At 58.7% G+C, this 44639-nt stretch carries 44 protein-coding genes and 3 tRNA genes; 22 read left to right on the top strand and 25 right to left on the bottom strand.

Going from position 1 to position 44639, the window contains the following annotated elements:
- From pepN to AAFM15_RS01590, 4 genes are all read right to left on the bottom strand, one after another.
- Positions 1 to 1962 (bottom strand): aminopeptidase N (gene pepN / locus AAFM15_RS01575; RefSeq protein WP_341684945.1); only part of this gene is annotated, 1962 nt, incomplete at its 3' end.
- 2 nt (positions 1963 to 1964) lie between these two features.
- Positions 1965 to 3069, bottom strand: a protein-coding gene (gene prfB / locus AAFM15_RS01580; RefSeq protein ID WP_341684946.1) for a peptide chain release factor 2 whose coding sequence is annotated in 2 segments (ribosomal slippage) — positions 1965 to 2987 and positions 2989 to 3069 — 1104 coding nt in all. Because the reading frame shifts where the segments join, the coding sequence is not laid out codon by codon here.
- Positions 3070 to 3143: 74 nt separating this feature from the next.
- Positions 3144 to 3671: a hypothetical protein gene (locus AAFM15_RS01585; protein WP_341684947.1), complete on the bottom strand. Its 528-nt coding sequence runs from the start codon at positions 3669 to 3671 to the stop codon at positions 3144 to 3146.
- 39 nt (positions 3672 to 3710) lie between these two features.
- A complete protein-coding gene (locus AAFM15_RS01590; protein ID WP_341684948.1) occupies positions 3711 to 4628 on the bottom strand; it encodes an alpha/beta hydrolase in 918 nt (305 codons plus the stop codon).
- A gap of 26 nt (positions 4629 to 4654) precedes the next feature.
- Here AAFM15_RS01590 and AAFM15_RS01595 point away from each other — a divergent pair, with 26 nt between their 5' ends.
- Genes AAFM15_RS01595 through AAFM15_RS01610 form a run of 4 tightly spaced genes read left to right on the top strand, consistent with a single transcriptional unit; the run spans position 4655 to position 8486 of the window.
- Positions 4655 to 6385 (top strand): AMP-binding protein, encoded by a 1731-nt coding sequence (locus AAFM15_RS01595; protein ID WP_341684949.1) that lies wholly within the window; start codon positions 4655 to 4657, stop codon positions 6383 to 6385.
- 40 nt (positions 6386 to 6425) lie between these two features.
- On the top strand, positions 6426 to 7484 hold the full coding sequence (locus tag AAFM15_RS01600; protein WP_341684950.1) for an aldo/keto reductase: 1059 nt from the start codon (positions 6426 to 6428) through the stop codon (positions 7482 to 7484).
- 19 nt (positions 7485 to 7503) lie between these two features.
- Positions 7504 to 8121 carry a glycerol-3-phosphate 1-O-acyltransferase PlsY gene (gene plsY, locus AAFM15_RS01605; RefSeq protein ID WP_341684951.1) on the top strand — a complete coding sequence of 206 codons (618 nt, stop codon included), beginning with the start codon at positions 7504 to 7506 and terminating at the stop codon, positions 8119 to 8121.
- On the top strand, positions 8118 to 8486 hold the full coding sequence (locus tag AAFM15_RS01610) for a RidA family protein (protein WP_341684952.1): 369 nt from the start codon (positions 8118 to 8120) through the stop codon (positions 8484 to 8486). Before plsY ends, AAFM15_RS01610 begins: the two co-directional genes overlap by 4 nt.
- A 13-nt stretch (positions 8487 to 8499) precedes the next feature.
- On the opposite strand, the gene AAFM15_RS01615 is transcribed toward AAFM15_RS01610, so the two are convergent.
- Positions 8500 to 8985 carry a YajQ family cyclic di-GMP-binding protein gene (locus AAFM15_RS01615; protein ID WP_341684953.1) on the bottom strand — a complete coding sequence of 162 codons (486 nt, stop codon included), beginning with the start codon at positions 8983 to 8985 and terminating at the stop codon, positions 8500 to 8502.
- A gap of 43 nt (positions 8986 to 9028) precedes the next feature.
- Between AAFM15_RS01615 and murB the strand changes: the two genes are divergently transcribed.
- Positions 9029 to 10081: a UDP-N-acetylmuramate dehydrogenase gene (murB, locus tag AAFM15_RS01620; protein WP_341684954.1), complete on the top strand. Its 1053-nt coding sequence runs from the start codon at positions 9029 to 9031 to the stop codon at positions 10079 to 10081.
- 62 nt (positions 10082 to 10143) lie between these two features.
- Here the strand turns inward: murB and argG are convergent, their stop codons facing one another.
- The 4 genes from argG to AAFM15_RS01640 all read right to left on the bottom strand — a co-directional run bounded on the left by argG (position 10144) and on the right by AAFM15_RS01640 (position 13083).
- A complete protein-coding gene (gene argG / locus AAFM15_RS01625) occupies positions 10144 to 11484 on the bottom strand; it encodes an argininosuccinate synthase (protein ID WP_341684955.1) in 1341 nt (446 codons plus the stop codon).
- 4 nt (positions 11485 to 11488) lie between these two features.
- Entirely contained in the window at positions 11489 to 11815 is a 327-nt protein-coding gene (locus AAFM15_RS01630; RefSeq protein ID WP_341684956.1) for a pyrimidine/purine nucleoside phosphorylase, read from the bottom strand.
- Between the two features lie 124 nt (positions 11816 to 11939).
- Positions 11940 to 12623, bottom strand: a complete 684-nt coding sequence (locus tag AAFM15_RS01635) for a glycine zipper 2TM domain-containing protein (RefSeq protein ID WP_341684957.1) — start codon at positions 12621 to 12623, stop codon at positions 11940 to 11942.
- 106 nt (positions 12624 to 12729) lie between these two features.
- A complete protein-coding gene (locus AAFM15_RS01640) occupies positions 12730 to 13083 on the bottom strand; it encodes an ArsC family reductase (RefSeq protein WP_341684958.1) in 354 nt (117 codons plus the stop codon).
- A gap of 42 nt (positions 13084 to 13125) precedes the next feature.
- On the opposite strand from AAFM15_RS01640, the gene folC reads away from it, so the two are divergent.
- From folC to AAFM15_RS01685, 9 genes are all read left to right on the top strand, one after another.
- Positions 13126 to 14418, top strand: a complete 1293-nt coding sequence (folC, locus tag AAFM15_RS01645; RefSeq protein ID WP_341684959.1) for a bifunctional tetrahydrofolate synthase/dihydrofolate synthase — start codon at positions 13126 to 13128, stop codon at positions 14416 to 14418.
- A 10-nt stretch (positions 14419 to 14428) separates the two neighbouring features.
- The gene (locus AAFM15_RS01650; RefSeq protein WP_341684960.1) at positions 14429 to 15202 is read left to right on the top strand and encodes an SPOR domain-containing protein; all 774 of its coding nucleotides are present in this window, start codon (positions 14429 to 14431) and stop codon (positions 15200 to 15202) included.
- Positions 15202 to 15696, top strand: a complete 495-nt coding sequence (locus AAFM15_RS01655; protein WP_341684961.1) for a CvpA family protein — start codon at positions 15202 to 15204, stop codon at positions 15694 to 15696. Before AAFM15_RS01650 ends, AAFM15_RS01655 begins: the two co-directional genes overlap by 1 nt.
- 35 nt (positions 15697 to 15731) lie before the next feature.
- Complete coding sequence (gene purF / locus AAFM15_RS01660; protein WP_341684962.1) at positions 15732 to 17246, top strand: amidophosphoribosyltransferase; 1515 nt, start codon at positions 15732 to 15734, stop codon at positions 17244 to 17246.
- 6 nt (positions 17247 to 17252) lie between these two features.
- Positions 17253 to 18464, top strand: a complete 1212-nt coding sequence (locus tag AAFM15_RS01665; protein WP_341684963.1) for an O-succinylhomoserine sulfhydrylase — start codon at positions 17253 to 17255, stop codon at positions 18462 to 18464.
- Positions 18465 to 18466: 2 nt separating this feature from the next.
- On the top strand, positions 18467 to 19846 hold the full coding sequence (gene gltX, locus AAFM15_RS01670) for a glutamate--tRNA ligase (RefSeq protein ID WP_341684964.1): 1380 nt from the start codon (positions 18467 to 18469) through the stop codon (positions 19844 to 19846).
- A gap of 76 nt (positions 19847 to 19922) precedes the next feature.
- Positions 19923 to 19998, top strand: a tRNA-Ala gene (locus AAFM15_RS01675).
- Between the two features lie 38 nt (positions 19999 to 20036).
- Positions 20037 to 20112: transfer RNA gene (locus AAFM15_RS01680), tRNA-Glu, on the top strand.
- A gap of 49 nt (positions 20113 to 20161) precedes the next feature.
- A tRNA-Asp gene (locus AAFM15_RS01685) sits at positions 20162 to 20238 on the top strand.
- 172 nt (positions 20239 to 20410) lie between these two features.
- Here the strand turns inward: AAFM15_RS01685 and AAFM15_RS01690 are convergent.
- The 6 genes from AAFM15_RS01690 to AAFM15_RS01715 all read right to left on the bottom strand — a co-directional run bounded on the left by AAFM15_RS01690 (position 20411) and on the right by AAFM15_RS01715 (position 26330).
- The gene (locus tag AAFM15_RS01690) at positions 20411 to 22195 is read right to left on the bottom strand and encodes a hypothetical protein (RefSeq protein ID WP_341684965.1); all 1785 of its coding nucleotides are present in this window, start codon (positions 22193 to 22195) and stop codon (positions 20411 to 20413) included.
- Between the two features lie 124 nt (positions 22196 to 22319).
- Positions 22320 to 22607, bottom strand: a complete 288-nt coding sequence (locus tag AAFM15_RS01695) for a hypothetical protein (RefSeq protein WP_341684966.1) — start codon at positions 22605 to 22607, stop codon at positions 22320 to 22322.
- Positions 22608 to 22732: 125 nt separating this feature from the next.
- Positions 22733 to 22984: a VF530 family protein gene (locus AAFM15_RS01700; RefSeq protein ID WP_341684967.1), complete on the bottom strand. Its 252-nt coding sequence runs from the start codon at positions 22982 to 22984 to the stop codon at positions 22733 to 22735.
- Positions 22985 to 23002: 18 nt separating this feature from the next.
- Positions 23003 to 23620 (bottom strand): YitT family protein, encoded by a 618-nt coding sequence (locus AAFM15_RS01705; RefSeq protein ID WP_341684968.1) that lies wholly within the window; start codon positions 23618 to 23620, stop codon positions 23003 to 23005.
- A 24-nt stretch (positions 23621 to 23644) separates the two neighbouring features.
- On the bottom strand, positions 23645 to 25555 hold the full coding sequence (locus tag AAFM15_RS01710; protein ID WP_341684969.1) for an FAD-dependent monooxygenase: 1911 nt from the start codon (positions 25553 to 25555) through the stop codon (positions 23645 to 23647).
- A 139-nt stretch (positions 25556 to 25694) separates the two neighbouring features.
- Positions 25695 to 26330: a hypothetical protein gene (locus tag AAFM15_RS01715; RefSeq protein ID WP_341684992.1), complete on the bottom strand. Its 636-nt coding sequence runs from the start codon at positions 26328 to 26330 to the stop codon at positions 25695 to 25697.
- 150 nt (positions 26331 to 26480) lie between these two features.
- On the opposite strand from AAFM15_RS01715, the gene AAFM15_RS01720 reads away from it, so the two are divergent.
- The gene (locus AAFM15_RS01720) at positions 26481 to 27230 is read left to right on the top strand and encodes a 2OG-Fe dioxygenase family protein (RefSeq protein ID WP_371833064.1); all 750 of its coding nucleotides are present in this window, start codon (positions 26481 to 26483) and stop codon (positions 27228 to 27230) included.
- Positions 27231 to 27290: 60 nt separating this feature from the next.
- Here AAFM15_RS01720 and bktB read toward each other — a convergent pair whose 3' ends face one another.
- From bktB to AAFM15_RS01745, 5 genes are all read right to left on the bottom strand, one after another.
- Complete coding sequence (bktB, locus tag AAFM15_RS01725) at positions 27291 to 28475, bottom strand: beta-ketothiolase BktB (protein ID WP_341684971.1); 1185 nt, start codon at positions 28473 to 28475, stop codon at positions 27291 to 27293.
- A gap of 81 nt (positions 28476 to 28556) precedes the next feature.
- The gene (locus tag AAFM15_RS01730) at positions 28557 to 29321 is read right to left on the bottom strand and encodes an SDR family NAD(P)-dependent oxidoreductase (protein WP_341684972.1); all 765 of its coding nucleotides are present in this window, start codon (positions 29319 to 29321) and stop codon (positions 28557 to 28559) included.
- Positions 29322 to 29384: 63 nt separating this feature from the next.
- On the bottom strand, positions 29385 to 30026 hold the full coding sequence (locus AAFM15_RS01735; RefSeq protein ID WP_341684973.1) for an RluA family pseudouridine synthase: 642 nt from the start codon (positions 30024 to 30026) through the stop codon (positions 29385 to 29387).
- A gap of 3 nt (positions 30027 to 30029) precedes the next feature.
- Positions 30030 to 31340 (bottom strand): c-type cytochrome, encoded by a 1311-nt coding sequence (locus tag AAFM15_RS01740; protein ID WP_341684974.1) that lies wholly within the window; start codon positions 31338 to 31340, stop codon positions 30030 to 30032.
- Positions 31337 to 32092 carry a cytochrome C gene (locus AAFM15_RS01745; RefSeq protein ID WP_341684975.1) on the bottom strand — a complete coding sequence of 252 codons (756 nt, stop codon included), beginning with the start codon at positions 32090 to 32092 and terminating at the stop codon, positions 31337 to 31339. The genes AAFM15_RS01740 and AAFM15_RS01745 overlap by 4 nt, the downstream gene beginning before the upstream one ends.
- 152 nt (positions 32093 to 32244) lie before the next feature.
- Here AAFM15_RS01745 and AAFM15_RS01750 point away from each other — a divergent pair, with 152 nt between their 5' ends.
- The gene (locus tag AAFM15_RS01750) at positions 32245 to 33228 is read left to right on the top strand and encodes a tRNA dihydrouridine synthase (RefSeq protein WP_371833065.1); all 984 of its coding nucleotides are present in this window, start codon (positions 32245 to 32247) and stop codon (positions 33226 to 33228) included.
- 4 nt (positions 33229 to 33232) lie between these two features.
- Here AAFM15_RS01750 and AAFM15_RS01755 read toward each other — a convergent pair whose 3' ends face one another.
- A complete protein-coding gene (locus tag AAFM15_RS01755; RefSeq protein WP_341684977.1) occupies positions 33233 to 34081 on the bottom strand; it encodes an NUDIX domain-containing protein in 849 nt (282 codons plus the stop codon).
- 94 nt (positions 34082 to 34175) lie between these two features.
- Here AAFM15_RS01755 and AAFM15_RS01760 point away from each other — a divergent pair, with 94 nt between their 5' ends.
- Entirely contained in the window at positions 34176 to 35087 is a 912-nt protein-coding gene (locus AAFM15_RS01760) for an SDR family NAD(P)-dependent oxidoreductase (protein ID WP_341684978.1), read from the top strand.
- 12 nt (positions 35088 to 35099) lie between these two features.
- On the opposite strand, the gene mltB is transcribed toward AAFM15_RS01760, so the two are convergent.
- Complete coding sequence (gene mltB / locus AAFM15_RS01765) at positions 35100 to 36257, bottom strand: lytic murein transglycosylase B (RefSeq protein ID WP_341684979.1); 1158 nt, start codon at positions 36255 to 36257, stop codon at positions 35100 to 35102.
- A gap of 87 nt (positions 36258 to 36344) precedes the next feature.
- Here mltB and AAFM15_RS01770 point away from each other — a divergent pair, with 87 nt between their 5' ends.
- Both AAFM15_RS01770 and AAFM15_RS01775 read left to right on the top strand, forming a co-directional pair.
- On the top strand, positions 36345 to 37298 hold the full coding sequence (locus AAFM15_RS01770) for a histone deacetylase family protein (RefSeq protein ID WP_341684980.1): 954 nt from the start codon (positions 36345 to 36347) through the stop codon (positions 37296 to 37298).
- A gap of 39 nt (positions 37299 to 37337) precedes the next feature.
- On the top strand, positions 37338 to 38606 hold the full coding sequence (locus tag AAFM15_RS01775; protein WP_341684981.1) for a mechanosensitive ion channel domain-containing protein: 1269 nt from the start codon (positions 37338 to 37340) through the stop codon (positions 38604 to 38606).
- Positions 38607 to 38629: 23 nt separating this feature from the next.
- Here AAFM15_RS01775 and AAFM15_RS01780 read toward each other — a convergent pair whose 3' ends face one another.
- From AAFM15_RS01780 to AAFM15_RS01790, 3 genes are all read right to left on the bottom strand, one after another.
- On the bottom strand, positions 38630 to 39922 hold the full coding sequence (locus AAFM15_RS01780) for a TRAP transporter large permease (RefSeq protein WP_341684982.1): 1293 nt from the start codon (positions 39920 to 39922) through the stop codon (positions 38630 to 38632).
- On the bottom strand, positions 39919 to 40395 hold the full coding sequence (locus tag AAFM15_RS01785; RefSeq protein ID WP_341684983.1) for a TRAP transporter small permease: 477 nt from the start codon (positions 40393 to 40395) through the stop codon (positions 39919 to 39921). Before AAFM15_RS01785 ends, AAFM15_RS01780 begins: the two co-directional genes overlap by 4 nt.
- A gap of 87 nt (positions 40396 to 40482) precedes the next feature.
- Positions 40483 to 41502, bottom strand: coding sequence for a TRAP transporter substrate-binding protein (locus tag AAFM15_RS01790; protein ID WP_341684984.1), 1020 nt, complete (start codon positions 41500 to 41502; stop codon positions 40483 to 40485).
- Between the two features lie 285 nt (positions 41503 to 41787).
- Here AAFM15_RS01790 and AAFM15_RS01795 point away from each other — a divergent pair, with 285 nt between their 5' ends.
- The 3 genes from AAFM15_RS01795 to AAFM15_RS01805 all read left to right on the top strand — a co-directional run.
- The gene (locus tag AAFM15_RS01795) at positions 41788 to 42537 is read left to right on the top strand and encodes an electron transfer flavoprotein subunit beta/FixA family protein (RefSeq protein ID WP_341684985.1); all 750 of its coding nucleotides are present in this window, start codon (positions 41788 to 41790) and stop codon (positions 42535 to 42537) included.
- 2 nt (positions 42538 to 42539) lie between these two features.
- Positions 42540 to 43472, top strand: a complete 933-nt coding sequence (locus tag AAFM15_RS01800) for an FAD-binding protein (protein ID WP_341684986.1) — start codon at positions 42540 to 42542, stop codon at positions 43470 to 43472.
- An 89-nt stretch (positions 43473 to 43561) separates the two neighbouring features.
- Positions 43562 to 44639, top strand: a 1078-nt coding sequence (locus AAFM15_RS01805) for an acyl-CoA dehydrogenase family protein (protein WP_341684987.1), incomplete at its 3' end; no start/stop codon positions are given.

Here is a 44639-nt window from a genome sequence, read left to right on the forward strand (position 1 = left end):
CACGCGCTGAGGGTCGACGCTCTCCAATTGGTCTGCCATGTAGGCTTCGGACGGCAGCGTCAGGGCCAGCTCCTTGAACGCGGCATCCAGCTGTGGGTGGCGCAAGACGGTACGCAATGCTTCGACGAGTGCAGTAGGTAGCGGCTGGTTAGAGGACGTATCTGCGGGCGTGCGCAGCGCTTGAAGTGCGGCCTGCAGCATCAGGCGTTGACCGGCCTCCCAGCGGTTGAAGGCGTCACTGTCATGTGCCAGCAGGCTCATGAGGGCGTCCGTGCTCAAACCATCGTCGAGCAGCACTGGCGCACTGAAGCCACGCAGCAGGGAGGGCACAGGCTCGCTGTCCAGATTCACAAAAGTCCAGCTGGCGCTGGCCTCGGTCAACACCAGTGTGGTTTGCTCGGCACTGTCGTTACTGCCGGCCAGCTGCAGGGGCAGGGGGCGGCCGTCGGCGGTCAACAAACCTAGCGTGACGGGGATGACAAATGGTTCTTTGACAGCTTGCTCTGGTGTGGCAGGGCAGCTTTGGCTGAGTGTGAGTGTGTAGCTGCACTCGGCCGCGTTGTACTGGCCACGGGCCTGCAAGCGCGGTGTTCCGGCCTGGCTGTACCAGCGCTTGAACTGCGGCAGGTGCTGTGCCAGCGCTGTGCCGGGGTTGGCGTCGGCAATCGCCTCTGCAAAGTCGTCACAGGTCACGGCTTTGCCGTCGTGGCGCTCGAAATACAGCTTCATGCCTTTGGCAAACCCGTCGCGGCTGGTCAGGGTCTGCATCATGCGGACCACCTCGGCACCTTTTTCGTAGATGGTGACGGTGTAGAAGTTGTTGATCTCGACGTACTGGTCCGGGCGCACCGGGTGGGCCATGGGGCCCGCGTCTTCGGCAAACTGGACGGTGCGCAGTACGCGCACATCTTCGATGCGCTTGACGGCGCGGGCGCTGGCCTCGTGGGCCATGTCCTGGCTGAACTCCTGGTCGCGGAAGACGGTGAGGCCTTCCTTGAGCGAGAGCTGGAACCAGTCGCGGCAGGTGATGCGGTTGCCGGTCCAGTTGTGGAAATACTCGTGGCCCACGACGGATTCGATGTTGCCGTAGTCCACATCGGTGGCGGTAGCAGGGTTGGCCAGCACAAACTTGGTGTTGAAAATGTTCAGGCCCTTGTTTTCCATGGCGCCCATGTTGAAGTCGCTGGTGGCGACGATCATGAAGCGTTCCAGGTCCAGCGGCAGGCCAAAGCGGGCCTCATCCCAGGCCACGCTGGCCATCAGCGAGTTCATCGCGTGTTCGGTCTTGTCCAGATCGCCGGGGCGCACAAACACCTGCAACAGGTGGTCTTGGCCCGAGCGCGAGCGGATACGTTGCTCGCGCGCCACCAGCTTGCCCGCCACCAGGGCGAACAGGTAGCAGGGCTTTTTGTGGGGGTCGACCCATTTGGCAAAGTGGCGGCCATCTTCCAGGTCGCCCTGTTCGACCAGGTTGCCGTTGGACAGCAGCACCGGGTATTGGGCCTTGTTGGCCCGCAGCGTGACGGTGTAGCTGGCCATCACATCCGGGCGGTCCAGGAAGTACGTAATGCGGCGAAAGCCCTCGGCCTCGCACTGCGTGAAGAAGGTGCCCTGGCTCACGTACAGACCCATGAGCTGGGTGTTCTTCTCGGGGTTGCAGGTGGTGAAGATTTCCAGATCGAAAGCATCGTTGCCTTCGGGCAGGTTTTCCAGCACCAGCACGTTGCCGTCCATTTTGAACGAGGTGCCGCCGCCGTTGACCAGCACGCGTGCCAAGTTCAGCTCTTCACCATCCAGACGGAGCGGCTGGGCCGCCACATCGGGGTTGCGGCGCAGGCGCATCTTGCTCAGGACGCGGGTTTTGGTGGGTTCCAGATCAAAGGTCAGGTCGACCGTGTCGATCCAGAACGCCGGGGCGGTGTAGTCTTCGCGGCGCACGGCCGCGGCTTGTCCTTCACGCATGGTCAGACGCCTTGTTTGAGTGAAGCTTCGATGAATGCATCCAGATCGCCGTCGAGCACCTTTTGGGTGGCCGAGATTTCGACGTTGGTGCGCAAGTCCTTGATGCGGCTGTTGTCCAGCACATAGCTGCGAATTTGGTGACCCCAGCCTACATCGGTCTTGGTGTCTTCGAGCTTTTGCTGCTCTTCCATGCGCTTGCGCATTTCATGGTCGTACAGGCGTGAGCGCAGGCGCTGCCAAGCGACGTCACGGTTGCTGTGCTGGCTGCGGCCGTCCTGGCACTGCACCACGATGCCGGTGGGAATGTGCGTCAGGCGCACGGCCGAGTCGGTCTTGTTGATGTGCTGACCACCCGCACCGCTGGCGCGGTAGGTGTCGGTGCGCACATCGGCCGGGTTGATGTTGATCTCAATCGAGTCATCAATTTCGGGGTAGACGAACAGTGAGGCAAACGAGGTGTGACGACCACCCGACGAGTCGAACGGACTCTTGCGCACCAGACGGTGCACACCGGTTTCGGTGCGCAGCAGGCCATAGGCGTACTCGCCCTCGACCTTGATGGTGGCGCTCTTGATGCCGGCGGTATCGCCCGGAGTTTCTTCTTCCACGGTGGCTTTGAAGCCTTTGCGTTCGGCATATTTGAGGTACTGGCGCAGCAGCATGCTGGCCCAATCGCAAGCCTCGGTGCCACCGGCGCCGGCCTGGATGTCGACAAAGCAGTTGAGTGGGTCGGCGGGGTTGCTGAACATGCGGCGGAACTCGAGGTCTTCCACCATTTTGGTCAGCTTGGCGGTTTCGGCTTCGATGGTGAGCAGGCCGGCTTCGTCGCCTTCTTCCTTGCTCATTTCGAACAATTCGGAGTTGTCTGCCAGTTCGCTGGTTAGCGTGGTGATGGTCACCACCACGCTGTCGAGCGATTTTTTTTCCTTGCCCAGTTCCTGGGCTTTCTTGGGGTCGTTCCAGACCGTTGGATCTTCGAGCGATGCGTTGACGGTTCTCAGGCGGTCAGCTTTGGCATCGTAGTCAAAGATACCTCCGTAAATCTTCGGTACGGGCCGTCAGGTCTGTCAGGGCCGTACCGATTTGATTGATGTGTTCTGCGTCCATGGAAATCTCTTGTGTGTTGACTGTCAAACCGTCGATTTTCTCATGCCTGCAAGTGCCTGTGCTTCAACTGTGCTTCAAAAGCGGTAGCCGTAGGAGTACATCAGTGCTGCGGCGCCCAGAATATTGACTTGTAGAGAGCTGTCCTCACTGAGTTTGTAGCCCAGCACGGGCACGATGGCTGGAGAAAAACCGTTCCAATTGAGGGGGACTTTGTCTTCATATGGGTCGACGTAACCATACAAAACGCCAGCTGTGACTTTGCCAAACAGGCGTGGGTGGCCGAGCAACTTGTCAAAACGTTTGCCGATGTAGACATAGCCCGAAGGCTGGCCAAAAGAGTTGCGAAACAAGCTCAATCCGCAAAAACGGCTGTCGCTGGCGTAGTGATCAAACGAGGCCGCAAACACCGGCCGGTGTTCAGGGTTGTGGCTGTAATGGTAGGTGTAAGGCGAGAGTGTGACTTCTCGGCGATGCCCGGGTTCGGCTTGACTGTGGTCGTGCCGGGTGAGCGCTGCTGGGCACCAGCTGTTGTTGTTTTGCGCTTGAGCAGCGCCGCTCATGGCGCTGAAAAGCGCCAAGGCGATGATTGAAATTGTTCGCATTTCTTCCCCCTGGAAGCAAGCGAATGTACCAAATTATCATTAAGACAAGAATTCGACCAGAGCTTGGGCTAGTCGTTGCGGCTGGTCGTGTTGCAACATGTGGCCGGCATCGGGAAGGGTCAAGGTTTGGAGCAGGGGGACATGTTGCAGGCGTTCGTCGTGCTGCTGGCGTGTGTAGGTGCCTTTCCACCACTGCGTGAGCGAGTCGGCTTGGGCCTGCACAAACAGCGTGGGACACTGGATTCGGCGGTAGGCCTCCAGGGTTTCATCCAGTCGGTAGAGGTAGGGATTGACATTTTTGTGCGCACGGTCGCCGCAAACCTGCCACTGGCCCTGGGCATCGGGTTGCGCCCAGTGTGAAGCCAGCCATTGGGCGCGGTCTGGAGCCAGACGAGGGTTGTTTTTGCGCAGGCGTGCTGCCACCGCATCCAGGTCAGGATAGGTCTGCATGGCATTGCTGCCTTGCTGGTGGGCGCTCAGTTCATCGAGCCACTGGCCCAGGCGCGTGGGTGCTTGTGCGGCACGCGTGGCGGCCATGCCAAATCCTTCCACATTGACCAGGCGCCGCACACGCTGGGGTCGGACGGCCGCATACATCATGACCACATTGCCCCCCATGCTATGTCCCACCAGGTCCACCCGCTGTCCCGGGTAGAGGGTCTCCAGCAATGCGTCCAGATCCCCAAGGTAGTCGGGGAACCAGAAGGCGTCTGTGGCGGGGCCTGTGGTTTGGCCATAGCCACGCCAGTCCGGGGCGACGATGCTGCGATGGTCCATGAACGATTGCGGCAGGGCATCGACCATGAATTGCCACGATGCGGACACATCCATCCAGCCGTGCAAGAGCACCATTGGGGTCGATGTGGGTTGTGTGGATTCGGACCACTGTCGCATGTGGTACTCATGATGGCGAATCGGCAGGAAGCGGGAGGTGGATGGGCGCAGAACTTGGTACATACTTTGCGATCATAAGGAGACAGGGCATGAAGCGTGTGCACATACAGGACAGCTACGAACAGTTGCATCGGCAGTTTGGCTGGAAGGTGCCTGCGCGGCTGAACATGGCGCACGAGTGCTGTGGTCGATGGGCCACGCAGCCGACCAAGGCCGGGCAAGTGGCTTTGATCGAGCACGACAGTGCGGGTCGTCACCGCCGCTACACCTATGCCCAGTTGCAAAACCAGGCCAACCGGCTCAGCCATGTGCTGCGCGCCCAAGGTGTGCAGGCGGGCGACCGGGTGGCGATCGTGATGCCCCAGCGTTTTGAAACAGCCGTGGCCTATGTGGCGGTGTTGCAGATGGGCGCAGTGGCCATGCCGCTGTCGATGCTGTTCGGGCCGGAGGCGCTGTCGTTTCGCATCAATGACAGCCAGGCCGCGGTCGCAATTTGTGACGAGGCTGCCATTGGCGCCGTGCTGCAGGCACGCAAGGATTGTCCAGGGCTGAAAGCCTTGATTGGCGTAGGTGCAGCTGCGGCTCGTGCGGATCTGGATTACGCCAAGGCCATCGCGAAAGCCAAAGCCGGTTTTGACGCCGTAACCACCCAGGCCGATGCGCCAGCCGTGTTGATCTACACCAGCGGCACCACCGGCAACCCCAAAGGCGCCTTGATCCCACAGCGGGCCCTGATCGGCAACCTGACCGGCTTTGTGTGCAGCCAGAACTGGTTTGGTTTTGACCCCGCAGATGCACGCAAACCGTCCAAGGCCGTGTTCTGGTCGCCGGCAGACTGGGCCTGGACGGGCGGGCTGATGGATGCCTTGCTGCCCAGCCTGTACTTTGGGCGGCCGATTGTGGCGTTCAACGGACGTTTCTCGCCCGAGAACGCGTTCGAAATATTGCATACCCATGCGGTGACGCACACTTTTTTGTTTCCCACCGCCCTCAAGGCCATGATGAAAGCCGTGCCCGAGCCGCGCAAACACTACCGCCTGAAGCTGCAAGCCATCATGAGTGCAGGCGAAGCGGTGGGCGATGCCGTGTTTGCGTATTGCGAGCAGCAGTTGGGTGTGATCGTGAACGAAATGTTCGGTCAGACCGAAATCAATTACGTGGTCGGCAATTGCGCCCGCATGTGGCCACCGAAAGCCGGCAGCATGGGTAAAGGCTATCCAGGTCACCAGGTGGCGGTGATAGACGATGCAGGGCAAGTGTGCGCGACAGGTGTGCCTGGCGAGGTGGCAGTCAACCGATTCGATGTGCACGGTGAGCCCGACCCGGTGTTCTTTTTGGGCTACTGGAACAACGACGAGGCCACGCGTAAAAAATACACTGGCAACTGGTGCCGCACCGGCGACATGGCTGTGCGCGACGAGGACGGGTACCTCTGGTACCAGGGCCGAACTGATGACATGTTCAAGGCAGCGGGTTACCGTATTGGTCCTGGTGAAATTGAAAATTGCCTGGTCAAGCATTCGGCTGTGGCCAATGCGGCGGTGGTGCCCAAACCTGATGCCGAGCGGGGTGCACTGGTCAAAGCCTATGTGGTGCTTTCGCCAGACTATGCCGCCAAGCGCAGCCAGCACGCCGATGCAACAGCGTTCGAAGAAGGGGTGCGCAAGGCTTTGCAAACCCATGTGCGTGGTTTGCTGGCTCCCTACGAATACCCCAAGGAAATTGAATTCATCGACCAGCTGCCCATGACCACCACCGGCAAGGTGCAGCGCCGTGTGCTGCGCCTGCAGGAAGAGGAGCGGGCGCGAGCCAGGTCATGACAAAATCACTTCTTTCAGAAGCATTACAGACAGACACTCCATGAAAAAAGTTCAACTTGGTACCAGTGACCTGCACGTCACGCCCATTTGTCTGGGCACCATGACCTTTGGCGAACAGGTGGGCGAGGCCGATGCACACGCCATCCTGAGCTGCAGCGTTGAGGCAGGCATCAACTTTGTGGATACCGCTGAAATGTATGCGGTGCCTGCCAAGGCTGAGACGTGTGGCGCGACCGAAACCATCATTGGCAACTGGCTGCAAAAGAACCCTGGCATGCGTGAACGCATCGTGCTGGCGACCAAAGTGGCCGGCCCCTCGCGCGGCATGCCCTGGATTCGCGAGGGCAGCGGCATGACCGCGCAAGACATCCTCAATTCCTGCGAAGGCAGCCTCAGGCGCCTGCAAACCGATGTGATTGACCTCTACCAAATTCACTGGCCCGAGCGCCATGTGCCGGTGTTTGGCATGAGCTACTTTGACCCGGCCAAGGACAAGTCGGTGACCTCGATCCACGAACAGCTCGAGGCCCTGGCCAAGCTGGTTCAGGCGGGCAAGGTGCGTTACATCGGCCTGTCCAACGAAACGCCTTATGGCGTGCACGAGTTCATCCGCCTGGCCGAGCAGCATGGGCTGCCACGCGCCATGACGGTGCAAAACCCCTATGCCTTGACCAGCCGTTTTTACGACAATGGTCTGGACGAAACCTGCCACCGCCTGAAGGTGTCCATGCTGGCGTATTCGCCGCTGGCTTTTGGTGCCTTGACCGGCAAGTACGACCAAAGTGGTTTTGAAGGTGCCGGTGTGCCCGATGCCCGCATTGCCAACTACGAATCCATGCGCAAGCAGCGCTGGGGCCGACCGGAAGCGCTGGAAGCCGCACGTCGCTACAACCGGCTCGCTCGTGACAATGGCCTGACGCCCACGCAAATGGCGCTGGCGTTTTGCTACCACCGCTGGAGTGTGGCCAGCACCATCATTGGTGTCACCTCGCAAACGCAGCTGGATGAAAACCTGGCGGCCTGGAGCGTGCAGCTCAGCACCGAGCTGTTGCAGCAGATTGACGCCATCCGCTGGGACATTCGCGACCCGGCGCTGTAAGCACGCATAGAAAGATTGCATGGACTCCTTGATGCCTCTTCTCGCCCTCTTGGGCGGCTATTTGGTGGGCTCGCTGAGCTTTGCCGTGATCATCAGCCGTTTCATGGGCCTGAGCGATCCGCGCACCTATGGCAGCAAAAACCCGGGCGCCACCAATGTGCTGCGCTCGGGCAACAAAAAGGCTGCCGTTTTGACCCTGCTGTTTGATGCTTTCAAAGGCTGGTTGCCTGTGTGGGCCGTGCTCATGTTGGGGGGCGATGCTTCTGTCGCCGCCCTTGCGGGTCTGGCCGCATTTGTCGGGCATCTGTACCCGGTGTTTTTCCGCTTTCAGGGCGGCAAGGGCGTAGCCACGGCTTTGGGTGTCCTGGTGGGCGTGAATGCCCTGCTGGCGCTGGCGACCTTGGGGACTTTTGCCATCGTGGTGTATTTCAGCCGTTTCGTGTCGCTGGCGTCCATGGTGGCGGCGGTGTTTGCACCGGTCTATCTGGTGTTTGGCGATGGCGTGGCCTGGCAGGCACAAGGTGCGCAGGTGCTGAGCCTGAGCGTCATGGGCTTGCTGCTGGTGTGGCGCCATCGGGAAAACATCAATCGCCTGTTTGCGGGTACTGAGTCCAAGGTGGGCAGCAAAAAGTCATGATCGATACCCAAACCGACATTCAGCGATTGCATGTGGCGGCTCGCTACAGCGAAGCCGCTGTGTTCAACGGCGTGGTCTATCTGGCCGGTATGGTGCCCGAGTGCGAGGCGACAGATATTCGCAGCCAGACGGCAGATGTGCTGCAGCAAATCGATGTGCGCCTGGCTGAATGCAACAGCGACAAAAGCCGTATTTTGCGAACGCAAATCTACCTGAGCGACATCGCTGACATTGCAGCCATGAACGAAGTCTGGGACGCCTGGGTGGCTGTGGGTCATGCTCCGCCACGTGCCACGGTGCAGGCAGCGCTTGCCGATCCCGGCTGGCGCATTGAGGTCGTCGTTACAGCCGCGGTGCGCGGCTGACACCCATCAGGATTTAGTCGCGGAAGTTGTTGAAGGACAGGGGCAGCTCGGCCATGTCCTTGCGCAGCAGGGCCATGGCGACTTGCAGGTCATCGCGCTTGGCGCCCGTGATACGCACTGCATCGCCCTGAATGGAGGCCTGCACCTTCATCTTGGACTCCTTGATGATCTTGGTGATCTTCTTGGCGTCTTCGGTGGCAATGCCTTCGCGCACCTTGACCACCTGTTTGACCTTGTCGCCGCCAATTTTTTCGACCTTGCCGATGTCCAGATAGCGCACGTCCACATTGCGCTTGGTGAGCTTGTTGCGCAGGATGTCTTCGACTTGCTGGAGCTGGAAGTCGGCGTCGCCATACATCGTGATCTCTTTGTCTTTGAGTTCGATGGCCGCAGACGTGCCCTTGAAGTCAAAGCGGGTGCCGATTTCCTTGGCCGAAGTGTCCACAGCGTTGCGGACTTCAACCATATTGGGTTCACAGACGGTGTCAAAAGAAGGCATGGCAGACTCGTAAAGCAAAGTTCGGGAATGCGACAATTGTCCCATGATCCTGGAGCACAACGTCCCCCTTCAACCCTACAACACGTTCGGCATTGCTGCCCGCGCCGAAGCCTTGGTGCGCGTGCGCAGCGAAAGCGATATTCATGCGGTGCTCAAGGATGTGCAGTTGCTCAAGTTGCCGCGCCAGGTGCTGGGCGGCGGCAGCAATATTGTGCTGACGGGCGACGTCAAAGGGCTGGTGCTCAAAATGGAAGTGGCCGGTCTGCACCTGGCGGGCGAGACGGACAAGGCCTGGATTGTTGAAGCTGGCGCTGGCGAGCGTTGGCATGATCTGGTGGCGTGGAGTCTGGCGCACGGCTACCCCGGCCTGGAGAACATGGCGCTGATCCCGGGCACCGTGGGCGCATCCCCCGTGCAAAACATTGGCGCCTATGGCGTGGAGCTTCAGGACCGTTTTCACGAGCTGGATGCGATGGACCTGTTCACCGGTGAGGTCTTCACGCTCAATGCTGCCCAATGCGGCTTTGGCTACCGCGACTCGGTGTTCAAGCACGCCAGCCACGGCCCTGAAGACCTGGGCCTGGCCGGGCGCGCCGTCATTTTGCGTGTGCGTCTGGCTCTGCCCAAAAAGTGGAAGCCCGAGCTGGGCTACCTGGACCTGGAACGCAAGATGACCGAGACGGGCATTGCCAACCCGGACGCCCGCACCATCTTTGATTGGGTCTGCCAGATCCGCAGTGCCAAATTGCCAGATCCGGCCGTGATCGGCAACGCCGGCAGCTTCTTCAAGAACCCGACCGTCACGCCCGAGCAGTGCGCCGACATCATCGCCCGCGAGCCCAAGGTGGTGCATTACCCCATGCCTGACGGCAGCGTGAAGCTGGCCGCCGGTTGGCTGATCGACGCCTGCGGCTGGAAGGGCAAGACCGTGGGCCACGCGGGGGTCTATGACAAACAGGCGCTGGTGCTGGTCAACCGCGGCACCGCCGAGCACCCTTGCACTGGCGGCGAGGTGATGACGCTGGCCCGCGCGATTCAGACCAGCGTGTACGAGCGTTTTGGGATCCGGCTGGAGCCGGAGCCAGTGGTCATTTAAGGCACTTGCTGGACCACAAAAAAACGGCCCGAAGGCCGTTTTTTATTGAGGTATCCCAAGCGTTACTTCTTGTTGGTGCCTTCGAGCTTGAAGATGTGCGGGCCTTCGCCCGAGGACAGCAGCCCGGTATGTGCATACACGCCCAGTTTGGCGCGGGTGTCGGTGATGTCCAGGTTGCGCATGGTCAGCTGACCGATGCGGTCCAGGGGGCTGAACGGCGCGTCTTCCACCTTTTCCATCGACAGGCGCTCGGGCGCGTAGGTCAGGTTGGGGCTCTCGGTGTTGAGCAGGCTGTAGTCGTTGCCACGGCGCAGTTCCAGCGTGACGGTGCCGGTCACGGCACGCGCGACCCAGCGCTGGGCGGTTTCGCGCAGCATGATGGCTTGCGGGTCGAACCAGCGGCCCTGGTACAGCAGGCGGCCCAGCCGCAGGCCGTTGATGCGGTACTGCTCGATGGTGTCTTCGTTGTGGATGCCGGTGACCAGGCGCTCGTAGGCGATGTGCAGCAGCGCCATGCCGGGGGCTTCGTAGATGCCGCGGCTCTTGGCTTCGATGATGCGGTTTTCGATCTGGTCGCTCATGCCCAGGCCGTGGCGGCCGCCGATTTCGTTGGCCTTGAGGAACAGCGCGACCGGGTCTGCATATTCCACGCCGTTCAGGGCGACCGGAATGCCTTCTTCAAAGCGCACCGACACTTCTTCGGCCTTGACTTCGACTTCGGGCTTCCAGAACTGCACGCCCATGATCGGGTTGACGATGCGGATGCCGCTGTTCAGGTGCTCCAGGTCCTTGGCTTCGTGCGTGGCGCCGAGCATGTTGGAGTCAGTGCTGTAGGCCTTTTCCACGCTCATCTTGTAGTCAAAGCCGTTGGCAATGAGGAACTCGCTCATTTCCTTGCGGCCGCCGAGCTCGTCAATGAAGGTCTGGTCCAGCCAGGGCTTGTAGATCTTCAGGCTCGGGTTGGTGAGCAAGCCATAGCGGTAAAAACGCTCGATGTCGTTGCCCTTGAAGGTTGAACCGTCGCCCCAAATGTGAACATCGTCTTCCTTCATGGCGGCCACCAGCATGGTGCCGGTCACGGCGCGGCCCAGCGGCGTGGTGTTGAAGTAGGTGATGCCACCGGTGCTGATGTGGAAGGCGCCGCACTGGATGGCGGCAATGCCTTCGTGCGCCAGCTGCGTGCGGCAGTCGACCAGACGGGCTTTTTCAGCGCCATAGGCCATGGCCTTGCGCGGAATCTCTTCGTAGTCCGACTCGTCGGGCTGGCCCAGGTTGGCGGTGTAGGCGTAGGGCATGGCGCCCTTTTTCTTCATCCACAGCAGGGCGGCAGACGTGTCCAGGCCGCCGGAGAAGGCGATGCCGACTTTTTGCCCTTTGGGCAGGTTTTGCAGAATGGTGGACATGGGATTAACCGAAATGGCAGATGTAGTGGTAGGCCTCGACACCTTCAGGAATGCGGATCTCGAAGCTTGAGTTGCCGGGCACATTGAACTTTTCGCCCGCGCTGGACTTGACCCAGGCGTCGGTGCCGGCGAGTTTGTATTCGCAGGAGCCGGCCACGCATTCCATGATTTCCGGGGCGCCGGTGTTGAAGGTGAGCTGAGCCGGCAGGATCACGCCTACCGACAGTTTGGTGCCGTCAGCCTTCGTCAGGCTGTGGCTGACGCACTTGCCGTCAAAGTAAACATTGGCTTGGGTGGTGACGGACACGCCGTCGATGCTTTTGGTGCTCATCTGAGAATTCCTGTAGACAGTGCTTTCGGCCCATGAAAAGACCCAGTGCCTTGCAAAGGCCTGGGCCGTTTTGCCGATCAACCCCGGATTTTAGGTCAGTTGAGCGTGTTTGCTGTCAAAGCGCTCAATGGGGGCGAGGGTGGTGTCGATGGGGGTGTCGGTGTCCCCCGCCCGAGCTCCAGGCCAGGTTGACGCCAAAGGCAGGGTGCCAAGGGCGATAAGCCGGGGCGTACACCACTGAAGGCGCAGAGACCACCACCCGTGTGGGCGTGGACATCAGGGTGTTTTCGGACACAGGGGCGGCAGGCAGGACAACAGGTGCTGGCGCTGCGGGGGCTGCCATGGGGGTCACCTGCAGGGGCAGGGTGGGGCCCGGGTCCTGGGGCAACTGAACGGTGTATTGCTTGCCGGCGTACTCGTAGGTGACGTTGTAGCCGACCAGACGGGTTTCATACACGGTTTGCGTGACACATGTTTGCTGGCTCTGAATCTGGGCAGGCGGTGCGCCCTCGATTTTTTCCCCCAGCATGGTGCCGCCAATCACACCGACCATGGTGGCCAGGGCACGCCCTGTGCCGTCACCGATGGCGTTACCGACCGCGCCGCCTGCAACTGCACCCATCAGGGCACCGGCTCCCGATTTTTGGGCAGGCACGGCCACCTGGTTCTGGCTGCATACCTGACGCGGGGCGGCCACTTGCTGGTAAACAGCAGTTCGGGAAAGCACTCGACCCATTTCTTGAGCCTGGACAAAGCCAGTGCCCCCCAGTGTGGCCAGCAAAGCCGTGGTCGCAAAGAGCTTGTTCATGGTTGACGCCTTTCTCGTGTTCATGTCTGAATTGTGGAAGGCATCGATGAAATCTGATGTCTGGCTTCGTAAAGTTTCGTAACCAACTGTCACTGTCCCAGGGGTTTCAGGCGGGCCATTGATCTGGCGCAAACCCCACGGTGGTTTTGCCGGAGGGCCATGCAATCACAGGGCGTTTGATGACGCTGGACTGGGTCAGCATGAGGGCTTTGGCTGTGGCGGCATTGGTCACGCCAGCCTGGGTGGCTTCATCGAGTTTGCGCCAGGTGGTGCCTTTGCGGTTGAGCACCACTTCCCAACCGCAGGCTTTGAGCCATTGGTCCAGCTCCGGTTCGGGAACGCCTTGTTTTTTGAAGTCATGAAAGGTGTAGTTCAGGCCCTGTTCAGTCAGCCAGACACGGGCTTTTTTGACGCTGTCGCAGTTGGGGATGCCGTAGACGGTCAGGGTGGTTTTTTGCATGGGTGATTTGTCAGGAAGCAAGCTGGGCGACAATCACGCCCCATGAGAACTCTACAGGAATGGCTGGACTGGTGTGAACGCCTGCACCCCGTGGCCATCGACATGGGCCTGGACCGTGTGCAGGCTGTGGCCCAGCGCATGGGTTTGCAGTTTGGACAGACGGTGGTCATCACCGTGGCGGGGACCAACGGCAAGGGCTCCACCTGCGCCATGCTTGAAGCGATTTTGCTGCAGGCAGGTTACCGCACGGGCGTATATACCTCCCCGCATCTGGTGCACTTTGAAGAGCGGTGCCGGGTGCAAGGGCAGTCGGTCCAGGCGCAAGAGCTGGCGCAGGCCTTTGAGGTGGTCGAGCAGCACCGTGGCGAGACCAGCCTGACGTATTTTGAGTTCAGCACCCTGGCCATCCTGCATCTGCTGTCACTGGCCGGTCTGGATGTGGTCATTCTGGAGGTCGGTCTGGGTGGGCGGCTGGATGCGGTCAATATCGTGGATGCAGACTGCGCCCTCATCACCAGCATTGACATCGACCACGCCGCCATTTTGGGCCATGACCGCGAGACTATTGGCCGGGAGAAGGCGGGCATCATGCGTGCGGGCAAGCCTGTGGTGGTGAGCGACCCCGTGCCCCCGCAAAGTGTGCTGGACCATGCGCAGCAATTGGGCGCAGACCTGTGGCGATTCGGGCAGGACTTTAATTTCTCGGGCGACAAGCAGCAGTGGAACTGGGCGGGCCGTGGCCGCCGGTACAGTGGCCTGGCGTATCCGGCTTTGAGGGGTGCCAACCAGTTGGTCAATGCATCGGGTGTGCTGGCTGCGCTCGATGCATTGCGCGCCCGCGTACCTGTGACGGCGCAGGCTGTGCGCAATGGCTTGGCCATGGTCGAATTGACCGGACGTTTTCAGATCGTCCCGGGTGAGCCAGTGTTGGTGCTCGATGTGGCGCACAACCCGCACTCGGTCGCAGCCTTGGCCGAAAACCTGGATGCCATGGGGTTCTACCCCAACACCCGTGCGGTGTTTGGGGCCATGGCCGACAAGGATCTGGCTCCGATGCTGGCCCGAGTAGCACCGATGATTGATCATTGGTACTTCACCGATTTGCCATTGCCCAGAGCGGCCACAGCGCAAGCGCTGGAACAAGCCTGGCGAGCGCAAAACAAGCGCCAGGATACCACTGCACAGTGTTTTGCAGACCCTGCTGCGGCACTGGCGCAGGCAGTGGCTGAGGCAGGGGCGGCTGATAGAATCGTCGTATTCGGCTCTTTCTATACCGTGGGTGGGGTTTTGCACAACGGCTTGCCCCGTTTGCAGGCCAAGCACCTGGGCTCCTGATCTGCACGCCATGGCCTTTTTCAAGTTCCGTTTATCCCGGTCTGACCGATCTTCAACAGTCGCTGACAGCGATAACTCCGCCGAGAATGTCGAGGCTGTACGTCGCCGTGCGCGTTACCGCTTGATAGGTTCCGTGGTCCTGGTCACCACCGCTGTGGTGGGCTTCCCGTTGCTATTCGATACCCAGCCTCGACCGGTGTCGATGGATACCCCGATTGTGATTCCTCCTCGCCAAGTGGCCCAAGGTGAATCCGTTGTGGCGCCTGCACAACTGCCTGTTGTGCCCGCTTTGCCCGCCCAGGCCGGACTGGATGCCAAGGAAGAAGTCGTCAAGGACGAGGGCGCCCAAGCGGTAGCACAACCCAAGCCAGCCGAGGCCGTTAAGCAGGAAACGCCTGCTGTGGCGCCTGTGCCGGAATCCAAGCCGGTCGTGCCAAAGGCCGAAAAGCCTTCGCAGGCAAAAGCCGAACCCGTGGCAGCCAAGAGCACCACAACAAGCTCAGCCGAGCGTGCCCAGGCCTTGCTCGACGGTAAAACGCCTGAGTCGGATGCTCCAAAGTATTTGATTCAGGTTGGTGCCTTTACTGAAATGGACAAGGTCAAGGAGGTGCGCTCCAAGCTTGAGCGTGCTGGACTCAAGACCTACACCCAGGTCACGGATACCAAAGACGGGAAAAAGCTGGTTCGCGTACGCCTGGGTCCCTACAAGGGCAAGGATGAGGCTGACAAGATCGCCGAGCGCATTCGCAAGCTGGGCCTGAAAGCGGCCCTCCTGAAGCTCTGATGAACAGCTTTGCAACAACAGATTGGGTGTTGCTGGGCATTCTGGCCCTGTCTTTGTTGTTGGGTATCTGGCGTGGCCTGGTGCATGAGTTTTTGGCATTGGCGGCTTGGGCAGTAGCTTTCTTTGTGGCCCAGTGGTTTGCTCCGCTGGTCAGTACCTGGCTGCCTTTGAGTGGCATGGCACCAGCGCTGCAGTACGCTGTGGCTTATGTGGTGGTGTTCATTGCCACTGTGTTTGCGGTGGGTTTTGTCAGTTGGCTCATGCGTAAGCTGTTGCACTCCGTGGGCCTGGCACCTGCGGATCGGGCGTTGGGTGGTTTGTTTGGTCTGGTGCGGGGTGTGGTGGTGCTGTTGGCGCTTACGGTCGTGGTCCAGATGGTTGGCATGCACCAACAAGCTTGGTGGCAAGAGTCGTATGGGGCTGCAGCACTGGAATTCATGATCGCTGCCCTCAAGCCTGTGCTGCCAGAACAGTTTTCAAGTTATTTGCCGTGAGTATTGCGGCGTTTTAATTCAGAACGGATAGGGCTATGTGTGGAATTGTCGGGGTGGTCAGTGCGGCACCCGTGAACCAGTTGATCTATGACGCCTTGCTGCTGCTGCAGCACCGCGGGCAAGATGCCGCGGGCATTGCAACTCTCCAGGATCGCAAGTTCTTCATGCACAAAGCCAAAGGCATGGTGCGTGATGTGTTCCGCACCCGCAACATGCGTGCCCTGCCGGGCAACAGTGGTCTGGGTCAGGTGCGCTACCCTACGGCAGGCAATGCTTTCAGCGAAGAAGAGGCACAGCCTTTTTATGTGAATGCGCCGTTTGGCATCGTGATGGTGCACAACGGCAACCTGACGAATGCGCAGTCACTCAAGGCAGACTTGTTTTCGGTCGATCACCGCCACATCAACACCGACAGTGACTCCGAGGTGTTGCTCAATGTGCTGGCGCACGAGCTTGAAAAGACCACGCGTGGCCTGCCGCTCAAGCCGGCCGATGTGTTTGCCGCCGTGTGCGGAGTGAATCAGCGCATCAAAGGGTCGTATGCCGTGATTGCCCTGATCGCTGGCCATGGCCTTTTGGCTTTCCGCGATCCGCATGGGATTCGTCCGTTGTGCATGGGGCGCAGCAGCGACGGTACCGTCGTGGTCGCCAGCGAATCCGTGGCGCTGGAAGGCACGATGCACTACTTCGAGCGCGATGTGGCCCCGGGCGAGGCCGTGTTTGTGGATCTGCAAGGCCAGGTACACAGTGAAATGTGCGCCGAAGGTGCGCAGCTCAACCCCTGTATTTTTGAATTCGTCTATCTCGCTCGCCCCGACTCGACCATGGATGGCATGTCGGTGTACCAGGCCCGCCTGAACCTGGGGGAAACGCTGGCCAAGCGTGTGATCTCTACTGTGCCACCCAACGAGATTGATGCGGTCATTCCGATCCCTGAATCCAGCCGGCCCAGCGCCACGCAGCTGGCTCATTTGCTGGGTATTCCCTACCGAGAGGGCTTCGTGAAGAACCGCTACGTGGGGCGCACCTTCATCATGCCCGGCCAGGGCGTGCGCAAGAAATCGGTGCGTCAAAAGCTCAATGTGATCACCAGCGAATTCAAGGGCCGCAATGTGCTGCTGGTGGACGATTCGATCGTGCGTGGCACCACAAGTAAAGAGATTGTGCAAATGGCTCGTGATGCCGGCGCCAACAAGGTGTACATGGCCAGCGCCGCGCCGCCGGTGCGCTACCCGAACGTTTATGGCATCGACATGCCGACCAAGGACGAACTTGTCGCCCATGGTCGCACGGTCGAAGAAATCCGCCAAATCATTGGCTGCGATGCCCTGATTTATCAGGATGTGGAGGCCATGAAGCAAGCCGTGGCCGCTGCGCGCGTTGCCGGACGGACGACTCTCCATGGGTTTGATGCTTCGTGCTTTGATGGCGTTTATTGCACAGGTGATGTGTCGGCTGACGATATTGTGCGGATCAATGAAAACCGTCTTAAGACAGAAGAGGGCGACGCCGACAACTCGCGCCTGTCCTTGCCTAATGCTTCGGAGTGAACACGTATGAGTTCTGATGCCACCAAACCGGGTCTGCATCGCGACACACTAGCGGTGCGTGCCGCTGTGCCACGCAGTGAGTACGGTGAAAATTCCGAGGCCCTGTACCTGACCAGCGGATATGTGCAGCCCAGCGCCGAGGTGTCGGCTGCGCGCTTCGCGGGTGAAGAAGACGGCTACACCTATGGCCGCTCGGGCAACCCCACTGTCAGCAGCATGGAGCTGCGGTTGGCAGCGCTCGAGGGTGCCGAGGCTGCGCTGGCCACCAGCAGTGGCATGTCTGCCATTTTGCTGATGCTGCTGAGCCTGCTCAAGGCGGGCGATCATGTGGTGTATTCACAATCCATGTTTGGCTCCACCATCAAGCTGATTGGTTCGGAGTTCGCGCGCTTTGGTGTGACTTCCACAGCGGTGCCTCAAGCCGACCTGGACGCCTGGCGCGCCGCCATCACGCCCAACACCAAACTGCTGTTTGCCGAAACGCCCACCAACCCGTTGACCGAGGTGTGCGACATCGCCGCCCTGGCAGAGATGGCGCATGCGGCTGGCGCCCTGCTGGCCGTGGATAACTGCTTTGCCACGCCTGCCTTGCAGCGCCCCATCGAATGGGGTGCCGACATCATCATGCACTCAGGCACCAAGTACCTGGACGGGCAGGGCCGCGTCATGGCGGGGGCCTTGTGTACAACCGAACAGCTGGTCAAGGAAAAGCTTTTGCCCGTCATCAAGAATGCCGGCATGGTGCTCTCGCCTTTCAACGCCTGGGTGGTGCTCAAAGGCATGGAAACGCTGGACATTCGCATGCGCGCGCAAAGTGAGCGTGCCCATGCGCTGGCGCAGGCGCTCGAAGAGCACCCTGCTGTGGCGCGGGTGTTCTACCCCGGTTTGCCCAGCCACCCGCAACACGAGCTGGCCATGCGCCAGATGGGTGGTTGCGGCGGTGCATTGCTGTCGTTTGAGTTGAAAGCCGACGCGCCAGAGCAAGCGCGTGCCCGCGCCTTCCACGTGCTCAACCAGTTGCAAACGCTGTCGCTGTGCACCAATCTGGGTGACACCAAAACCTTGCTCACGCACCCGGCCAGTACCTCGCACGGCAAGCTCTCCGAAGCCCAGCGCCAGGCAGCAGGCATTGGCCAGGGCCTGATCCGCGTGGCTGTGGGCCTGGAACACCTTGACGACATTCGCGCCGATTTGTGGCGCGGCCTCGATACCCTTTGAACATGACGAAAATTCGTACCCGCATTGCCCCATCACCGACGGGCTTTCTCCATCTGGGCACCGCCCGCACCGCGCTGTATTCGTGGGCCTATGCCCGCCACTTTGGTGGCGAGTTTGTGCTGCGCATCGAAGACACCGATGTCGCCCGCTCCACTCAGGATTCGGTAGACCAGATTCTGCACTCCATGCACTGGCTGGGTCTGGGCTATGACGAAGGCCCCGTTTACCAGATGCAGCGCCTGGAACGCTACCAGGCCGTGATCGACCAGATGCTGGCCGCCGGCACCGCCTACCGCTGCTACTGCACGCCCGAAGACCTTGAAGCGATGAAGGCTGCGCAGGAAGCGCGTGGCGAAAAGCGCCTGTACAACCGCACTTGGCGCCCTGCACCAGGTAAAGTGCTGCCGCCTGCTCCTGAAGGCGTGAAGCCGGTGATCCGCTTTGCCAATCCGGTCGATGGTGTTGTCTGCTGGGATGATCTGGTCAAGGGCCCGATCAGCATCAGCAACACCGAGATCGACGACCTGATCATCCAGCGCGCTGATGGGGTGCCCACCTACAACTTCGCGGTGGTGGTGGACGACTGGGATATGGCCATCAGCCATGTGTTTCGCGGTGACGAGCACATCAACAACACGCCCTGGCAGATCAACATCTACCGTGCGCTCGGCGCTGCGTTGCCGCAGTTCGGACACCTGCCCGTGATCCTGGGTGACGATGGTCAAAAGCTCTCCAAGCGCCGTGGTGCGGTTGCTGTGTCCAATTACGATGAAGCCGGTTACCTGCCCGAAGCCATGAACAACTACCTTGCCCGTCTGGGCTGGAGTCATGGCGACGACGAAGTCTTCAGTCTGGAGCAGATGGTGCAGTGGTTCGATGGCACGCACTTGTCCAAGAGCCCGGCGCAATGGGATGCAGCCAAGCTGCTGTGGGTCAATGCCCAGCACCTCAAGGCCATGCCCGACGCCGAGCTGGCCCAACGCGTGCAGCCGTACCTTAAGGGCCTGGTCACTGACGATCGTCTGGTGGGTATTTGTGGTCTGTTCAAGGACCGCTGCGATACTTTGGTGGCTTTGGCCGCCTGGGTGCGTGCCTTCTACGAGGATGTGAAACCCAAGGCCGAAGACCTGGCCCAACACGTCACATTGGCGGTGCAACCTGCGCTCGATTTGCTTTCAGCCAAGCTCAAGGATGTGGAGTGGACGGCGCCAGCCATCAGTACTGCATTCAAGCAGGTGCTGGCCGAAGCCGGACTGAAAATGCCTCAATTGGCCATGCCGGTGCGCGTGCTGGTCATGGGCACGCCTCAGACGCCTTCGGTCGATCAGGTGCTTTTGCTTTGTGGTCGCGAAAAAGTTTTGGAGCGACTTGCAAAACGCTGAAAAACCTGTCTATAATTCGAGTCTCGACACCAACGCGGTGTAACGCAAAGCAGCAATGCCAAGTGTGAAACCAAATGGGGGTATAGCTCAGCTGGGAGAGCGCTTGCATGGCATGCAAGAGGTCATCGGTTCGATCCCGTTTACCTCCACCAAATGTGTCGAACGTTTCGCAAGAAACAGTCCAGGTTTTGACCCTATCGTCTAGAGGCCTAGGACATCACCCTTTCACGGTGAGTACCGGGGTTCGAATCCCCGTAGGGTCGCCAAGTTTGTAGCACTTGGCTGCAACGCAAGTTGTAGCAAAGCTATCTACCAGGAGTGGTAGTTCAGTTGGTTAGAATACCGGCCTGTCACGCCGGGGGTCGCGGGTTCGAGTCCCGTCCACTCCGCCAAAAGATAAAAAGCCTTCTAAGTCACTGATTTAGAAGGCTTTTTTCTTTCTGGGGTCCGTAGAGTGATTTTCGAGTTGGTAGCAGATTTGGTAGCAATTTGACCATCGCCATGATCTTCCCCATCACAAGAACGTGCATGCCATTTCTTGTTAGAGATGTTGGGATGAAACCGTCAATGGCTGCGTAAAAATTCAACCATCTTGGTGAACACTTTTTGTCGACCTTCCTCGGTGGCGCCCTGACTCCAACCAAAGTCTAGTGTTGAGGTGTTTTGCAGGAGTCCTCCTCGAGCGCTGTACTGACTAAAAGTCTCTTTGCGTAGTTCACCGAGAAATGCACCATGTGCGACGCCATCGAAGAACTCAACATCTATGGTGGCGCCATCTTCCCTTCTGACTTTTTCGAGCCACTCCATGGTGGACAGCATCCTGCCGGATGGGTTCTCTACGCTGCATTCTTCTGTGGTGCCTTTCGGGGCATCTGGCGATACGCTTGCAAATCGGCATGGACTGGAAATCATCCAACGACGTTGACCAATAGGGGCGCCGAGATCATCTTCGTTCCCGAAAACAATCAGCGTTGGAACACGAATGCTCCATGGATATCCGATACCAACGGGAGTGGGTGCTTCCGAGATGACTCCTTTAACTCGTTGCGGATCGACCACTGTGGCGAGGTTTAAGACAACTGATGCGCCATTGGAGATGCCATACAGATAGATCGTATTGGGCGAAATGTACTTTTGCTCCAGTACCCATTCATAGGCTTGCTTTGCGATCCTGTAGATCATCTTTTGACGCGCCGCATTACTTAACCTTGGCGGAACACCGTTGTGTCGGTAGGCGTCGAAGATGAGCGTTGAATAACCTTCTTTGGCAAATGCATTGGTGATCGACTGAGCATCATGCCTACCCCCACCTCCGTGCACTGCGATGATCAGCGGGGCGTCTTTCCTCCCAGCGGGCATGTTTAACTCAACACTGGGATGGCATGGGTCAAAGCCGGATAAGTCACCATCAACCTCCATGCCTGAGACGCTGGGCTTTCTTAAGGTCGAACCACGACAGTCCGCAGCTTCAATTGCAACAACTGTTTTACTCTCGAGCAAAGCGGGCTGCTTGGTTGAGGTAGGCTTCTTGTTCTCTTCGAAGAATGCGATGCTTTGAGCAATCGCTTGGTCAAGTCGCTCACGACTTTGACCTGATCCCCCCTCTTTGGTGAAACACTTTTGAAGATCATCCCGTGTCAAAACAGTACCGTCATAGTGTGCAATTTGGAAGGAAACCGTATCGATGAAGATTGGGTTTTTTGCACAACCATTGAAGGCAATGCCATTCGTGACAATTTTCCCGTTCAAGCTGAAGTAATGGTTTGCGCCTTCAATCATGGATAGTCTGACGGGATTGCCAATTTCTTGATGTCGTTTCGTCACCAATTCGCAAGCGATGGGGTAATAGTGACTTTGCGTGCCCTTCAAAATCAGGACGGGGTAGCGAAGTGGTTGAGGTTTGGCTACCACATTGCACGCAGGTTCTGCAGCAACCAAAGCGGTCCACGCTGGGCTCTTTGGGGAGTAGAGTTGGTTCATGACGGCATCTCCGCCATAACTGAATCCACTGTAGAAAGTGTTTGCTGCATCGAGTTGGGGGTACTTGCGTAGTAACAGCCCCCTTAATTGCGCAGCGTATTGCTCTGCTTTGGGGAATTGGGTTTTATCGCTTGGCGAAAGCCCTTTGTCATAGAACGCATCCAGCGCAGCAAATGCAAATCCTTTGGCCAGAGCGGCTTTCTTGAGACGTGTCCCATGCTCATCCGTGGTCCCGACACCACCATCAAAGGTATAGCCATCACGGCTACTACCGTGCTGATAGATGATTAATGGATAGGGTGCAGAACCAGCTTCTGGAAAGGTCAGCTCTACCGGGATTGATTTGGTGCCGAATTTTCTATCGTTCAACGGATACGACTCCGTTGTGCTCGCAGCATGCGTTGTAGCACTCAGGCAACAAGAAATCAGTAATGCAAACTTGATGACATGATTGAGTACCCGCATGTTTTGTCGGTGAGTAAAGATTGAATTTTTACCGCAACAAGTTCGTTACGTTGTTGGCGCCAAAAACAGACGGCGGAGCCATTAAGTTGCTCATCAACCCGCCCCAGACAGACCGGATGCTCTCAGCTGATGCATCTGCGGCAGCTTGGCTTTCATACACCGCGAAAACTGTTCCTTTCCCGGAGTCATCCCAACACGTGATGCACTCCAAGATGCCGGGAATTTGTTTGAGTTTCGCGCCAGCTGAAGGCATGGCCGCCTTCATCTCGGCTAATTTGGCAGGGTCGATTTGAATCGTACTGACTCGTGCATACATGGCTGGCTCTGGGAGTGGTTGGATCGTTTATCTTGATCCTCGGATAGCTTCCAAGAATCAGTACTTTCCCGATTTTTGTGGTGCTTGGTCGGTTTTGCATGTTGCGGTGCAGCAAAAAGGTGCCGTCACCGCATACGACGTTTTTCTCGCTCCATGTACAGGTAAAGGCCTTCGACTTTCTCGCGTGCCCACGGCGTTTTTCGCAAGAACTTCAGACTGGAATTGACGCTTGGATCATGGGTAAAGCATCGTATGGGAATTCGCTGTCCCAGATCTTCCCAGCCGTAGTAGCTCTCAAGTGCCTTCACCATTGCTTCAAGTGTCAGGCCGTGCAGCGGATTTTTGGGCTGCGCAGGTGGGGACAATTTTTCACTCATGGAGTCTTTGTGGGTTGATCAGCATCCGAAATATCGGCCTTGTCGATGGTTCATCGCGATCACCAGGTTCAGGGCCAGCGCGCTGAGTAAAGACAGCGCCATTGCCTTGAGCGGGATGACCGTGATACCCGACAGCAAAATGACGGCATCGCAGGCCATCTGGATATGACCCGCCCGCCAGCCCTTGCGCTTTTGCAGGTAAAGGGCCATCACGCCAATGCCGCCCAAGCTGGCACCATGTCGGATGAAGATCAGAATGCCAGTGCCAGCCAGAAAACCTGCTGCGATGGCAGCGTAAGTGGCATGCATGTATTCCAGTCGCAATAGCGAAGGCATGTACTCGGTCATGACTGAAAAGCCCAGTACGGCTGCAAATGTCTTGAGGGTAAATGTCTTGCCCATCGCCAGCCAGGAGAACACGTAAAACGGCAGGTTGACGACAAAAAGAATAGCTCCTAACGGCCAGTTGCTGACGTAGTGGGCAATAAAGGCCAGTCCTGTGGTTCCTCCGGTGAGCAAACCCGCATGGCGGTAAAACGTGACCGACAGCGCCATCAAGATGCACCCGGCCACCAGAGCCAGGAGGTCTTCGATTTGGGAGTGGCGTTGTTGGTTGATTTCAGTGCCGGCGTGCATATTCTGGCCATGAGGTAGCCCGAATTATCGCAGTACCCCAGTGAAGAACGTCGACAACTCGGCAGTAGCGTTCAAGGGTAGAACATGCGCAACATACTGGTCGGGGCGCACCACGATCATGCAGCCTTGCTGACGATCGATGCCGCGCATGTCGTAAATGTCGCCCAAGCCTTTGTGGTCCACGCAAAAGATTTTTTCGTGGTCCTGCAATCCCAGTTTCCCGGTATGAGGCTTGAGCAGTGAAGGCATTTTTTCGTAGGCCAGCTGGTCAAAGGTGGGTTGGAACACTGCGCGTACGTCGATGATGGCGTCAATGTCCTCGCCCGTGCGTGTGTGTTTGACCACGGGAGAGTCGGGGTGCTTTTCCAGCCAGTCGGCCAGCTGGGCCATGGGCGCGTCTGGTTGTCCCAGATCGCCCGCACCAGCGAAGGCGTAAATGCGCCAGCGTGCATCGGCCTCTGCGGCGTGGCCGAGCTGCATTTGCTTGGCGTCGGACACACGCACCACTGGAGCGGAGTGAAAGCGTCGGCCAATTTCTTCGCCTTTGGCCAAGGCCTGATAGGCAGAGGCGGCAAACAAGTAAGAATGGTCGTATTTGACGGCGGTGCCGCCTGTGAATTCGAGGTTGGCTTTGAATTGACGAATGATGCGCGGCTCTTCGGTACCATCACGCTCGGCTTGGGTGGTGGGGGCGGACATGATGCGTGCCCATTCGTGGTCGGTTTCGACCAGGCGCTTGGCTTCGGTTAAGCGTTCTTTGGAGTAGCTGCGCAGCAGGCTCGGATCGGCACGGCCTTGCAGCACGTGTACCAGCTTCCAACCGAGGTTAAAGGTGTCTTGCATGGACACATTCATACCCTGGCCGGCCTTGGGCGAGTGGGTGTGGCAGGCATCGCCTGCGGTGAACACGCGGGGGTTACCGCTGCCGTTTTCGCCAATGTCGTCAAACTTGTCGGTGATGCTGTGGCCAATGTCGTAGATGGACCACCAGACCACTTCTTTTACATCGATGGTGTAGGGTTTGATGATGCGGTTAGCCGCTGCAATCATGTCGTGTTGAGTCAGCTTGCGCTGCGCCGCTTTTTCGCCCACATTGAGTTTGTCCAGCTCCACATACATGCGGAACACGTATCCACCTTCGCGGGGCAAAATCAGCACATTGCCTTCGTTGGCCGAAGAAATCAAACACTTCTGGCGCACATCCGGAAAATCGGTGTTGGCCAGAATGTCCATCACGCCCCAGGCCTGGTGGGCTGCGTCTCCATGCAGTTCACCACCAATGGATTTGCGTACCTTGGAGTGGGCGCCATCGCAACCCACCACATAGTTGGCGCGCACAGTACGTGTGGCCCACCAGTTGATGCCAGTTGCGTCCTTGAGCGTCACGATGACGGGGTATTCGGTGGCATCCGGATCAATGGTCAGGCTCTCGACTTCCCAGCCGTAGTCAGGCTCCAGGCGCGAAGGGGAGTTCTTCATCACCTCCAGGAATAGCTCGTGCAAACGTGCCTGATTGATCAGGATGTGTGGCATTTCCGAACTGTCATCGGCCACGTCTTGCACGCGACCTGCACGTCGAATGTGCTGTGGGTTCTTGGGGTCAGGCATCCAGAACGCGGTCTGGTTGACCCAATAGGTTTCGCGCTTGACCTTATCGGCAAAACCGAAGGCCTGGAACATTTCCATTGTCCGCGTGTTGATGCCGTCCGCCTTGCCCTTGATGATGTTGGCTGGCATCCGTTCCACGATCAGGGTTTCGATCTCGGGGAACTGCGACAACTGTGCAGCCAAGCACAAACCGGCTGGACCTGTGCCCGAGATGAGAACGTCGACTTTTTCCGGCAGCGGCTCGTTGACGCCACGGTTACGTCGATTGGGTGCCGCAGGTTTGATGTCGGGGTTTCCGCCGCGAAAACCGTCTTTGTAGAACTGCATGTTGTCTCTCCGTTGTGTGAGGCGGGTATCTGGATTGCGAGATGTGTTGAATAATAACTGTACTTATCAATCCCTGTCAACATGGTAAGTATGCTTATTAAATCAGGGCCGGCAAAGCAGAAATGAGTGCCGAGAAAGCTCAGTCCCTGGTGGATTTGTGCAAGTACAGCTGGTCAGACCAAGTCGCTAACCATTCAGGCTTGAAGGCGACAAAAACGGCGGTTAACAGTCCGGTGAGAAAAGCATCACCCCAGGCCATGAGCCACTGCGCCACCAAGGACAGACCTGGGTCGACTGTGCTGGGGGTGTCATCGAGCAAAACAGTCAGGCCTCGCGCGGCGAAGATGCACAGTGCCGCTCCCAGAAAACCTCGTCCCAGAATAAAAATGAAGGGATGGGGTGGAGCGTAACGACGCAAGGCAGCTCCCAGCAGCAAGGCCAGGCTGCTGGGTAGCCAGGCCAGTTCAAACCATTGTTCAAGCCAAACGCCTTCGGCAGTAGGGGCGATCCAGCTGGAAATCCAGGCGATGCAAAGCAGAACCCATACAGCCATCGGCCACCCGAGCATCAGAGTCACCAGCACCGAGCCTGTCAGTTGAAGTTGCAAAGGCATGGCGTGCAGACGCGGAAGGGCCCAGAACCAGGGAAGAAAGACCAGGCTGGCCAGCACAGGCGTCCAAATATGCGGGTTGCGCAGCTGGCGCCAGGGTCGTACCCAAAGTGCTGTCAACAAACTCAGTGCCAACGCCAAAAGCGACCATAGGGGAGTGGACATCATGACAGCCGGGGTGAACAATTGAGCAATGTGGGTCAGCATACGCCCGATGCTCGATGGCTGCTTGATCTCGATCATGCCCCTATTTCTGTTCTCGCCTTGTCAGCGGGTATGCTTGCAAGTCTGTCTCCCCACGCGTCCTCAACCGCCATGCCAGAACAAATGCTCGCCCCTCCTTTGACGCCTGCGACTCAGTTGCAGGAGCAGTTGCGTACACACGGTTTTGCGGTCCTCTCGGCCCATGATGTCTGTTCGTTGTCGGGAGTGGCGTTGTCTGATTTGCAAGCGTTTGCGCACGATTGGGCCGATTTGCCACCCGATCAATACCTCAAGGACGGTGGTCGCTATCGACGCCGTCGTCATGCCAGCTTGCGCATCGATGGACAGCAGTGCCAGTTGATGCCGCATCGTGCGCATTGGCAGCCCTTGTCCTACAACGCGCTGCACGGAGGAATGCAGCGCTGGTTTGATCCGATGAAGACTCAATGGCTTCAACAGGCATTCTGGTCCCATTTGCTGGTCTGGCTGGGGCAGGTGACTTCGGGCCTGCGCAGCCCTCAGCCCTGGTTTGCCGAAGCGCACCAGTTTCGCATTGACACGACCGATGGCATTGGTCGCCCCACGCCTGAGGGCGCTCATCGTGACGGTGTGGACCTGGTGGCCGTGTTCATGGTGGGGCGCCAAGGCATCAAAGGCGGTGAAACCCGTGTGTTTGATGTGAAAGGTCCTCAAGGCCAGCGCTTTACTTTGACCGAGCCCTGGTCAGTGCTGTTGCTGGACGATACGCGCGTGATTCATGAGTCCACTCCCATTCAACCCTCAGGTGGGGAGGCGGGGACGCGGGATACTTTGGTCATCACCTTGCGCGCGCAGCGGTTTTTGGATGACCCACAAATCTGAAAAGCCATCAAAAAGCCCGCTCTGTTGAGAGAGCGGGCTTACAGATTGAGCGCGAGATGCTTACATGCGCTCGAAGATGGCGGCAATGCCCTGGCCGCCACCAATACACATCGTCACCAGCGCGTAGCGGCCTTTGATGCGTTGCAGCTCATAAAGGGCTTTTACAGTGATCAGTGCGCCAGTGGCACCAATGGGGTGACCGAGCGAAATGCCCGAGCCATTGGGGTTGACCTTGGCGGGGTCCAGGCCAAGCTCTTTGCTCACAGCGCAGGCTTGCGCCGCGAAGGCCTCGTTGGCTTCAATCACATCCAGATCGTTCACGCTCAGGCCCGTACGCTTGAGCACGGCTTGTGTAGCGCTGATGGGACCGACGCCCATGATCTTGGGATCCAGCCCCGTGTGTGCATAACCCACCAGGCGGGCCATGGGGGCCAGGCCACGAGCCTTGGCAGCGGCGGCATCCATCAATACCACTGCGGCAGCTGCATCGTTGATGCCCGAAGCGTTGCCTGCTGTTACGGTGCCGTTTTCCTTGACGAACACGGGCTTGAGCTTGGAGAAGTCTTCGAGCTTGGCACCGGTGCGGAAGTGTTCGTCGGTGGCGTAGGCTACATCACCTTTTTTGCTCTTGAGCATCACAGGCACGATCTGGTCTTTGAAACGACCCTCTGCTGTGGCCCGCTCGGCGCGAGTGTGACTTTCAAGGGCTAGCGCATCTTGCATCTCACGGCTGATGCCGAACTGAGCAGCCACGTTTTCGGCGGTCACGCCCATGTGAATGTTGTGGAAGGGGTCGTGCAGGGCACCAACCATCATGTCCACCATCTTGGTATCGCCCATGCGGGCGCCCCAGCGGCTGGTCAGGCTGGCATACGGTGCACGGCTCATGTTTTCAGCGCCACCGCCGATAGCAACATCGCAGTCACCCAGGGCAATGGCCTGGCTGGCGCTGACAATGGCCTGCAGACCCGAGCCGCACAGACGATTAACGTTGAACGCGGGCGTGCTTTGGGCGCAACCACCGTTGATGGCCGCAACGCGAGACAGGTACATGTCCTTGGGCTCGGTGTTGACCACATGACCAAACACAACATGGCCGACATCCTTGCCATCCGTGCTGGCACGAGCCAGGGCTTCGCGGACAACCAGTGCGGCCAGTTCGGTAGGAGGGGTGTCTTTGAGGCTGCCACCATAGGTGCCAATAGCTGTACGAACTGCGCTGACGACGACGACTTCACGGCTCATGGGATATGTCTCCGGTTGTATTGAAAAATGTAAGAAACATCAGTGTCCAGCTCAAAAGCTACAAGCAACTGACAGTAGGGTTTATTGGTCTGGATCGCGAACGTCGGCTACGCTCTGGCTGCCGTAATCGGGGCGGGCCAGGTATGCGAGGACCTGACGAGCAGCCTCTTGACTGGAGGTGAGCAGGCCCTGTGTTTTGAGTTTTTCAAAACGAGGCTGGTCGGGGAATTGTTCGGTGCTGGCGCTGCGCAACTCAACTTGCATGTCGGTGTCCACCACGCCCGGTGCCAGCGCGCACACGCGTGCACCGTGTTCCCGCTGGGCTTCGTCAAGAGCCAGGCAACGTGTGAAATGATCCAGCCCTGCTTTGGCTGCGCAGTAAGCCGACTGAGAAGCCATGGGTCTGCGCCCCAGCCCGGAAGAAATGTTGAGCACTTTCAAGGGAACGGACCAGTGGTGGGTCACATGAAGGAACGCAGCTGTGATTTGCATCGGCGCTTCCAGCCCCACGCGCATGGCGCGTGACAGGTCTGCGGGGTGGGCATTGCCCAGCGGCGTGATGGCCGGGATCATGCCCGCGTTGTTGATGAGAGTGGCCGAGCTAAAGGTCTCGGGACCTTGCAGTGCCAACCAGTCCTGCAGGCGGCGACTCAAGGCTTCGCCGTCGATGAGATCGTGTGTCCACTGCGTGAGGGGGATGTCGGCTTGCGCAGCCGTTTGTGCCAGCAAAGCATTGGCGTGACGGGAAATGCACAGCAGACTGTTGCCGGGTTGCATCAGTTGCTGAGCCATGGCTAAGCCCAGGCCACGCGAAGCACCTGTGAGCACGTACAGATGAGGCTTCATCCATACATGCTAACGCGAGACTTCGTCTTTGAACAGGGTGGCAAACCCAGGTTCATAGCCATTTCAAAAGGGCATGGGCGCTTGCCAGTGCATGGCGATTCCGGTGACAGGATGCGGCAGCTGGAGCTGCCACGCGTGCAGCAGCAAGCGTGTAGAAGTCACGGGGGCATCTTCAGGTGCATACAAAGGATCGCCGACGATCGCGTGTCCGAGTGCCAAGGTATGCACTCGCAGTTGGTGGGTGCGGCCAGTATGAGGCTCCAGCAGCAGGCGTGTGGTTCCAGGCCAAGGACCAGCGCCCAGGCTGGTCCATCGGGTCTGGCTGGGTTTGCCGTTTTGGTGGCAAATGATGCTGCGCGGGCGGTTGAGCCAGTCAATGCGCACTGGCAAGTCAATCAAGCCTGTATCGCCTTCAGAGCCCATGTTTCCCAACACCACGGCTTGATAGTGTTTAAGGATGCCGCGCTTTTCAAAACACTGCCCCAGCTGTTTTTGCACCTGCGGGCTGCGCGCCATGATGAGCAAGCCCGAGGTGGCCATGTCCAGTCTGTGCACCAGCAGGGTCTCGGGGTGCGCGGCTTGCACCCGGGCGAGCAGGCAGTCCTGCTTGTCTGGACCGCGACCAGGAATGCTGAGCAGACCTGAAGGTTTGTCGAGCACCAAAAGGTGCTCGTCTTCGTAGATGACGTTAAAGGCGCCTGACATGCGTCAATGGTCCGTGCTGGCGCGAATGCGGTTCACTTGCAAGGGCGTGACTTCGCTGGCCTGGTTGCCCCATTGTGAGCGCACGTAGCTGAGCACGGCAGCAATTTGCCTGTCGTCCAAGGTCAGCTTGAAAGGTGGCATACCGTAAGGTGATGGGCGCAGTTGGGTGGAAGGGCCATAGCCGCCTTGTAAAACAGACAACACCAAATTGGTCGGGTCGCTTTGTTGAATAGCCAGACTGCCCGCCAGTGATGGGTAGGCTTGTGGCATTCCCTCACCTTGCTTGCCATGGCATTGGGCACATTGGTTTTTGTAAATGTCCTGGCCGATGTCCAGCACACTCCAGCGTGGCGCAGGTGCAGGTGCGTTGTGGATTTGCGTTTGCTGGCGTGCACGGTTTTGCAGGTAAACCAACATGGCTTGTGCATCAGCTTCACTAAGGTACTGCAGGCTGTGTTGCACGACCTCTGCCATGGGGCCAGAGGCCACGCTGCGATCGTGGTAACCGGTTTGCAGGCGGCGTAGCCATTGGGTGGTGTCCATGCTCAGGATGCCTGTTTGCGCATCGCTGAGCAGGTCGGGGGCGTACCAGCCTTGTGTCGGCATGGCTGCGCCATAGAGGTCTTGCACATCAGGAAACCCGCCCAGCAAATCGCGTTGGCCGTGACAGGCTGCGCAATGGCCCAGGGCTTCAACCAGGTAGGCGCCGCGCTGCATGGCTGTGGGGGCCTCAGGCGGTGCATCGACCTTGGTGCTTGCATCAAAGTACAGACTGCGCCAAACGGCCAGCGCTGCTTGCGTTCCCAAAGGCCAGCGCAAAGTGTGGGCGGGCTGGGCTTGGTGCGCCGGTGGCAGGCTTTGCAGCCATTGCCACAAAGCATCGCTGTCGCTGCGGCTGATCAGGCGAGTGTGGTTGTAGGGAAAGACAGGAACCAGTAAACGGCCAGTGGGTGTTCGTCCCAACTGCAGTGCGACCCAAAAATCCTGTGCAGACCAGCCACCCAGGCCGGTTTCGGGGTCAGGGGTGAGGTTACTGCTGTAAACCGTGCCGAAAGGTGTGTCGATGGCACGGGCACCGCTCATCAGGGGTTGACCGCGCACCGAATGGCAAGCGATGCAGTTGCCGGCGCGAGCCAGGTATTGGCCTCGTTCGATCTGTTGCTGGTCAGTATGCGTTGTTGCAAGTGTTTCAGCTGTGGAGGGCGTTGGCGCTTGTCGTCCCCAATTGTCCCAAAGCACCCACGCGGCCATGAGCAGCCACAAGGCTGCACTGACCTGCAGCGGTACGCGTATCCACAAAGGCCATTTTTTCATGGTTGGCCTTTCTTGTGGGGTTGAGGGTTCAGCTCTGGTGCACTGCCGCAGCGCAAAGAGTCGTCCAGCACCAGGCCTTGCTGCAGAGTGCGGGCGTGAGCGGCTGCAGGAACGGGTTGCATGGATAACCAGCTGGCCACGGAAATGATGTCGCCGGGAGTCATGCGTCGCACGATGGCTGCCATGCAGTCAGGAGCGTGTGCGCGGCGTTCGCCGGTTTGCCAGGCGCCCAACTGTGCGGTCAGATAGTCCAGAGGCAGCCCAAGGAGGGCTGGCACATTGGGCTCGGTGCCCATCAGGGCCGCGCCGTGACACGCAGTGCAGGCGGGCAGTTGGCGTGCGGGATTGCCATGTACAGCCAGTTGACGTCCACGCTCCAGGTCCTGTGGGCTGATACGAGGGGCTTCGCGGCTGGGGGCGGGGTACGGTATGTCCAGCGATGCAAAATGCTGAGCCATACGCAGCAAATAGTCATCGGACAAAGGTTGCACCAACTGGGCCATCGACCCATAACGACGGCGCCCTTCAGCGAAATTGAGAAGCTGGTGATACAGATAACCTGCAGGCTTACCGGCCAGTCGCGGGTAGTAACCATCTGGAGCGGCACGGCCTTGTTCACCATGGCAGGCGGTACAGGCACGCACGCGTTCAGCCATGTTCTCGGGTGTGCTGATGGGTGCTGCGGGGACTGCTGACGCGCAGAGCAGGACGATCCACAGAGGCAGGGTTTGACGAAACAAGGTCTGGAGCATCACCCAAAGATAACCGATCAGCGCCTTGTTTCTGAGGTGCCGTGAAACAGCGAAAATGTGGCCTGTTTCAAATACTGGTCATGCGCAATACACCCCACACCACCACACCCATTGCCCAGCGGTCGGCTGCGGGGCGGGTTTGGCTTGCGCCGATGGAGGGTTTGCTCGATCACAGCCTGCGCGATGCCTTGACCCGTTTTGGCGGGGTCGACATGTGCGTGACCGAGTTCATCCGCGTGACGGACAGCGTTTTGCCCAAGCGTGCTTTTGTTCGGGTCATGCCCGAATTGCTCAATGGCGGGCGCACAGCGGCTGGGGTGCCTGTGCGTGCGCAACTGCTGGGCTCCGATCCGGCGTGCCTGGCCGACAACGCGGCGGCATTGGCGCAGCTGGGACCGCACGGGATTGACCTGAATTTTGGTTGTCCAGCCAAAACGGTGAACCGACATCGCGGTGGAGCCGTGTTGCTTCAGGAGCCTGACTTGGTGCACCGTATCGTCAGCGAGGTACGTCGCACGGTGGCTGAGCATGTGCCGGTGTCGGCCAAGATGCGGTTGGGCTATGAGGATGACGCGCTGGCTGAAGATTGCGCGCGTGCCATCGAGGCGGCGGGTGCCAGTGAGCTGGTCGTGCATGCCCGCACCAAGGTGCACGGTTACAAACCACCGGCGTACTGGGACAGGATTGCCGACATTCGCCAAGTGGTGAAGTTACCCTTGGTGGCTAACGGTGAGATCTGGAGTGTGGCCGATGCGCTGCGTTGCCGTGCTGTTACCGGCGTGCAGGACGTGATGATCGGACGCGGCATGGTCACCGATCCAGGGCTGGCCTTGGCTTTGAAACAGCACGATGCCAGCGGCAGGATTCACCTGCCCGGACAAGCATTGCCATGGTCTGCGGTTCTTCGGGTGTTGGCTCAAGTCTGGTGGCCGCGCATGTGCGCGCATGTGGAGGCGCGCCACCGTGCTGGTCGTCTCAAGCAGTGGCTCAACTATTTGCGCAAAGCGTATCCGCAGGGACAAGCTGCGTTTGACGAGCTGCGTTTGCTGCGCGATGCGCGCGAGCTGGAGGCTTGGCTGGATGCGCAGTTGCCGGCAATGTCTCCCGATTCGCCGGGCGTGTTGACGCTGGTCTGAGGCCTTACATCATCAAGGCCGCCAGACCTCCCTCGGGCTCAAAGCGTTTGTTGCGAAAGTACAGACGAGTCGGACCAGAAAACGCGGCGGTACGCACGCTGTGCATCGGGTCGCCGGGATAGCAGATCATGCGTTCACCATGGATGTCATGCGCCTCCGGTTCAACCAGGGCCGGGGGTCGCTGTCGTGCATCGGCCAGAGCTTGTTCGGCTTGGGTGTATTGACGCAGATGCGCAAGACTCATGATTTGGGGTGGGGCCAGTTCAATTTGGCGATCCCAGTAGGCGCGCAGCGCTTCGTCCGGGCTGAGCCAACGGATTTCGGTGGCCTCGTGGTTGTCGTGACGGCCCTCTTGCTGTGGCTCGGCGTGCGCCAGGAAAAACCGGGTATCAAAGCGTTTGTTGGTGACCGAGGGTTGTTTGGGGGTGATCCAGCGTGACCACGGAGTCAACAGTGTGGCTTGCAGCTGGTGACCCAAGCTGCTCACGACTTGATGCCAGGGTTCTGAAGGGGGGGTGCTGGCAACCGCGCTGCCCAGCAAAATGCCGGCTTCTTCGTGTAGTTCGCGCAAGGCGGCGACATACAAGCCTGCAGCGCGTTGCTGATCCAGCCCGGGTTCTTGCAGCAGACGATGGAGCTGAGCGTTGTCTTCCTTCAGCCATTTCAATACAAGTGGAGACATGTCGTCATCGTCGAGCTTTCCGCCTGGAAATACATGCACACCACCGAGCACCTGAGAGGCGCTGTGGCGCTGCATCATCAAGACTTGCAGACCTTGAGCACTGTCGCGCAGCAGAACCACGGTGGATGCATCGCGTGGCGGGGTGGTCACGATTTCTGAGTTGAGCTCCATGAGACAGTCTTTTGTATATATTGCAGTCATGATGCCACGACTCAGAGATTGCGCTTTGTCGTTTGGGCGTCAATGCCCAAGGAAGGAAAACAAAATGACGATTGATTTCAACGGCCGAGTGGCCATCGTGACGGGTGCAGGGGGTGGGCTGGGGCGCCAACATGCGCTGGCACTGGCCAAGCGTGGTGCCAAAGTGCTGGTCAATGATTTGGGAGGCGATGTGCACGGCGAAGGCGGTTCGGTTTCCGCCGCGCAAAAAGTGGTGGATGAAATCCGCGCTGCGGGTGGCCAAGCTCTGGTCAACGGCGCATCGGTCACCGACTTTGCTGCGGTGCAAGCCATGGTGCAGCAGGTGATGGATGCCTGGGGTCGCGTGGACATTCTGGTCAACAACGCGGGCATCTTGCGCGACAAGAGTTTCGCCAAGATGGAGATCGATGATTTTCGTCTGGTCATGGACGTCCATGTCATGGGCGCGGTGCATTGCACCAAGGCCGTGTGGCCCATCATGCAGGCGCAACGCTATGGCCGCATTGTCATGACCACCTCATCCACAGGTTTGTATGGCAATTTTGGCCAGGCCAATTACGGGGCAGCCAAGATGGCGCTGGCCGGACTGGTGCAGACCTTGTCACTGGAAGGGCAGAAATACGATATTCGCGTCAATGGATTGGCTCCTACGGCAGCCACCCGCATGACCGAAGGCCTGATGCCTGAAGCGGTGTTGCGCGCCCTGCAACCCGAAGCTGTGGTGCCCGCCATGCTGGTCATGGCTTGTGAGCAGGCGCCCAATCGCACCATTTTGTGTGCGGGGGCTGGCAGCTTCGAGGTGGCCAACATCACCCTGACCCAGGGCGTGCATTTGGGCGTGGGCGACGATGTGCCCGAGCAGTTGTTGCGCCAGCTCGAAGCGGTGTGCAACCGCGTGGGCGATCTGGTGCCGGGCTCAGGGTCGGAGCAGGGGCAGCACGAAGTGGCTAAGGCTCTCGCCGCGCATGGTGGCTGAAATGGGGTGGGGTTAAGGGGCTTTGGCCGTGAAGGTGGCCATGCGTTCACGCTCAACCGCTTGCCCCAACTCGATCACCGCCATCGCGTAGTAGCTGCTCCAGTTGTAGCGGGTGACGACATAGAAGTTCTCGGTGCCCAGCACGAAACTGGGAGCATCTTCGCCATTGCGCAGCTCGATCAGGGCCAATTTCCCCGGGTATTGCGTGGCCTCTGGTGGCAGCAGCAGCCCGAGTGATTGCATGCTCTGGGCATTGAAGGTGGGCAAGATGTCGGGAAGCAGCAGCTTCTCCAACTGTTCCGGGCTGCTGTTGATCTGTACACCAAAGGTTGTAGGCTGTCCCACCTGCCAGTCGAAAGCGCGAAAGTAGTTGGCCACCGATCCAATCGCGTCTGCCGTGCTGTTCCACAAATCGATGCGACCATCCCCATCAAAATCTACGGCGTAGCGCCGCCAGCTCGAGGGCATGAACTGCGGCAAACCCATGGCTCCGGCATAGCTGCCCTTGAGACCACGTGGGTCGGCCCGGTTCTGGTGGGTCATGAGCAGAAAGTGTTCCAGCTCTTGCTTGAAAAAAGCTTGACGTTCCTGCGCACGAGGGTGTGCCTGGGGAAAGTCAAAAGCCAGGGTGGCCAAAGCGTCGAGGATTCGGAAATTTCCGGTGTGTTGTCCGTAGAGGGTCTCCACGCCCAGAATGCCCACGATGATGCGAGCGGGTACGCCATAAGTATGCTCGGCACGGGCAAGATCGGCGGCGTGTTCTTGCCAAAATGCAAGGCCAGCAGCAATGCGACGGGGTTCGATGAAGCGCTCGCGATACGTGTTCCAGTTTTTGGCAGTTGGCTTGACCGAAGGGGTAACCAGGCGGGCCACATTGGGCAGCATGCGCGCATCGGCTAGGGCACCTCGCACCCAAGCCTCTGGAAGGTTTTGCCGGGCGACCAATTCCTGGCCCCATTGGAATGCGTCCTCGCGTTTTTCGTAGGTGGGAGCCACTGCCGTACGGGCCGTCTGGCCCTGTCCGTGTTTTGACTTGTGGGCCTTGCTGGATTTTTTGTGTAGAGGTTTGCTGGTTTCAACCTTGGCCCATACCGGATTGACTGGGCTCAAGCTGGCAAAAGCCAGCAGGGCTACACTGAAGATGAACTTGAAGGCTGGACGGACTTGCATATGGGCAGTTTACAGTTGCCAGTGCGTTGTCGCCATCATGCTAAGCTCATGTCACGTCTGTGGCTGCACTCTTGGAAAGATGTCATCATGGGGCACACTGCCTATTACGCGCATCCCACTTGTTTCAAGCACGATATGGGGCCGGGTCATCCGGAATGCCCCCAGCGCCTGAGCGCCATTGAAGACCGGTTGCTGATCACGGGTGTGGACATGGCTTTGCAACGACTGGAACCTGCTCCCGCTGCGCTGGCCGACCTGGAGTTGGCGCACACCCGTATGCACATTGCAGCTTTGCGCGGCTTGACCGATGTGCTCAAGGAAGACATGGCGGCTGGCGGCCCCGAGCATGCTCAGCTGGACCCGGACACATCCATCAATGAATTCACTTTTCAAGCGGCCTTGTTGTCTGCTGGCGCTGCAATTGCGGCGACCGATGCCGTGTTGGCGGGGGAATATGAAAACGCGTTTTGCGCCACCCGTCCGCCTGGCCACCATGCTTGCCGTGACAAGGCCATGGGGTTTTGCTTTTTCAACAATGTGGCGATTGCCGCCAAGCATGCGGTCGAGCGTCACGGTCTCAAACGTGTGGCCATCATTGACTTCGATGTGCATCACGGCAACGGCACCGAAGACATCGTGGCCGGTGACGAGCGTATCCTGATGGTCAGCTTTTACCAGCATCCGTTCTATCCGGAAGGGGGGTCTACCTCCGATGCCTCCAACTTGCTGAACGTGCCAGTGCCAGCCTACACCAAGGGCATGGATATTCGTGAAATGGTGGATACCGTTTGGGTCCCGCGTTTGCTGGAGTACGCACCTGAGCTGATTTTCATCAGTGCCGGTTTTGATGCGCACCGGGAAGACGATATGGGACAGCTTGGCTTGGTGGAGCAAGACTATGTCTGGATCACCCGCCGCATCATGGATGTCGCCAGGCAATGTGCCAAAGGCCGCGTGGTCAGCTGCCTGGAGGGAGGGTACAACCTCAGCGCCTTGTCTCGCAGTGTGGAAGCCCATGTGCGAACCTTGGCAGATGTGTAAGGATTTTTGGAAACCATGAGTAGCGAGAGCACCTCGAAAATGTCAGAACCCTTGGCCTGGATGGATGCGCTTACGCAGACGGATGCTTTATCAGTGATGGGCACTTTTGCCCTGTGTATTGGGATCTCCTGGGGCCTGGTCTGGGCGCTGCGTCGAACGCTCAGAAGCGGAGACTTCAATATTCTGTTGGGCCAGAGGCTGGTAGATGGGGTGTTGTTTCCAGCGCTGTTGCTGGCTACAACCTATGCAGCCAGCATTGTCTTGACGCGTCAGCACCAGGGCGCCTTGTTTGCAGTTTTGCTGCCGGTGTGCATTTCCTTGGCAGCCATTCGACTGGGGGTCAAGGTCATGCAGGTAGCCTTGGGCGCTACGCCCATGGTGCGCGCGCTCGAGCGCACCATCTCGTGGGGAGCCTGGGTAGCTGTTGTCTTGTGGGTCACAGGTGTGTTGCCCTTGCTGCTCGAAGAGCTGGACCAGATCCGCTGGAAGGTGGGGGGCAGTACCTTGTCAGTGCGCACGCTGATCGAGGGAAGTTTGACCGCTGGCGCTGTTTTGATTGTGGCCTTGTGGATTTCATCGGCGATTGAAAGCCGTTTGCTCAAGTCAGCGACGGGCAGTGATTTGTCCTTGCGTAAAGTCATCAGCAATACCGTTCGCGCATTGTTGATGTTCATCGGTGTGCTGATGGCCTTGTCGATGGTGGGCATCGACTTGACGGCCCTGTCGGTGTTGGGCGGTGCCATTGGCGTGGGGATTGGTTTTGGCTTGCAGAAACTCGCAGCCAACTATGTCAGCGGGTTTGTGATCCTTGCCGAGCGCAGCATGCGCATTGGTGACAGCGTCAAAGTGGACAACTTCGAGGGACGCATCACGGACATCAAGGCACGCTATACCGTGATTCGGTCTCCGACGGGAAGGGAATCCATCGTTCCCAATGAATTGCTGATCACCCAGCGGGTCGAGAACCTGTCTTTAACGGATCCTAAAGTCTGGCAGTCCACCGTGGTTTCTGTGGCTTACGACAGTCCGGTGGAGGAGGTGATGGATCTGCTCAGGCAGGCCTGTGTTGATCAAGCCAGGGTACTGGCTGATCCAGCCCCATCGGTGGCTTTGTCAGCTTTTGGTGCTGACGGCCTGGAGTTCACGGTGATCTACTGGATCGAGGATCCTGAAAACGGACAGCTCAACCTCAAGTCCGATATCAACCGCGCGATTTTGAGCAGTCTGCGTTCACGGGGCATTGAAATTCCGTATCCACAGCGTGTCATTCACACGCCCGCCCCCGTGACGCGCGCATCAAACAAGTGAAGTGCACGCCCTGAACGGCGTGCTCAATCCATCATGGAGGGCAGCCACAGGCTGATGCTCGGGAAAAACAGCAAAATTCCCAGTGTGAGGACAAGCACCAGCACCAACGGCCAGACCCCACGGTAGATGGTGGTCAATCCTACATTGGGCAGTAGTGTGTTCAGGACGAACAGGTTCATGCCTACAGGGGGTGATACCAGTCCGATTTGAATCACCATCACGATCAGGACACCGAACCAGACGGGATCGAAGCCCAACTGCACCACAATCGGGAAGAACAGTGGGATGGTCAGCAGGACCATGGTCAGTTCTTCCATGACAGTACCCAGAAGAACGTAAATCAGCATCATGGCACCGACAATCATGACGGGTGACAGCCCCAGCCCGGTGATCCAGCTTTGCAAATCCATGGGCATGGTGGTGTAGTTGACAAAGTTGGCAAAGATGGTTGCTGCAATCAGCAGCGTGAAGAGCATGGCCGTGGTACGTGCCGACTCGATCAGAACCTGGCGCAATATCGCCCAGCTCAAGGTCCGGCGTGCAAGTGCAAACAAGAAGGCGCCCATGGCACCGATGCCGGCACCTTCAGTCGCGGTGAAGAGCCCCCCGTAGATGCCGCCGAGCACAACGATCACCAGAACCAGAACCCCCCAGATGCCACGCAGGGCCACCAGTCGTTGGTGCCAGTTGAATTTTTCACCTGCAGGTGCATGAGAGGGGTTATGCCATGTCATCAGCACGACTGCAAACATCATCAGTGCCGCTGTCAGCAAACCTGGGATCACGCCTGCTGCAAACAATTTTCCAATATGGGTTTCGGTGATGATGCCGTAAATCACCATGATGGTGGACGGCGGGATCATGATGCCCAGCGTACCTCCAGCGGCGATCACGCCAGCGGACATGGCGTCGCTGTAGCCAAGCTTTTTCATGGAGGGGTAGGCTACCTTGCTCATGGTGGCTGCTGTGGCAATCGATGAGCCGCAGATGGCGCCAAAGCCTGCGCAAGCGGCGATCGTGGCGTGTGCCAAACCGCCGCGGCGGTGGCCTATGAAGGTGTAGGCAGCATGGAAAAGCTCATGGGCAAGTCCAGCACGCGCCACAAAATTGCCCATCAAGATGAACAAGGGAATGACAGACAGGGTGTAGGCGAATCCCGTCTCATACACCACGTTTGCAGTGCTGGCCAACGCAGGAGCCCAGCCCACGGTCAGGCCTATTCCTGCAAGTCCGACCAGTCCCATGGCAAAAGCCAGCGGTATGCGCAGCAATGCGAGCAGAAAAATGGCACCAAAGCCCAACAATGCAGCTGTCACAGCGTGCCTCCTTCGTGTTGATCCTGAGGCTGGAACATCAGTCCAAGATGCACCAGTCCGGTAAAGGCGCACAACAGGCCCATGCCGTAAATGAAAGGTGCCTTGAGAATTTTGAGTTGAGCTGTGGTTTCGCCACTGGCCAGGAAATCATTGCCGGTGTGCCACATCAGCCAGCCCAGTCCCAGCAATGCGACAGCACAAATGACATGAACCGTGGCCTGCTGGAACTTTCGGATGGCTTGAGGAAGGACGCCGTCAAGGGAATCGAACACCACATGCTCGCCACGCTCGGAAACCAGAGGCAGGGCTCCGAAGATCACCACCACCATCAGCAATTCAGTCAATTCCAAAGACCCAGGGATGGAATGTGAAAGCAGCTTTCGTCCACCCACATCCAGGAACGTCAGAACCATGATCGAAAACAGAGCAATCCCCGCCAGCAAGGCTGACAGTGTTTCAAGCCATTTTTTCAAGATCGGACACTCCTAGAAGATGAAAAGGCGGCCCCTTCGTACTGACCGGGGCCGCCTTGCTGCCACTGCAGTGGTCAGCGATTGAACTTACTGTTTTTGAAGTTTGGCAATTTCCGCACGGAAGTCTGCCAGAACGGACGAAGCGTTTTTCAGGCCTTTGGCGCCAGCTGCGGCCGCCCAATCACGCTCGAGCTTGTTCACGCGGATGGTGACGCCGCTGACCAGCGAACTGTCGGCCTGGATGACCTTGACACCGTTTTTCTGCATGTTGGCAAGAGCAGCGGCATCGACGCGGTCCCAGGCTTTGCCGAACAAGCGAGCGGCGTATTCACCAGACAGTTCGTCCACGACTTTCTTGTCATCAGCCGACAGCGCGTTGTACTTGGCCGGGTTCATCATGAAGACGAAGCTGGTGTTGTACAGACCTCCAGGGAATTGGGTGGCGTGCTTGATGATCTTGTCAATCTTAAAAGAGTCTGTGGACTCGGCAGGGAACAGTGTGCCGTCCATCACGCCGCTGGACAGCAGCTCGTAGGACTCCGGGGCTGGCTTGAGGGTGACGTTCATGTCCAGCTGTTTGGAAATCTCGTTCACCATGCCGCCACCGACGCGGAACTTCAGACCGGCGAGGTCTTCAACACGGGTGATCGGACGTTTGGTGTTGAAAACGATCCCGGGGCCATGCGTAAAGTAGGACAGTACTTTGACGCCCTGGTGTTCAGCAGTGAATTCAGGGTGCTTGCTGGCCACGCGGTTGAACGCGACCGAGATGGGCTCTGCCTTGTCGCCCAGGAAGGGCAGTTCGGCCATTTGCGTCAGCACGAAACGACCTGGGGTATAGCCGTGCACGGTGAAGGAGATATCCACCAGTCCGTTTTTGACGGCATCAAAAGTCCCGGGTGGCGGGGTGACTGCACGGGGCAGGATGTTGCAACGGACCCGGTTGGAGGTTTTGCTGGCAAGGGTGTCGCACCACTCTTTTTGAGACACCGACAAGCCGTGAGTAGGAGGAACCCAGCTCGAAGCGGTGAGTACCGTTTGTGCCTGTGCCAGGCCAGCCCACAAGGAAAGGCCCACGAGGCCAGTGGTGACAAGGGTTTTTTGCATTGCATGTCTCCGTTAAATTGGTTACAAAACATAATCTAATCCATTTCTGGTCAGACTGTTCTCCATGCTAACCCTGATAGTCCGACCGCGTGGTTGGTGAATTCCCGGGGTTACCATTCCGAACAGACAGTCGACAGAGGTCTGTAAAATTTGCACGACCGTGCTTTTTTGTCGACCAAACGTTGCGGGTGGTTTTACCGCTCACGAAAATTGATGCACAATTGACGTTAACGTAAACGTCAATTTGACCAGCGGACAGCATTCAACAGTTCAGGAGATGACTTCATGAAAATTCTGGTTCCCGTCAAGCGGGTGGTGGACTACAACGTCAAGGTTCGCGTCAAGAGCGACAACAGCGGTGTTGACATCGCCAACGTCAAGATGAGCATGAACCCCTTTGACGAAATTGCCGTTGAAGAAGCTGTGCGTCTGAAAGAAAAAGGCGTGGCCACCGAAGTGATCGCCGTCTCCTGCGGCGTGGCCCAGTGCCAGGAAACCCTGCGCACCGCCATGGCCATCGGTGCAGACCGCGCCATCCTGGTCGAAACTGCCGAAGAACTGCAACCCCTCGCTGTGGCCAAGCTGCTCAAGGCCTTGGTGGACAAAGAGCAACCCGGCTTGGTCATTTTGGGCAAGCAAGCCATTGACGACGACGCCAACCAGACTGGCCAGATGCTGGCCGCGCTGGCCGATTTGCCTCAAGCCACTTTCGCTTCCAAGGTTGAGGTCGCTGACGGTAAAGCCAACGTGACCCGCGAAATCGACGGTGGTCTGGAAACCCTGTCGGTGAGCCTGCCTGCTGTGGTGACCACCGACCTGCGCCTGAATGAGCCGCGCTATGTGACGCTGCCCAACATCATGAAGGCCAAGAAAAAGCAGCTCGACACCTTCAAGCCCGAAGACCTGGGCGTAGATGTCACGCCGCGTCTCAAAACCCTCAAAGTGGCCGAGCCTGCCAAGCGCAGCGCCGGTATCAAGGTGCCCGATGTGGCCACCCTGGTGGACAAACTCAAGAACGTTGCAAAGGTGATCTGATCATGACCGCTCTCGTCATTGCCGAACACGACAACGCCTCCATCAAAGGCGCCACCCTCAACACCGTGACTGCTGCCGCCGCTTGCGGTGGCGATGTGCATGTGCTGGTCGCGGGTCACAACGCTGGTGCTGCTGCGCAAGCGGCTGCCCAAATTGCCGGCGTGTCCAAAGTCATTCACGCCGACGGCGACGCCCTGGCGCACGGTTTGGCCGAAAACCTTGCGGCGCAGGTGTTGGCCATTGCCGGCAACTACAGCCATATCCTGTTCCCGGCCACCGCCAGCGGCAAAAACGTGGCCCCCCGCGTGGCCGCCAAGCTGGACGTGGCCCAGATCTCCGACATCACCAAGGTCGACAGCGCCGACACCTTTGAGCGTCCCATCTATGCGGGTAACGCCATTGCCACCGTGCAAAGCAGCGATGCCGTCAAGGTCATCACCGTGCGCACTACTGGCTTTGACGCTGCTGCCGCCACTGGCGGTTCTGCTGCCGTGGAATCCGCCGCAGCCCAGGCCGATAACGGCAAGAGCAGCTATGTGGGCAGCGAAATCGCCAAAAGCGATCGCCCCGAGCTGACAGCTGCCAAGATCATCGTCTCCGGTGGTCGTGCCTTGGGCAGCTCCGAGAAGTTCAACGAAGTGATGACGCCCCTGGCTGACAAGCTGGGCGCTGCCATCGGTGCCAGCCGCGCCGCGGTCGATGCGGGCTACGCGCCCAACGACCTGCAGGTCGGCCAGACCGGCAAGATCGTTGCCCCAGAGCTTTATGTGGCGTGTGGCATTTCCGGCGCCATCCAGCACTTGGCTGGCATGAAGGACTCCAAGGTGATCGTGGCGATCAACAAGGACCCGGAGGCCCCGATCTTCAGCGTGGCCGACTTCGGCCTTGAAGCCGATCTGTTTGCGGCGGTGCCCGAACTGACCAACGCACTGTGATGTGCTGACCCCTGCAAAAAGGCCTCCTACCCGAGGCCTTTTTTGCAGCCCTCACAAATTCAATAAAAGAAATTCATACGGAGAACCTCATGAGCTACACCGCACCCCTCAAGGACATGCTGTTCAACATCGAGCATCTTGCCCGCATTGACCAGATTGCGCAGATTCCTGGCTTCGAAGATGCCGGCCTCGAAACCGCTCAGGCTGTGCTCGAAGAGTGCGGCAAGCTCAATGCCGAAGTCATCGCCCCGCTCAACTGGGAAGGCGACAAGAACCCGTCTTCGCACAGCGGCACCTCGGTGACCACCACCCCTGGCTTCAAGGACGCCTACAAGCAGTTCACCGAAGGCGGCTGGCAAAGCCTGCAGCACCCGGCTGAATACGGTGGCCAGGGCCTGCCCAAAACCATTGGCGCCGCCTGTGGCGAAATGCTCAACTCGGCCAACATGAGCTTTGCACTGTGCCCCATGCTGACCGATGGCGCCATCGAAGCGCTGCTGACTGCAGGCTCCGACGAGATGAAAGCCAAGTACCTGGAGAAGCTGATTTCGGGCGAGTGGACCGGCACCATGAACCTGACCGAGCCCCAGGCTGGCTCTGATCTGGCCGCCGTGCGTACCCGCGCCGAGCCCCAGCCCGACGGCACCTACAAAGTGTTCGGCACCAAGATCTTCATCACCTACGGTGAGCACGACATGGCCGACAACATCATCCACCTGGTGCTGGCCCGCGTGCAGGGCGCGCCCGAAGGTGTGAAGGGCATCAGTCTGTTTGTGGTGCCCAAGTTCATGGTGAAAGACGATGGTTCGCTGGGCGATCGCAACGATGTGTACTGCGTCTCCATCGAACACAAGATGGGCATCAAGGCCAGCCCGACCGCCGTGCTGCAGTACGGTGACCACGGTGGTGCCATTGGTTACCTGGTGGGCGAGGAAAACCGTGGCCTCGAGTACATGTTCATCATGATGAACGCCGCCCGCTACGCCGTGGGTGTGCAGGGCATTGCGACTGCCGAGCGCGCCTACCAGAAGGCCGTGCAGTACGCCCGTGACCGCGTGCAAAGCCGCCCCGTGGACGGCAGCCTGAGCGCCGCTGGCCCCATCATTCACCACCCGGACGTGCGCCGCATGCTCATGACCATGCGTGCCTACACCGAAGGCTGCCGTG

It is taken from the genome of Limnohabitans sp. (assembly GCF_038134685.1).
In the GTDB taxonomy this organism is placed as follows: domain Bacteria; phylum Pseudomonadota; class Gammaproteobacteria; order Burkholderiales; family Burkholderiaceae_C; genus Limnohabitans_A.

Bases quoted from the DNA above. Each gene is read 5' to 3' on its own strand.
- AAFM15_RS01760 (WP_341684978.1), top strand. From the start codon at position 34,176: ATGACGATTGATTTCAACGGCCGAGTGGCCATCGTGACGGGTGCAGGG.
- AAFM15_RS01640 (WP_341684958.1), bottom strand. From the start codon at position 13,083: ATGCAAAAAACCACCCTGACCGTCTACGGCATCCCCAACTGCGACAGC.
- AAFM15_RS01775 (WP_341684981.1), top strand. From the start codon at position 37,338: ATGTCAGAACCCTTGGCCTGGATGGATGCGCTTACGCAGACGGATGCT.
- AAFM15_RS01650 (WP_341684960.1), top strand. From the start codon at position 14,429: ATGGCCTTTTTCAAGTTCCGTTTATCCCGGTCTGACCGATCTTCAACA.
- AAFM15_RS01800 (WP_341684986.1), top strand. From the start codon at position 42,540: ATGACCGCTCTCGTCATTGCCGAACACGACAACGCCTCCATCAAAGGC.
- folC (WP_341684959.1), top strand. From the start codon at position 13,126: ATGAGAACTCTACAGGAATGGCTGGACTGGTGTGAACGCCTGCACCCC.
- AAFM15_RS01720 (WP_371833064.1), top strand. From the start codon at position 26,481: ATGCCAGAACAAATGCTCGCCCCTCCTTTGACGCCTGCGACTCAGTTG.
- AAFM15_RS01750 (WP_371833065.1), top strand. From the start codon at position 32,245: ATGGAGGGTTTGCTCGATCACAGCCTGCGCGATGCCTTGACCCGTTTT.
- AAFM15_RS01790 (WP_341684984.1), bottom strand. From the start codon at position 41,502: ATGCAAAAAACCCTTGTCACCACTGGCCTCGTGGGCCTTTCCTTGTGG.
- murB (WP_341684954.1), top strand. From the start codon at position 9,029: ATGATCCTGGAGCACAACGTCCCCCTTCAACCCTACAACACGTTCGGC.
- mltB (WP_341684979.1), bottom strand. From the start codon at position 36,257: ATGCAAGTCCGTCCAGCCTTCAAGTTCATCTTCAGTGTAGCCCTGCTG.
- AAFM15_RS01695 (WP_341684966.1), bottom strand. From the start codon at position 22,607: ATGTATGCACGAGTCAGTACGATTCAAATCGACCCTGCCAAATTAGCC.
- AAFM15_RS01635 (WP_341684957.1), bottom strand. From the start codon at position 12,623: ATGAACAAGCTCTTTGCGACCACGGCTTTGCTGGCCACACTGGGGGGC.
- AAFM15_RS01610 (WP_341684952.1), top strand. From the start codon at position 8,118: ATGATCGATACCCAAACCGACATTCAGCGATTGCATGTGGCGGCTCGC.
- AAFM15_RS01700 (WP_341684967.1), bottom strand. From the start codon at position 22,984: ATGAGTGAAAAATTGTCCCCACCTGCGCAGCCCAAAAATCCGCTGCAC.
- bktB (WP_341684971.1), bottom strand. From the start codon at position 28,475: ATGAGCCGTGAAGTCGTCGTCGTCAGCGCAGTTCGTACAGCTATTGGC.
- AAFM15_RS01745 (WP_341684975.1), bottom strand. From the start codon at position 32,092: ATGCTCCAGACCTTGTTTCGTCAAACCCTGCCTCTGTGGATCGTCCTG.
- plsY (WP_341684951.1), top strand. From the start codon at position 7,504: ATGGACTCCTTGATGCCTCTTCTCGCCCTCTTGGGCGGCTATTTGGTG.
- AAFM15_RS01630 (WP_341684956.1), bottom strand. From the start codon at position 11,815: ATGAGCACCAAAAGCATCGACGGCGTGTCCGTCACCACCCAAGCCAAT.
- AAFM15_RS01590 (WP_341684948.1), bottom strand. From the start codon at position 4,628: ATGTACCAAGTTCTGCGCCCATCCACCTCCCGCTTCCTGCCGATTCGC.
- AAFM15_RS01770 (WP_341684980.1), top strand. From the start codon at position 36,345: ATGGGGCACACTGCCTATTACGCGCATCCCACTTGTTTCAAGCACGAT.
- AAFM15_RS01615 (WP_341684953.1), bottom strand. From the start codon at position 8,985: ATGCCTTCTTTTGACACCGTCTGTGAACCCAATATGGTTGAAGTCCGC.
- AAFM15_RS01795 (WP_341684985.1), top strand. From the start codon at position 41,788: ATGAAAATTCTGGTTCCCGTCAAGCGGGTGGTGGACTACAACGTCAAG.
- AAFM15_RS01710 (WP_341684969.1), bottom strand. From the start codon at position 25,555: ATGCAGTTCTACAAAGACGGTTTTCGCGGCGGAAACCCCGACATCAAA.
- AAFM15_RS01715 (WP_341684992.1), bottom strand. From the start codon at position 26,330: ATGTCCACTCCCCTATGGTCGCTTTTGGCGTTGGCACTGAGTTTGTTG.
- AAFM15_RS01755 (WP_341684977.1), bottom strand. From the start codon at position 34,081: ATGGAGCTCAACTCAGAAATCGTGACCACCCCGCCACGCGATGCATCC.
- AAFM15_RS01655 (WP_341684961.1), top strand. From the start codon at position 15,202: ATGAACAGCTTTGCAACAACAGATTGGGTGTTGCTGGGCATTCTGGCC.
- AAFM15_RS01600 (WP_341684950.1), top strand. From the start codon at position 6,426: ATGAAAAAAGTTCAACTTGGTACCAGTGACCTGCACGTCACGCCCATT.
- AAFM15_RS01705 (WP_341684968.1), bottom strand. From the start codon at position 23,620: ATGCACGCCGGCACTGAAATCAACCAACAACGCCACTCCCAAATCGAA.
- AAFM15_RS01730 (WP_341684972.1), bottom strand. From the start codon at position 29,321: ATGAAGCCTCATCTGTACGTGCTCACAGGTGCTTCGCGTGGCCTGGGC.
- AAFM15_RS01665 (WP_341684963.1), top strand. From the start codon at position 17,253: ATGAGTTCTGATGCCACCAAACCGGGTCTGCATCGCGACACACTAGCG.
- purF (WP_341684962.1), top strand. From the start codon at position 15,732: ATGTGTGGAATTGTCGGGGTGGTCAGTGCGGCACCCGTGAACCAGTTG.
- AAFM15_RS01595 (WP_341684949.1), top strand. From the start codon at position 4,655: ATGAAGCGTGTGCACATACAGGACAGCTACGAACAGTTGCATCGGCAG.
- AAFM15_RS01740 (WP_341684974.1), bottom strand. From the start codon at position 31,340: ATGAAAAAATGGCCTTTGTGGATACGCGTACCGCTGCAGGTCAGTGCA.
- AAFM15_RS01735 (WP_341684973.1), bottom strand. From the start codon at position 30,026: ATGTCAGGCGCCTTTAACGTCATCTACGAAGACGAGCACCTTTTGGTG.
- AAFM15_RS01585 (WP_341684947.1), bottom strand. From the start codon at position 3,671: ATGCGAACAATTTCAATCATCGCCTTGGCGCTTTTCAGCGCCATGAGC.
- argG (WP_341684955.1), bottom strand. From the start codon at position 11,484: ATGTCCACCATTCTGCAAAACCTGCCCAAAGGGCAAAAAGTCGGCATC.
- gltX (WP_341684964.1), top strand. From the start codon at position 18,467: ATGACGAAAATTCGTACCCGCATTGCCCCATCACCGACGGGCTTTCTC.